General features: G+C 72.9%; 50 protein-coding genes and 1 pseudogene (2 of these 51 only partly in view). 31 read left to right on the forward strand and 20 right to left on the reverse strand.

The genetic code is table 11. The features are described from left to right. Both LRS74_RS19535 and LRS74_RS19540 read left to right on the forward strand, forming a co-directional pair. Positions 1-213 carry the 3' portion of a hypothetical protein gene (locus LRS74_RS19535; protein ID WP_277742204.1) on the forward strand. The gene continues 39 nt to the left of window position 1, outside the view, so the window shows 213 of its 252 coding nt (coding positions 40-252); the start codon falls outside the window, past its left edge; it ends in the stop codon at positions 211-213. A gap of 21 nt (positions 214-234) precedes the next feature. Beyond that, positions 235-1680, forward strand: a complete 1446-nt coding sequence (locus tag LRS74_RS19540) for a metallophosphoesterase (RefSeq protein WP_277742205.1) — start codon at positions 235-237, stop codon at positions 1678-1680. 11 nt (positions 1681-1691) lie between these two features. On the opposite strand, the gene LRS74_RS19545 is transcribed toward LRS74_RS19540, so the two are convergent. From LRS74_RS19545 to LRS74_RS19560, 4 genes are all read right to left on the reverse strand, one after another. Continuing rightward, positions 1692-2540 (reverse strand): methyltransferase domain-containing protein, encoded by an 849-nt coding sequence (locus tag LRS74_RS19545; RefSeq protein WP_277742206.1) that lies wholly within the window; start codon positions 2538-2540, stop codon positions 1692-1694. Positions 2541-2745: 205 nt separating this feature from the next. Beyond that, positions 2746-2937, reverse strand: a complete 192-nt coding sequence (locus LRS74_RS19550; RefSeq protein ID WP_277742207.1) for a hypothetical protein — start codon at positions 2935-2937, stop codon at positions 2746-2748. A 7-nt stretch (positions 2938-2944) separates the two neighbouring features. Next, on the reverse strand, positions 2945-4606 hold the full coding sequence (locus LRS74_RS19555) for a HAMP domain-containing sensor histidine kinase (protein WP_277742208.1): 1662 nt from the start codon (positions 4604-4606) through the stop codon (positions 2945-2947). 5 nt (positions 4607-4611) lie between these two features. Next, a complete protein-coding gene (locus tag LRS74_RS19560) occupies positions 4612-5340 on the reverse strand; it encodes a response regulator transcription factor (protein ID WP_277742209.1) in 729 nt (242 codons plus the stop codon). Positions 5341-5488: 148 nt separating this feature from the next. On the opposite strand from LRS74_RS19560, the gene LRS74_RS19565 reads away from it, so the two are divergent. Beyond that, complete coding sequence (locus tag LRS74_RS19565; RefSeq protein WP_277742210.1) at positions 5489-7714, forward strand: MMPL family transporter; 2226 nt, start codon at positions 5489-5491, stop codon at positions 7712-7714. A 191-nt stretch (positions 7715-7905) separates the two neighbouring features. Next, on the forward strand, positions 7906-9459 hold the full coding sequence (locus tag LRS74_RS19570; protein ID WP_277742211.1) for an ABC transporter substrate-binding protein: 1554 nt from the start codon (positions 7906-7908) through the stop codon (positions 9457-9459). 94 nt (positions 9460-9553) lie between these two features. On the opposite strand, the gene LRS74_RS19575 is transcribed toward LRS74_RS19570, so the two are convergent. Then, entirely contained in the window at positions 9554-10357 is an 804-nt protein-coding gene (locus LRS74_RS19575) for an alpha/beta hydrolase (protein ID WP_277742212.1), read from the reverse strand. 142 nt (positions 10358-10499) lie between these two features. Between LRS74_RS19575 and LRS74_RS19580 the strand changes: the two genes are divergently transcribed. Next, positions 10500-10931 (forward strand): ATP-binding protein, encoded by a 432-nt coding sequence (locus LRS74_RS19580; protein WP_277744834.1) that lies wholly within the window; start codon positions 10500-10502, stop codon positions 10929-10931. Positions 10932-10985: 54 nt separating this feature from the next. Here the strand turns inward: LRS74_RS19580 and LRS74_RS19585 are convergent. After that, positions 10986-12155, reverse strand: a pseudogene (locus tag LRS74_RS19585) (VanZ family protein); the annotation flags it as partial. Between the two features lie 127 nt (positions 12156-12282). On the opposite strand from LRS74_RS19585, the gene LRS74_RS19590 reads away from it, so the two are divergent. After that, on the forward strand, positions 12283-13497 hold the full coding sequence (locus LRS74_RS19590) for an IS30 family transposase (protein ID WP_277740628.1): 1215 nt from the start codon (positions 12283-12285) through the stop codon (positions 13495-13497). 92 nt (positions 13498-13589) lie between these two features. Here the strand turns inward: LRS74_RS19590 and LRS74_RS19595 are convergent, their stop codons facing one another. The 5 genes from LRS74_RS19595 to LRS74_RS19615 all read right to left on the reverse strand — a co-directional run bounded on the left by LRS74_RS19595 (position 13590) and on the right by LRS74_RS19615 (position 17614). After that, a complete protein-coding gene (locus LRS74_RS19595; protein WP_277742214.1) occupies positions 13590-14360 on the reverse strand; it encodes a succinate dehydrogenase iron-sulfur subunit in 771 nt (256 codons plus the stop codon). After that, the gene (gene sdhA, locus LRS74_RS19600) at positions 14360-16114 is read right to left on the reverse strand and encodes a succinate dehydrogenase flavoprotein subunit (RefSeq protein ID WP_277742215.1); all 1755 of its coding nucleotides are present in this window, start codon (positions 16112-16114) and stop codon (positions 14360-14362) included. Before sdhA ends, LRS74_RS19595 begins: the two co-directional genes overlap by 1 nt. 77 nt (positions 16115-16191) lie before the next feature. After that, complete coding sequence (locus tag LRS74_RS19605) at positions 16192-16680, reverse strand: succinate dehydrogenase hydrophobic membrane anchor subunit (RefSeq protein ID WP_144385399.1); 489 nt, start codon at positions 16678-16680, stop codon at positions 16192-16194. 13 nt (positions 16681-16693) lie between these two features. Further along, the gene (sdhC, locus tag LRS74_RS19610; protein ID WP_144385400.1) at positions 16694-17074 is read right to left on the reverse strand and encodes a succinate dehydrogenase, cytochrome b556 subunit; all 381 of its coding nucleotides are present in this window, start codon (positions 17072-17074) and stop codon (positions 16694-16696) included. 156 nt (positions 17075-17230) lie between these two features. Beyond that, positions 17231-17614 (reverse strand): 2-oxo-4-hydroxy-4-carboxy-5-ureidoimidazoline decarboxylase, encoded by a 384-nt coding sequence (locus tag LRS74_RS19615; protein WP_277742216.1) that lies wholly within the window; start codon positions 17612-17614, stop codon positions 17231-17233. Between the two features lie 319 nt (positions 17615-17933). Here LRS74_RS19615 and LRS74_RS19620 point away from each other — a divergent pair, with 319 nt between their 5' ends. From LRS74_RS19620 to LRS74_RS19635, 4 genes are all read left to right on the forward strand, one after another. After that, a complete protein-coding gene (locus tag LRS74_RS19620) occupies positions 17934-19556 on the forward strand; it encodes a glycoside hydrolase family 20 protein (RefSeq protein ID WP_277742217.1) in 1623 nt (540 codons plus the stop codon). 449 nt (positions 19557-20005) lie between these two features. Continuing rightward, positions 20006-20980, forward strand: coding sequence for a DUF4328 domain-containing protein (locus LRS74_RS19625; RefSeq protein ID WP_277742218.1), 975 nt, complete (start codon positions 20006-20008; stop codon positions 20978-20980). A gap of 76 nt (positions 20981-21056) precedes the next feature. Next, positions 21057-21722: an RNA polymerase sigma factor gene (locus tag LRS74_RS19630; RefSeq protein ID WP_277744835.1), complete on the forward strand. Its 666-nt coding sequence runs from the start codon at positions 21057-21059 to the stop codon at positions 21720-21722. Next, the gene (locus tag LRS74_RS19635) at positions 21722-22816 is read left to right on the forward strand and encodes a hypothetical protein (protein ID WP_277742219.1); all 1095 of its coding nucleotides are present in this window, start codon (positions 21722-21724) and stop codon (positions 22814-22816) included. The genes LRS74_RS19630 and LRS74_RS19635 overlap by 1 nt, the downstream gene beginning before the upstream one ends. A 161-nt stretch (positions 22817-22977) precedes the next feature. Here LRS74_RS19635 and LRS74_RS19640 read toward each other — a convergent pair whose 3' ends face one another. Next, positions 22978-23898, reverse strand: a complete 921-nt coding sequence (locus LRS74_RS19640) for a L,D-transpeptidase family protein (protein ID WP_277742220.1) — start codon at positions 23896-23898, stop codon at positions 22978-22980. 115 nt (positions 23899-24013) lie between these two features. On the opposite strand from LRS74_RS19640, the gene LRS74_RS19645 reads away from it, so the two are divergent. The 3 genes from LRS74_RS19645 (at position 24014) to LRS74_RS19655 (ending at position 26523) form a co-directional block, all read left to right on the forward strand. After that, on the forward strand, positions 24014-25603 hold the full coding sequence (locus tag LRS74_RS19645; protein ID WP_277742221.1) for a methylmalonyl-CoA mutase family protein: 1590 nt from the start codon (positions 24014-24016) through the stop codon (positions 25601-25603). Positions 25604-25629: 26 nt separating this feature from the next. Next, the gene (locus LRS74_RS19650) at positions 25630-26247 is read left to right on the forward strand and encodes a hypothetical protein (RefSeq protein WP_277742222.1); all 618 of its coding nucleotides are present in this window, start codon (positions 25630-25632) and stop codon (positions 26245-26247) included. 63 nt (positions 26248-26310) lie between these two features. Then, positions 26311-26523, forward strand: a complete 213-nt coding sequence (locus LRS74_RS19655) for a hypothetical protein (RefSeq protein WP_277742223.1) — start codon at positions 26311-26313, stop codon at positions 26521-26523. Positions 26524-26582: 59 nt separating this feature from the next. On the opposite strand, the gene LRS74_RS19660 is transcribed toward LRS74_RS19655, so the two are convergent. Beyond that, the gene (locus tag LRS74_RS19660) at positions 26583-27449 is read right to left on the reverse strand and encodes an NAD(P)-binding domain-containing protein (protein WP_277742224.1); all 867 of its coding nucleotides are present in this window, start codon (positions 27447-27449) and stop codon (positions 26583-26585) included. Between the two features lie 123 nt (positions 27450-27572). Continuing rightward, positions 27573-27716, reverse strand: coding sequence for an SCO1431 family membrane protein (locus LRS74_RS19665; protein WP_277742225.1), 144 nt, complete (start codon positions 27714-27716; stop codon positions 27573-27575). Between the two features lie 125 nt (positions 27717-27841). Here LRS74_RS19665 and LRS74_RS19670 point away from each other — a divergent pair, with 125 nt between their 5' ends. Continuing rightward, on the forward strand, positions 27842-29248 hold the full coding sequence (locus LRS74_RS19670; RefSeq protein ID WP_277742226.1) for an amidase: 1407 nt from the start codon (positions 27842-27844) through the stop codon (positions 29246-29248). Positions 29249-29299: 51 nt separating this feature from the next. Here the strand turns inward: LRS74_RS19670 and LRS74_RS19675 are convergent, their stop codons facing one another. Beyond that, positions 29300-29968, reverse strand: coding sequence for an FCD domain-containing protein (locus tag LRS74_RS19675; RefSeq protein ID WP_277742227.1), 669 nt, complete (start codon positions 29966-29968; stop codon positions 29300-29302). A gap of 265 nt (positions 29969-30233) precedes the next feature. Here LRS74_RS19675 and LRS74_RS19680 point away from each other — a divergent pair, with 265 nt between their 5' ends. Both LRS74_RS19680 and LRS74_RS19685 read left to right on the forward strand, forming a co-directional pair. After that, the gene (locus LRS74_RS19680) at positions 30234-30743 is read left to right on the forward strand and encodes a gluconokinase (protein WP_277742228.1); all 510 of its coding nucleotides are present in this window, start codon (positions 30234-30236) and stop codon (positions 30741-30743) included. A 37-nt stretch (positions 30744-30780) separates the two neighbouring features. After that, positions 30781-32178, forward strand: coding sequence for a gluconate:H+ symporter (locus tag LRS74_RS19685; RefSeq protein ID WP_277742229.1), 1398 nt, complete (start codon positions 30781-30783; stop codon positions 32176-32178). Positions 32179-32348: 170 nt separating this feature from the next. Here the strand turns inward: LRS74_RS19685 and LRS74_RS19690 are convergent, their stop codons facing one another. After that, positions 32349-33866: an FAD-dependent oxidoreductase gene (locus tag LRS74_RS19690; RefSeq protein ID WP_277742230.1), complete on the reverse strand. Its 1518-nt coding sequence runs from the start codon at positions 33864-33866 to the stop codon at positions 32349-32351. Between the two features lie 69 nt (positions 33867-33935). Between LRS74_RS19690 and LRS74_RS19695 the strand changes: the two genes are divergently transcribed. Next, positions 33936-34583 (forward strand): TetR/AcrR family transcriptional regulator C-terminal domain-containing protein, encoded by a 648-nt coding sequence (locus tag LRS74_RS19695; protein ID WP_277742231.1) that lies wholly within the window; start codon positions 33936-33938, stop codon positions 34581-34583. A gap of 109 nt (positions 34584-34692) precedes the next feature. On the opposite strand, the gene LRS74_RS19700 is transcribed toward LRS74_RS19695, so the two are convergent. Next, positions 34693-35898, reverse strand: a complete 1206-nt coding sequence (locus LRS74_RS19700; RefSeq protein WP_277742232.1) for an acyltransferase — start codon at positions 35896-35898, stop codon at positions 34693-34695. Further along, positions 35895-37301 carry a polysialyltransferase family glycosyltransferase gene (locus LRS74_RS19705; protein ID WP_277742233.1) on the reverse strand — a complete coding sequence of 469 codons (1407 nt, stop codon included), beginning with the start codon at positions 37299-37301 and terminating at the stop codon, positions 35895-35897. The genes LRS74_RS19700 and LRS74_RS19705 overlap by 4 nt, the downstream gene beginning before the upstream one ends. 239 nt (positions 37302-37540) lie before the next feature. Here LRS74_RS19705 and LRS74_RS19710 point away from each other — a divergent pair, with 239 nt between their 5' ends. Continuing rightward, the gene (locus LRS74_RS19710) at positions 37541-38737 is read left to right on the forward strand and encodes an IS110 family transposase (RefSeq protein WP_277740518.1); all 1197 of its coding nucleotides are present in this window, start codon (positions 37541-37543) and stop codon (positions 38735-38737) included. A gap of 8 nt (positions 38738-38745) precedes the next feature. Here LRS74_RS19710 and LRS74_RS19715 read toward each other — a convergent pair whose 3' ends face one another. Continuing rightward, positions 38746-39717 (reverse strand): glycosyltransferase family 2 protein, encoded by a 972-nt coding sequence (locus LRS74_RS19715; RefSeq protein WP_277742234.1) that lies wholly within the window; start codon positions 39715-39717, stop codon positions 38746-38748. Positions 39718-39904: 187 nt separating this feature from the next. Here LRS74_RS19715 and LRS74_RS19720 point away from each other — a divergent pair, with 187 nt between their 5' ends. The 13 genes from LRS74_RS19720 (at position 39905) to LRS74_RS19780 (ending at position 56521) form a co-directional block, all read left to right on the forward strand. Further along, the gene (locus tag LRS74_RS19720; RefSeq protein ID WP_277742235.1) at positions 39905-41299 is read left to right on the forward strand and encodes a DUF6716 putative glycosyltransferase; all 1395 of its coding nucleotides are present in this window, start codon (positions 39905-39907) and stop codon (positions 41297-41299) included. Between the two features lie 121 nt (positions 41300-41420). After that, positions 41421-42992, forward strand: coding sequence for an acylneuraminate cytidylyltransferase (locus tag LRS74_RS19725; protein ID WP_277742236.1), 1572 nt, complete (start codon positions 41421-41423; stop codon positions 42990-42992). A 166-nt stretch (positions 42993-43158) separates the two neighbouring features. Next, entirely contained in the window at positions 43159-44085 is a 927-nt protein-coding gene (locus tag LRS74_RS19730) for an N-acetylneuraminate synthase family protein (protein ID WP_277742237.1), read from the forward strand. 1187 nt (positions 44086-45272) lie between these two features. Next, on the forward strand, positions 45273-46361 hold the full coding sequence (locus LRS74_RS19735) for a hypothetical protein (protein ID WP_277744836.1): 1089 nt from the start codon (positions 45273-45275) through the stop codon (positions 46359-46361). 164 nt (positions 46362-46525) lie between these two features. Next, complete coding sequence (locus tag LRS74_RS19740) at positions 46526-47809, forward strand: amidohydrolase (protein WP_277742238.1); 1284 nt, start codon at positions 46526-46528, stop codon at positions 47807-47809. 205 nt (positions 47810-48014) lie between these two features. Beyond that, complete coding sequence (locus LRS74_RS19745) at positions 48015-49046, forward strand: BMP family ABC transporter substrate-binding protein (RefSeq protein WP_277742239.1); 1032 nt, start codon at positions 48015-48017, stop codon at positions 49044-49046. A 248-nt stretch (positions 49047-49294) separates the two neighbouring features. Then, the gene (locus LRS74_RS19750; RefSeq protein ID WP_277744837.1) at positions 49295-50905 is read left to right on the forward strand and encodes an ABC transporter ATP-binding protein; all 1611 of its coding nucleotides are present in this window, start codon (positions 49295-49297) and stop codon (positions 50903-50905) included. Beyond that, complete coding sequence (locus LRS74_RS19755; protein ID WP_277742240.1) at positions 50902-52011, forward strand: ABC transporter permease; 1110 nt, start codon at positions 50902-50904, stop codon at positions 52009-52011. Before LRS74_RS19750 ends, LRS74_RS19755 begins: the two co-directional genes overlap by 4 nt. Then, positions 52011-53300: an ABC transporter permease gene (locus LRS74_RS19760; protein ID WP_277742241.1), complete on the forward strand. Its 1290-nt coding sequence runs from the start codon at positions 52011-52013 to the stop codon at positions 53298-53300. Before LRS74_RS19755 ends, LRS74_RS19760 begins: the two co-directional genes overlap by 1 nt. Then, positions 53297-53695 (forward strand): cytidine deaminase, encoded by a 399-nt coding sequence (locus tag LRS74_RS19765; protein WP_277742242.1) that lies wholly within the window; start codon positions 53297-53299, stop codon positions 53693-53695. The genes LRS74_RS19760 and LRS74_RS19765 overlap by 4 nt, the downstream gene beginning before the upstream one ends. A gap of 99 nt (positions 53696-53794) precedes the next feature. Further along, entirely contained in the window at positions 53795-55072 is a 1278-nt protein-coding gene (locus tag LRS74_RS19770; RefSeq protein WP_277742243.1) for a thymidine phosphorylase, read from the forward strand. A 421-nt stretch (positions 55073-55493) separates the two neighbouring features. Next, the gene (locus LRS74_RS19775; RefSeq protein ID WP_144385427.1) at positions 55494-55766 is read left to right on the forward strand and encodes a hypothetical protein; all 273 of its coding nucleotides are present in this window, start codon (positions 55494-55496) and stop codon (positions 55764-55766) included. After that, a complete protein-coding gene (locus LRS74_RS19780; protein ID WP_277742244.1) occupies positions 55763-56521 on the forward strand; it encodes a collagen-like protein in 759 nt (252 codons plus the stop codon). Before LRS74_RS19775 ends, LRS74_RS19780 begins: the two co-directional genes overlap by 4 nt. Positions 56522-56663: 142 nt before the next feature. Here LRS74_RS19780 and LRS74_RS19785 read toward each other — a convergent pair whose 3' ends face one another. Continuing rightward, on the reverse strand, positions 56664-56728 hold the 3' portion of the coding sequence (locus tag LRS74_RS19785) for an MFS transporter (protein ID WP_277742245.1). 1357 nt of this gene lie beyond the right edge of the window; the window shows 65 of its 1422 coding nt (coding positions 1358-1422); the start codon falls outside the window, past its right edge — the gene reads right to left on this strand; its stop codon occupies positions 56664-56666.

Raw genomic sequence — 56728 nt, forward strand, 5'->3', positions numbered from 1 at the left:
TTCGGGGCGTGGAGCTGGGTCATCTGGTTCACCTTCGTGAAGAATCTCTGGAAGGACAGCAGCGGGCTCGCGTTCGACGACGCCGGCGACCCCACCGCGTACTTCTGGGTGCATCTGCTGCTCGCGATCACCTCGTTTCTCTTGGGGACGGGCATCGGAGTGATCGGGTTCCGTGGGCTGCGCGCCCTACGACGGAGTGACGCCGCCGCGTAAGGCGTCCTAGGGAGGTCCCGCGTGGTCGCGGTCTATGTCCTGGTGGCGCTCACCGTGCTCGGCCTGCTGGCCGGGGTGCACTGGTACCTGTGGCGACGGCTCATCCGCGATACGACGGCGCCCGGCGGCCGCGTACGCCGCGCCGGCACCGTGGCGGCCTTCCTGCTCCCGTCGATCACCGTCGCCGCCCTGGTCGGCGGGCGCGCCGGCGTCCCGTTCACGATCGAGCGGGTGCTCGCCTGGCCCGGCTATCTGTGGCTGGCGCTGGTCCTGTACCTGACCCTCGGCCTGCTGGTCGGCGAGGCCGTACGGCCGCTGCTGCGACTCCTGCTGGAGCAGCGGGACCGCCGGCACGGCCGGGATCGGGACCGCCGGGGCGCCGCACCGGCCGGGACCGAGACCCCGGCCCGCGCGGACGCCCCGGGCGATGCCGTGGACCGGGTGGCGGGCCGGACGCAGACCCCGGGGCACGGGCGGGCCCCGGTCGGCGCGGCGGTCCCGGACCCGGCCGGAGCCGGCTCCCCCGTCCGTACCGAGACCGCCCCCGCGGCCGAGAGGACCGTCGCCGACGCCGACGCCGACGCTCTCGACGGTCCGGCTCCGGCCGAGCCGGAGCCGGCCGCCGCGAGCCCCGCGGTCGGGTCCTCCCGCCGGCTCTTCGTCGCCCGCACCGTCGCCGTCGGCGCCGCCGCGGCGGCCACGGGCACCGTCGGGTACGGCACGTACAACGTGCTGCGCGGCCCGCGGATCAAGCGGGTCACCGTGCCGCTGGCGAAGCTGCCGCGGGCGGCGCACGGGTTCCGGATCGCCGTGGTCAGCGACATCCACCTGGGCCCGATCCTGGGCCGCGCGCACGCCCAGCGGGTGGTCGACACCGTCAACCGCACCGACCCGGACCTGATCGCCGTCGTCGGCGACCTGGTCGACGGCCGCGTGTCGGAGCTCGGCCGCGCCGCCGAACCGCTGCGCGGGCTCACCGCCCGCCACGGGGCGTACTTCGTCACCGGCAACCACGAGTACTTCTCCGGCGCCGCGCCCTGGGTGGACCACGTCCGGGAGCTGGGGCTGCACCCGCTGGAGAACGCCCGGGTGGAGTTCCCCGCCTTCGACCTCGCGGGGGTCAACGACCCCGCCGGCGAGAGGGAGGGCCAGGGCCCCGACTTCCAGAAGGCGTTCGGCGACCGCGACCCGGCCCGAGCCTCCGTGCTCCTCGCCCACCAGCCGGTGGTGATCCACGACGCCGTCGACCACGGCGTGGACCTCCAACTGTCCGGGCACACCCACGGCGGTCAGATATGGCCCGGCAACCTCGTCGCCGCCCTCGCCAACCCCACCCTGGCCGGCCTGGAGCGCTACGGCGACACCCAGCTCTACGTCACCCGCGGCGCGGGCGCCTGGGGCCCGCCGGTGCGCGTGGGCGCGCCGCCGGACGTCACGGTCGTCCAGCTCGCGGCCCTGCGCGCCTGAGCCCTACCGCCTCAGCCGGGGCGCCTCGCGGTCAGCACCACGTAGCCGAGGTCGAGCGCCGCGCCGATCCGCTTGAACTCCGCGACATGCCCGTCGAACTGGTCGCTCTTGACGCCGAAAGCCGCCGCGAAGGCGTCCGGCTTGGCCAGGGCGGCGGCTTCCAGAGCCTGATGGGACGGGCCGATGATGTCGTCGCCTAAGTCGGCCAGCTCCTCCAGGCGCAGCCCCGCCCCGCTGATCAGTCGCGGGTACTCCGCCAGCTCGATGTGGTCCGGGATCGCGAACATCGAGGCGGCGCGCTCGTAGGCCTCGCGCTCCTGCGCCGCGATCGGCTCCCGCAGCACGATGTCCATTACCGCGAGCCGCCCACCGGGGCGCAGCACGCGCGCGATCTCCCCCAGGGCCTGGGCCGGGCTGTGCAGGTGGAACAGGCACTCCACCACCCACACCGCGTCGAACGAGTCGTCGGGGAAGGGCAGCTGCATGGCGTCGGCGCGCTGGAAGCGCACCCGGTCGGCGACCCCCTCGCGCTCGGCGCGCGCCGTCGCCCGATCGACCTGCACGGGGCTGATGGTGACGCCGACGACCTCGTCGACCGGCGTGGCCAGGGCCAGCCGCACGGCCGGCTTCCCGGAGTCGCAGCCCACGTTCAGGACCCGGCGGCCGGCGACCTCGCCGAGCTTGTGGATGACGTGGTCGGCCAGCCGGGCGGCGGCCACCTCCACCGAGCTCCCGTCGTGCGGGGCCGGCCAGTAGCCGAAGTGCAGGTTCCCCTCCGACGCCTCGTCGAGGACGTCGGTGAGCCGGTCGTAGTGGTCCGCCACGTGGTCGGGGGTGATGTTCCGCGGTGTGTCGGTCATGGTCGACCCCTCCGTGTCGTCGTGCCCCTGCGCACGGCTGCTGCCGCCGCCGACGCCCCACCGTAGGGACCGCCGGCGGGTCGGAGGCCCCCCTATCGGCTCCAGTCTTCCGGCGTGCTGCTCTGGCCAACGGTTCGGCTCCAGACCACGGTTCGGAGCCAGCCCGGTTCGGCTCCCGCGCCCCGTACGTCAGGCGTCGTCCAGGTCAGGCGTCGACCAGATCCGGTATCGACCGCGCGAGCGGCGCCCGCCCCTCACCGGCCGCCGCGCCGAGCGACTCGCCCTCATCCCGCAGGGCGCCGAGCCGCGGGACCGGCTGCTCGGCCCGCTGTGCCAGGAGACACCGCCGGCCGGGCTCGGCCCGAGGGAACGGGGCCTCTCGCACGAGCTGCCGCACCGCACGGTCACCCGGCACCGAGCCCCGGGCGGCCGGCGGCCCCGGCCCCGCCGGCCGCCGCCCCGCCCGCGCCGGATGCGTCGGTGCCGGGTCCCGGCGCCTCCGCCGCACCCGCACCCGCACCCGTGTCCGCCCCGCCGGCTCTCTCCGCCGCACCGCCCGCGCCCGCCCCGCCCGCACCCGCCCCACCCGCGCCCGCCTCGTCCGGACCCGCGGCCGCCCGCGGCAGCAGCACCGTGGCCGTGAGGCCCGCCCCCGGTGCCGTGCGCACCTCGACCGTGCCGCCCTGGGCCTCCACCGCCGCGCGGACGACCGCCATGCCGAGGCCGCTGCCCTCCGCCGTACCGCCCCGGAAGAAGCGGTCGAAGACGCGGTCGGCGTCTTCGGGGCGCATGCCGGGGCCGGCGTCGGCCACCCGCAGCAGCACCCGGTCACCGACGTGACCGACCGTCACCCGCACCGCCGCCTCGACGGGGGTGTGCACCCGGACGTTGGCCAACAGATTGCAGACGACCTGCTGCAGGCTGGGCTCGTCGGCGAGTACCGGTACCGGGCCGGCGCCCTCCGGCAGGACCAGTGTCACCGGCCGCGCCGGCTGCTGGGCGCGCAGGTCGCAGACCGCCCCGCGCACCGCCGTCGCCAGGTCGACGGGGCGCGGCCGCAGCCGCGGGCGCTGGTCCAGGCGGGCCAGCGCCAGCAACTCGTCGACCAGCCGGGCCATGCGCTCCGTCTCGGCGCCCATCCGGGCCAGGGCGCGCGACCGCTCCGCGCCGTCGCCGAGCATCCCCTTCTCGTACAGCTGGAGGTAGCCGCGGATCGCGGCCAGCGGGGTGCGCAGCTCGTGGGAGGCGTCGGCGACGAACCGGCGGAGGTGCGCGGCCGCGTGCTCGCGGGTGACGAAGGCCGCCTCGACCTGCTGGAGCATCGCGTTGAGCGCGGTGCGCAGCTGCTCCACCTCGGCCCCGCCGCCGCGCCCGCGGGAGGCCACCCGGCGGGAGAGGTTGAGGCCGTCCGGGGCCCCGTCCGGGCTGCCCTCGGCGATGGCGGAGGCGGTCTCCACCATGTCCTCCAGCGGGCGCAGCCGGCGGCGCGCGCCGATGAAGGTGGCCGTGCCCAGCAGCGTGATGAGCGCCGCGCCCGCGGCCAGCTCCAGCCGCACCACCTTGCGGACGGTGTCCCGGACTGCCTCGGTGGAGGTGCCCATCAGGACCAGCCGACCGCCCTCCGCGCGCAGCGCGGTCACCCGGTACGGCGCCCCGGCCACCCGGGCGTCGGCCGGCTCGCGGCGCCGGGTGAGGGCGGCCGGGTCGGTGACGGCGGCGGCCAGCGCGCGCTGCGCCCGGTCCACCGGAACGCCCGTGAAGGGCCGCACCCGCCCTTCGGCGTCCAGGACCACGAACAGGGTGCGGGCCCGGCGGGACGGGATGATCTCGTCGCCGACCTCGGCGAGGGCGGCGACCGTGGCCAGGTCCGCGTCGCCGACCCCGGCCCGCTCCAGGCCGGTGCGGCTGCCGATCAGGTCCTCGTCGATGATGGAGATCATGTAGTGCCGGATGCCCAGCACGCTGACCCAGGCCGCGATGGCGAGGCCCAGGGCCAGCACCCCGATGTTGCTGAGCGTCAGCCGGACCCGCAGGCTGTGCGGGCCGGCCCGCGCCGGCCGCCGCACGACGGTCACCCCGGATCGGCCGGTCGCAGCCCGTACCCCACGCCCCGCCGGGTCCGTATCAGCGGCGGGCCCAGCGGGTCGAGCTTGCGCCGCAGATAGCTGATGTAGGTCTCCACCACGGTCGACTCGACGGCGTGCTCGTACCGCCACACGTGGCGCAGCAGCTGCTCCTTGGGCACGATCCGGTCCGCGTGCCGCACCAGGTGCCGCAGCAGGGCGAACTCCGTCGGGGTCAGGTCGACGCTCCGGCCGCCGCGCCGGACCGTGTAGGTGGCCTCGTCCAGTTCGAGGTCGCCGTGGCGCAGCACCGGCGGCCGGGGCGGCGGCGGGGCGTCCGGTCCGGCGGGCGGCCGGGTGCGGCGCAGTACGGCCCGGACGCGCGCCACGACCTCGTCGACGTTGAACGGCTTGGTGATGTAGTCGTCCCCGCCGAGGGCGAGGCCGTGCACCACCTCGGCGGGCGCGTCGCGCGCGGTGAGGAAGACGACGGCCAGGTCGGCCCGCTCGGCGCGCAACACCCGGCACACCTGGCGGCCGTCGCCGTCGGGCAGCGCGATGTCCAGCAGCACCGCGTCCGGGCGGGCCTCCCGGGCCAGCTCCACGGCCGCGTGCACCCCGCCGGCGGTGAGCACGGTGAAGCCGTGGAACCGGAGCGTGATGGCGAGGACGTCCGCGATGCTCGGCTCGTCCTCGACGACGAGAACCGTGGCGCCGCCGCTGTCTGCCGCACTCATGTGCCCAGTATCGCCCCGGAATTGCGCGCTCCCGGGGGAAAGTCTGGGAGCTTCCTGTGAGTGTGCGGGACGCTCCCCCGCCGCCGGCGTCCCCCGCCGAACCTGGCCCCGTACCCCCGGGGGTTCCACGAGGTGAGGAGCGCGGCGGATGGCGGCATGGGCACGCTGGTGCCTCAGGCACCGGCTGATGGTTCTCCTGCTGTGGCTGGGCGCGCTGCTGGGCACCGCGGGCGCCGCCGGCGTCCAGGGCAGCGCGTACTCCAACGTGTTCAGCTTCCCCGGGACCGAGTCCTCGCGGGCGCTGGAGCGGATGGAGGCGGCCTTCCCCCAGCGGGCCGGGGACACCGACACGGTGGTGTGGCAGGTGGACGAGGGCCGTTCGGTGCGCGACCCGGCGGTGCGACGGCGGATGGAGGCGGCCCTGGCCGACATCGCCGAACTTCCCGACGTGGGCACGGTGGTGAGCCCGTACCAGCCCGAGGGTGCGGCGCAGACCAGCCGGGACCGCCGGATCGCGTACGCCGAAGTCACCTTCACCAAGCAGGCGTTCGAGCTCGACGGCGACGACATCCGCCGGGTCATCGACCGCGCCGAGGCGGCCCGCGCCGAGGGGCTGCGGGTGGAGCTGGGCGGCCAGGCCATCGAGCAGGCCCAGGAGCCGCCGGCCGGGCTGTCGGAGGCGGTGGGTCTCGGGGCCGCGGCCGTCGTCCTCTTTCTCGCCTTCGGCTCGCTCTTCGCCATGCTGCTGCCGCTGGTCAACGCGGTCTTCGCGGTCGGGACCGGACTGTCGGGGCTGGTGCTGCTCAGCCACGCCGTGGACATGCCGGACGTGGCCCCGCTGATGGGCAGTCTGATCGGGCTCGGTGTCGGCATCGACTACGCGCTGTTCATCGTGGGCCGGCACCGCAAGGGGCTGCGGGCCGGGCTGACCCCGCAGGAGTCGGCCGTACGGGCGCTGGACACCTCCGGCCGCGCGGTGATGTTCGCCGGCGGCACGGTCTGCATCGCGCTGCTGGCGATGTTCTCGCTGCGGCTGGGCTTCCTCGACGGCGTGGCCATCGCCGCCACCGTCACCACCCTGCTCAGCGTGCTGGCCGCGATCACCCTGCTGCCCGCGATGTTCGGCTTCCTGGGGCCGAAGGTGCTCAGCCGCCGGGAGCGGCGGGCGCTGGCCGAGCGGGGACCGCTCCAGGAGGAGGCGCCCGGCGGGACGGCCGTGCGCTGGGCCCGGTTCGTGGAGCGGCGGCCGGCGGCGCTGGCCGCCGTCGCGGTGGCGGTGATGGCGGTGCTGGCGTTCCCGGCGGCGTCGCTGCGGCTGGGCACCAACGACCAGGGCAACCAGCCCGAGTCGCAGACCACCCGGCAGGCGTACGACCTGCTCGCCGAGGGCTTCGGGCCCGGCTTCAACGGGCCGCTGCTGATGGTCGCCGAACTCCCCGGCGGGGAGCGGGACCAGCGGGCGCTCACCCGCCTGGTCACCCGGGTGGGCGCGACAGAGGGCGTGGCGCGGGTGGCCCCGCTGCCCGCCCCGCCCCGGTCGACGACCCGCGTGATCCAGGTGGTGCCGACCACCTCGCCGCAGGCGGAGCGGACCGACCGGCTGATCGACACGCTGCGCGACGACCTGGTGCCACGGGCCGAGCGCGGCACCACGATGGAGGTCGACATCGGCGGGGCCACCGCCATCCAGAAGGACTTCGCCGCCGTCATCGGCGACCGGCTGCCGCCCTTCATCGCGCTGATCGTCGGCCTCGGCGCGCTGCTGCTGCTGGTCGCCTTCCGCAGCGTGGTGGTGCCGCTGACGGCGGCCGTGATGAACCTGGTCGCGGCGGCCGCCTCCTTCGGCGTCCTGGTGGCGATCTTCCAGTGGGGCTGGGGCATGGACCTGCTGGGGCTGGGCAAGGAGGGGCCGATCATCTCCTTCCTGCCGGTGATCATGCTGCCGCTGCTGTTCGGGCTGTCGATGGACTACCAGGTCTTCCTGGTCAGCCGGATGCACGAGAAGTGGGTGCACACCCGGGACAACGGGCGGGCGGTGCGGGCCGGGCTCGCCGACACCGGACGGGTCATCAACTGCGCGGCGCTCATCATGATCTGCGTCTTCGCCTCCTTCGTGCTCAGCGGCGACCGGGGCGGCGTCATGGCGGGCATCGGCCTGGCCGGCGCGGTGGCACTGGACGCGTTCGTGCTGCGCATGGTGCTGGTGCCGGCCCTGATGCACCTCATCGGGCCCGCCAACTGGTGGCTGCCGCCCTGGCTGGACCGGCGGCTGCCGCACCTGGCGGTCGACCCGCCGGACGAGGCGCGCCGCGCCGACGACGACCCCGGCGCCCGGGGTGCGGGTGAGGAGCGCGCCCTGGTGGGGGACGGCTGATCGATGTGCGGGGCGCCGGGCCGTCCGTCGACCCGGTCGTGGCGCGCCGACGGCGCCCCTGGTGCCCAAGGGGCGGCGGATACACGCGAGTTGGTGGCGGGTGGGGCATGCGTGTGGTTGGGTGCTGAGCGCCAGGGCGGGCGTGCGGGACACCCGCACGCCCGCGTGGGGGGCCTAAGGGGGCGCGGGGAATGCGCAAGGTCGGAATGCGTGTCGTGATCGTCGCCGTGCTGCTGGCCCTCGCCGGGGCCGGGGGATACCGTCTGATGTCCGCCTCGGACGGCGAGGAGAAGACGATCCGGGTGGGCACCACGGACAACGTCACCGCGCTCGATCCGGCGGGCGCCTACGACGGCGGCTCATGGGCGATGTTCAGCAACCTCTACCAGTCGCTGCTGACCTTCACCCCCGGCTCCGGCCGGCCGGAGCCGGACGCGGCCCGCGACTGCGCGTTCCAGGGCGGCGAGCTGACCCGGTACGTGTGTCTGTTACGACCCGGGCTGCGGTTCTCCAGCGGCCGCGCGGTGACCGCCGAGGACGTGAAGTTCTCCTTCGACCGCGTTCGGGCCATCGGCGACGGGAAGGGCCCCGGCACGCTGCTGGACACCCTGAAGCGGGTCCGCGCGGAGGGCTCGGACAAGGTGGTCTTCGAGCTGCGCTCCCCGGACGCCACCTTCCCGTTCAAGATCGCGACCGGTGCCGGTTCGATCGTGGACCGCCATGACTACCCGGCCGACCGGCTCCGCACCGGCACCCGGGTGACCGGCTCGGGCCCGTACCTGCTGGACCGCTATGTGAAGGGCGACCGGGCCGAGTTGCGGCCCAATCCGGACTACCAGGGGGCGGTCGACACCGGCGCCCCGGTCACCGTGCGCTACTTCGCCACCGCCGAGGAGCTCAGCGCCGCCTGGGAGCGGCGCCAGGTGGACGTGGTCGGCAAGGACATGCCGCCGCGAGAGCTGGCGGACCTCAACCCCGCCGATCCGAAGATCAAGTACATGGAGTCCACCGGCGCCACCACCCGCAACCTGGTCTTCGACCTGCGGAGCGACTCCCCGATGCGGGAGCTGGCGGTGCGCCGGGCCGTCGCGGCCGTCGTCGACCGGGAGGCGATCGCCCGCGATGTGCACGCGCGCACCGTCGACCCGCTGTACTCCCTCATCCCGCAGGGGATGAACGGCCACACCACCCCGTACTACGACACCTACCCCCAGCCCGATCCCGGACGCGCGGAGCGCCTGCTGCGCGAGGCCGGGATCGTCGCTCCGGTCCGCTTCTCGCTCGGCTTCGCGCGCGGCGACACCACCGAGCGGGAGGCGGTGACGGTGCGGCGGCAGTTGGAGGCGACCGGGCTGTTCAAGGTGGCCATGGAGCGGCGGGAGTGGGAGGCGTTCCAGGAGGACTTCGCCCGGGGGCGCTTCGACGCCTTCCTGATCAGCTGGATCGCCGACTTCCCCGACCCGGACACCTTCACCACCCCGCTCGTCGGCCCCGAGTCGGCCTTCCACAACGGCTATCGGGAGGCGCGGGTGAACAGACTCATCCGGGCCACCCAGTTCGAGTCCGAGCGCTCCCGCACCGTGGTGGACTTCCGTACCATCCAGCGGATCGTCGCGGACGACGTGCCGATGGTCCCGCTGTGGCAGAAGAAGGACACGGTGCTGTCCACCAACTCCATCGCCGGCACCCAGTACCTGGCCGACGCCACCGGAATGTGGCGGCTGTGGAAGCTGCGACGGATCTGAGCGGGGCTCGGGCCGTCGTGGTGGTGGTCCGGGCGGTCCGGGGCGGTGCCGGGACGGTCGGCGTCGCCCTGGGTCCGGGGGCCGTGCTCCCGGTTCACAGCCCGTGACGGCTCAGGAAGTCCTCGATCAGCCGCTGCCAGGCCGCCGGCCGCTCCGCCATCACCACGTGCCCGGTGGGGATCTCCACGTACTCCGCCCCGGCGATGCCGTCCGCCAGTCGGCGGGACTGGGCGGGCGAGACCAGGGCGTCGCCGGTGGGGCAGATCACCAGCGTGGGCGCGGTGATCCGGGACAGGTCGGCGCTGACGTCGGCCGTCGCGACGACCCCGGCCTGGTCGGGGGTGCCGGCCGGCACGCTGTCCCTGACCAGCCGGTAGAACTGCTCGACCTGGTCGTTCGGCAGCCCGTTGAAGAACTCCTCGCTGAACCCGGTCAGCGCGACGAAGCGGGCGAAGGAGTCCAGGTCCCCCTTCTCCAGCAGCAGCCGCCACACCTCCACGACGGCCAGCAGCCGGTTGTCGGGCTTGACTATCCCGGCGGTGAGCACGAGGCCGGTGACACGCTCCGGGTGGCGGGCGGCGATCCGCACCGAGACCAGCGTGCCCAGGGAGTAGCCGACCAGGGTGAAGGTCCGCGCCCCGGCGGCGTCGGCGGCGGCCAGCACCGCGTCGGCGAGCTCGTCGATGGTGAGCGGCTCGGTCGCGCGCGGGGTGGCGCCGGAGCCGGGGTAGTCCGGGGCGATGACGGTGTGGTCCTTGGCCAGCCCCGGGAGGAGCGGCGAGTAGTTGGCCTCGGCGCTGCCGCCGGCGCCGTGGGCGAAGAGCAGGGCGGGGCCGGAGCCGAGGACGGTGGTCGCGAGTGCGGTGGGGTGCTGTGCTGCGGTGGGGTGCGTCGTCATGATCGACAGCCTGCCACCTGACATGGGTGTCAAGGTCAAGTCCGCGCCAGCGGCGCACCGTGGCACGCGGAGCGGCTCATTCGCCCCCTTGTGCCCGAAAACCGAAGGAGCGGAGGGTGTTGCTGGGGAGAAGGGGGCATCTATGGGGGAGACACCGGTCCTCAGACGCGTCGCGTTCCAACTACCGCGACATCCCGCGTCGATCGCCACGGCCCGGCACCGGATCCGCGAGCAGCTGGTCGCGTGGAGCCGCGAGGCGTGGCTGGTGGAAGACGCGGTCCTGGTGGTCTCGGAGCTGACGACCAACACGGTCCGGCACGGCCATGTCCTGGAGCGGGAGTTCGAGGTCGCCGTCACGATGATGGCCGACGGCTCCTGCGTGGTGGAGGTCGCCGACGGGGGCAGCCGCTACGACCCCGTCCCGCCGTCCGCCCAACCGCCCCCCGAGGCCGAGTCCGGCCGCGGACTGCGCCTCGTCGACTCCCTCGCCGAGTCCTGGGGCGTGTGGAACCGCGGCCGCTTCGGCAAGACGGTCTGGGCGCTGCTGCGGCCGGCTGGTGGCGCCGGCGGCTGACCCCGCCGCCCGGGTGGGCGGCAGCGCCGCGGTCCGCAACCCCGACAGGCGGTCGTGCGGGGCGAGTCCCGCCGCGTTCCGGAGCGTCACCAGCGCGTACGCCGTGACCGTGGCGAAGGCCAGCAGCACGGCGAGGGTCTGCGTCGGGTAACCGGCGGCGGTGTAGAGCGTCTCCCGTCCGCCCGCGTGCCGGGCGACGGAGACGGTCGAGGCGACGGACGCCGGGCTCGGATCGTAGAAGAGCACCGTCAGCGCGGTGAGCAGGATCGTCGACAGCGGCAGCGCGGGGACGGCCAGCACCGCGGCGCGCACGCAGAGCCGTCCCGGCGTGGGGCGTGAGGCACCGTCCGCGCCGACCAGGCGCAGCCGCAGCAGCCGCTTCCCCGGCGTGGCCCCCGTGAGCCACGGCAGCAGCACCCACCACACGGCGCCCACCGCCGCCGTGGTCCGGGTGGCCGCGGCGAGGTCGAGCGCGCCGCCGAGGAGCCGCGCCGTGGCCAGGCCGGCCGTCGTCAACGCGGTGACCGCGGACAGATCGACGACGAGCGCCGTCAGTCGGCGCCCGAACGGGACCGGGCGACGGGACCTGGCCCGCTCGTCCAGCGCCTCCAACGGCGGGAGGGCGCGGGCGAGCGGGGCGGCCGCCAGCCAGCCGAGGACCGTGCCGGTGGTGTTGGTCAGCAGGTCGTCGACGTCGAAGAGCCGGTACGGGCAGGGGTACAGCCCCCACACCCCGGTCCACTGGGTCAGCTCGAAGAACAACGCCGCCAAGGCCCCGATCAGCGCGGTGGAGGCGAGGCCGGCGCGGACGTGGTAGCGCAGGAAGACGCCCAGCGGCAGCAGCAGCGCCAGGTTGAACACGGCCCCGGCGACCGCCGGGTTGCTGAACACCAAGGCGTCCAGGGTGACCTTGTGTCCGGCCTCCTTCCAGATGTCGCCGAAGGTGTTGCCGGGCACCAGCTGGGGATGGGCGACCGCGGCGTAGGCGGCGCAGACGTCCACCGATCGCCTGGGGAGCGGCACGATCGTCAGACACAGAGCGGTGAGCGCGTAGTAGAGGAAGCCGAAGAGCGACAGCGCGCGCCACTGCGAGAGCACCCCGTGCCGCCGGTAGAGGACGACGGCCGTCGGCAGCATCAGGACGAGTGCCAGCAGCGGGAAGAGCGCGGAGGCGGTCTTGATCGGAAGGAGGTACGCGGTCGCCATGGCGCAACTATACGCCATGTGTATACATGCGGTGTATAGATGGAGAGGCGGAGGCGTGCCGCCGCGGGGCGGAGGACATGGGAAGGCCCCGTGTCCGGTGCTTGGGTTCTAGTGGTCGTCGCAACACCCCAGCTCAGGGGATGCGATGGACTTCAAGATCCGTGAGAGCCGCAAGGAACAGGGGCCCCGGAAGCTGCACCGGGAACGGGAGGAATACTTCCGGCTCGTGCAGCTGGGATTTGGCAACGTAGAAGCGAGCCGACGCGTCGGCGTCAACCCTCGGACCGGCCGTGAATGGCGTAACGGTCGGCCCGAGGGCCGCAAGAAGCGGCCGAGGCCGCCCGCGCATCTGGTGCGGGCGGCCTCCGCGCCATCCCGGTACCTCTCGGAGGCCGACCGGATCCACATCGCCGACCGGTTGCGGGAGAAGGCCACCGTCCGCACGATCGCGGCCGAGCTGGGCCGCAGCCCGTCCACGGTCAGCCGGGAGATCCGCCGCAACCGGCACCCGGTGGGCGGCCAGTACCGGCCGCACGCGGCCCAGGCCCGGGCCGATGCCCGCCGGCCCCGCCCCAAGCCGGGGAAGATCGGCCGGAACACCGCACTGCGGGACTTCATCCAGGACGCTCTGGACCTGAAGTGGAGTCCGGAGCAGATCTGCGAGAGTCTGCGCCGGACGTTCCCTGACCGGCCGGAGATGCACGTGGTCCACGAAACGATCTACCAGGCCCTCTACGTCCAGGGCCGCGGCGAACTACGCCGCGAGCTGGCCCGAGCCCTGCGTTCGGGACGCGCCCGGCGCATGCCACGCCGCCAGGCCCAGCAGCGGCAGCCTCGTTTCTCCACCCCGATGGTCATGATCAGCGAGCGTCCGGCCGAGGCAGAGGACCGGGCGGTGCCCGGCCACTGGGAGGGCGACCTGATCATCGGCAAGGACAACGGCTCCGCGATCGGCACCCTGGTCGAACGCGCGACCCGCTACGTGATGCTCCTGCACCTGCCCGAGGGCCGCAGCGCGGAACTCGTCCGCGACGCCCTCGTGACAACCGTGAAGACCCTCCCTGCACACCTGGTGCGCTCGCTGACCTGGGACCAGGGCTCGGAGATGGCCGCCCACGGCGCGTTCACCCTCGCCACCGACATCCCGGTCTACTTCTGCGACCCGGCCAGTCCCTGGCAGCGCGGCTCGAACGAGAACACGAACGGCCTGCTGCGGCAGTACTTCCCCAAGGGCACCGACCTGTCCACCCACAGCCGCGAGCACCTCGACGCCGTCGCCGCCGAACTCAACGGCCGCCCACGCAAAACGCTCGGCTGGGAAACCCCAGCCGAGCGCCTGCATAAACTGCTCGCGGCCTGATCAACACGACCACGTGTTGCAACGACCCCTAGAAACCGCCGTGGGGACACGGGGCCTTTCCGAAGCCGCGGCCGGGCTGACCGGCCGGCAGGTCAGATGCGCCGCGTGATCAGCGCGCGCTTCACTTCCTGGATGGCCTTGGTGACCTCGATGCCACGCGGGCAGGCGTCCGTGCAGTTGAAGGTCGTGCGGCAGCGCCAGACGCCGTTGTTGTCGTTGAGGATCTCCAGCCGCTGCTCACCGGCCTCGTCGCGCGAGTCGAAGATGAAGCGGTGCGCGTTGACGATCGCCGCCGGGCCGAAGTACTGGCCGTCGTTCCAGAACACCGGGCACGAGGAGGTGCACGCGGCGCACAGGATGCACTTGGTGGTGTCGTCGAAGCGCTCGCGGTCCTCGGCGGACTGCAGCCGCTCCCGCGTCGGCTCGTTGCCCTTGGTGATCAGGAAGGGCATCACATCGCGGTACGCCTGGAAGAACGGCTCCATGTCCACGACGAGGTCCTTCAGGACCGTGAGGCCCTTGATCGGCTCGACCGTGATCGGCTTGTCCGGGTTGATGTCCTTGATCAGCGTCTTGCAGGCCAGCCGGTTGCGGCCGTTGATCCGCATGGCGTCGGAGCCGCAGATCCCGTGCGCGCAGGAGCGACGGAAGGTCAGCGTGCCGTCGTGGTCCCACTTGATCTTGTGGAGACCGTCGAGCACGCGCTCCTTCGGGTCGATCTCGACCTGGAAGTCCTGCCAGGTCGCCTGGTCGGAGACCTCCGGGTTGAACCGGCGGATCCGGAAGGTGACCGTGATGTACGGGGAGGCGTCCGGCGCGGCGGGGGACGCCGCCGCGTCCTTGTCCAGAACGGGGGTAGCCATCAGTACTTACGCTCCATCGGCTGGTAGCGGGTCTGGACGACCGGCTTGTAGTCGAGACGGATGGACTCGGTGCCGTCGTCGCCGACCTCGCGGTACGCCATGGTGTGGCGCATGAAGTTGACGTCGTCGCGGTTGGGGAAGTCCTCGCGGTAGTGACCGCCGCGGGACTCCTTGCGGGCCAGCGCGGAGACCGCCATGACCTCGGCCAGGTCGAGCAGGTTGCCCAGCTCGATGGCCTCCAGCAGGTCCGTGTTGAAGCGCTTGCCCTTGTCCTGCACGGCGACGTTCCGGTACCGCTCGCGCAGCTCGCCGATCTTCTCGACCGCCGTCTTGATGGTCTGCTCGGTGCGGAAGACCATGACGTTGGCGTCCATGGTCTCCTGCAGCTCCTTGCGGAGCTCGGCGACCCGCTCGTTGCCGGTGGAGGCGCGCAGCTGCTCCACCTGGTCGATCACCAGCCGCGCCGGGTCCTCCGGCAGCTCGACGTAGTCGGCCTTTGCGGAGTACTCCGCGGCGGCGATGCCCGCGCGGCGGCCGAAGACGTTGATGTCGAGCAGCGAGTTGGTGCCCAGGCGGTTGGCGCCGTGCACCGAGACGCAGGCCACCTCGCCGGCGGCGTACAGGCCCGGTACGACGGTGGTGTTGTCCGACAGGACCTCACCCTCGACGTTGGTCGGGATGCCACCCATGGCGTAGTGCGCGGTCGGCTGGATCGGGATCGGGTCCGTGTAGGGCTCGATGCCGAGGTACGTCCGCGCGAACTCGGTGATGTCCGGGAGCTTGGCGTCCAGCTGCTCCGGCGGCAGGTGGGTGAGGTCCAGGTAGACGTGGTCGCCCTCGGGGCCACAGCCGCGACCCTCGCGGATCTCGGTGTAGATCGAGCGCGAGACCACGTCGCGGGAGGCGAGGTCCTTCATGACGGGCGCGTACTTCTCCATGAAGCGCTCGCCGTCCTTGTTGCGCAGGATGCCGCCCTCACCGCGGGCGCCCTCGGTGAGCAGGATGCCCATGCGCCAGATGCCGGTCGGGTGGAACTGGAAGAACTCCATGTCCTCCAGCGGCAGCCCGCGGCGGTAGACGGCGGCCTGGCCGTCACCGGTGAGGGTGTGCGCGTTGGAGGTCACCTTGAAGAACTTGCCGCAGCCGCCGGAGGCGTAGATCACGGCCTTCGCCTGGAAGACGTGGATCTCGCCGGTGGCCAGCTCGTACGCCACCACACCGGCCGACTTCTTGACGCCGTCGACCTCGGTGATGAGCTGGTCGAGGACGTAGAACTCGTTGAAGAACTCCACGCCCTCCTTGACGCAGTTCTGGTACAGCGTCTGGAGGATCATGTGGCCGGTGCGGTCGGCCGCGTAGCAGGAGCGGCGGACCGGGGCCTCGCCGTGGTTGCGGGAGTGGCCGCCGAAGCGGCGCTGGTCGATGGTGCCGTTCGGGGTCCGGTTGAACGGCAGACCCATCTTCTCCAGGTCGAGGACGGCGTCGATGGCCTCCTTCGCCAGGATCTCGGCGGCGTCCTGGTCGACCAGGTAGTCACCACCCTTGACCGTGTCGAAGGTGTGCCACTCCCAGTTGTCCTCCTCGACGTTCGCGAGGGCGGCGGCCATGCCGCCCTGGGCGGCGCCGGTGTGGGAGCGGGTCGGGTAGAGCTTGGTGAGCACCGCGGTGCGGCTGCGCTTCGTCGCCTCGATGGCCGCGCGCATGCCCGCGCCGCCGGCCCCGACGATGACGGTGTCGTACTTGTGGATCTTCATGAGTGGATTACCTCAGCCCTGGGTGCCAGGGGCGCGTAGCGCCTTCCGTTGAGGGCGGTGGTGGGCGACGGGAGGGCCTAGCGGATGTTCGGGTCGAAGGTGAAGAGCACCAGCGTGCCCAGCACGATGGTGAACCCCGCCGCGGTGTAGAGCAGCCCCTTGAGCCACAGGCGCGTGCTGTCGCGCTCCGCGTAGTCGTTGATGACCGTGCGGAGGCCGTTGGCGCCGTGCAGGGTGGCGAGCCACAGCATGATCAGGTCCCAGGCCTGCCAGAACGGGGAGGCCCAGCGGCCGGCCACGAAGGCGAAGCCGATCCGGCTCACGCCGCCGTCCAGCACCAGCTGGATCAGCAGGTGACCCAGGACCAGCACCACCAGGACGATGCCGGACAGCCGCATGAACAGCCATCCGTACATCTCGAAGTTGGTTCGGCTGGCCTTCTTGGGGGTCTTCTTGGTGCGGGCCCGCGGCGGCTCGATCACCGGCGCCGGGTTGTCCACGTCGTACAGACTGACGTCGTCGTTCACGGTGCTCACGTCACTCGGGGAAGTCGTCTCAGCGCTCATCGTCGATCACGCCTCAGTTCCCGAAGAGTTCGCGCAGCGTGTGCTGCAGGATCGGATAGAAGGCGCCGGCCATCAGGACCAGCCATACGCCCATCACGGTCCACAGCATCTGCTTCTGGTACTTCGGGCCCTTCGACCAGAAGTCCACGGCGATGACACGCAGGCCGTTCAGGGCGTGGAAGAGGATGGCGGCGACGAGGCCGTACTCCATCACGTTGACGACGGGGTTCTTGTACGTCGCGACGACATCGTCGTACGCCTCGGGGGAGACGCGGACGAGCGATGTGTCGAGCACGTGCACGAACAGGAAGAAGAAGATGAGGACGCCGGTGACTCGGTGAGCCACCCACGACCACATGCCTTCCCGGCCGCGGTAAAGCGTTCCAGCCGGCACGGAAAACCCTCCGGAAGCGGGGATGTGGGGCCTTCCGGCTTTGGTCGGTCGGTCTGGCCCGGCCGGGTACGGTCCACCGGCCCCGGCCATCGTAGCGACGTGTTGTCGGTTCCTTCGCGCGGGGTCGATCAGCTGGATTAATCAGGCACGTACGGCCTATAGGGCGGAAGTGAACTGATCCGGCATTTGGGGGGTGCGTCGGCGTCGGGCGGCCAGATGGGTGAGTCGGGAGCGCGCGGCGCGCCGCAGCTCATCGGCGGTGACGGCGCGCTTCTCGTCGGCGAGCGCCTCGTCGAGGTCGGCGGCCGTGAGTCGGCGGCTCGCCTCGTCGGCTGCCCGCAGCAGCGCCTCCAGGTCGGGGTAGGGGCGGCGGGCGGCGACCCGTCGGGCCCAGCGCCGGCTGCCGCAGCAGGCCAGCAGCGCCTCCTCGGCGGCGCCGGCGGGGGCGGCGTTGAAGCGGTCGAGGGGGCTGAGGGGCCCCTCGGGGTGGAGTGCGGGGGTGGTCGGTTCGGGCGGGTCTGCGGTGTCGCTGGATGGCATGGGCTTCTCGGGTGGGTGGTGGAGGGGAACCGCGGAAGGGAAGGAGGGGGCGGGGGGTGGGGGAGATGGGGGAGATGAGGGAGGCGTGAGGGCGGTGCGGGGGCGATGAGTGCGGGGGCAAGGAAGGTGAAGGGGTGTGAGATGGGCGATAAGGGGGAGAAGGGGTGTCGCCACCGTAACGGTGTAAGTCGGATGTCGGCTGATAGATGCGCAAAATTCACCCGGAAGACAGGGGTGTGTGGCACAGGGTGGACGTCGAGGCTCCTGACGAGGTCGGAACGGCCCCCGAGCGTGCATCCCTTATGGGAGGGTTTACTCCATGAGGATGCCGATCAGCATCTCCAGAACCACGGCGGTGTGGAGCGGTGTGGCCGCGGCCGTCGTGCTGATCACCCTGATCGTCCTGTCCTGCCAGCGGGACACCGGAGCCCCCGCCGGGCCCCCGGTGTCGCTGCCGCCGGCCGTCTCCCCCTCGCCCTCGCCGTCCCCCTCGACCCGCACCCCGCTGCCGCCACCCGGCCCGGTCCCCGCCGCCATCCCCGCCCTGCGCTCGTACCGCACCGAGCCCGGCCACGGCTGGCTGCCGGGCAAGGACACCCGGGTGGTCGCCGATCCCGAGGGACCGCTCGCCGACGAGGCGCGGCAGCTCGCCGAGGAGCTCGGCGGCCGCACCGCCGGCGGCCCCGCCCGCCGGGGCGACCTGGAGTTGGCGCTCCGCCCCGACCAGGCCGGCGGCCCCGAGGCGTACACCCTGCGGGTGCAGGACGGACGGGCCCGGATCACCGCCGCGGGTGAGGCCGGCGCCTTCTACGGCACCCGCACCGTGCTGCAGGCCGCCCGCGCGGGCGCGCGCCTCCCCGACGGGCTTTTGGAGGACGCCCCCGACCGGCCGCAGCGCGGACTCATGCTCGACATCGCCCGCAAGCACTACTCCGCCGAGTGGATCGAGGCGCGGCTACGCGAGATGGCCGACCTCAAGCTCAACCAGCTCGCCCTGCACTTCTCCGACGACCAGGGTTTCCGCGTCCAGAGCGACAGCCACCCCGAGGTGGTCTCCGCGCAGCACCTCACCAAGGACGAGGTGCGGCGGATCCTGGCGCTGGCCGAGCGGCTGCACATCACCGTCGTTCCCGAGATCGACTCGCCCGGCCACCTCGGCGCGGTGCTGCGCGCCCACCCCGAGCTCCAGCTGCGCAACGCCGCCGGGACGCCCGTCACGGGCGCCATCGACATCTCCAACCCCGCCTCGTCTCGCATGGTGGACGACCTGACCCGCGAATTCTCCGCGCTTTTCCCCGGTCGTTACTGGCACTTGGGCGGCGACGAGTACCGCGCGCTGATGTCCAGCGATCCCGAGGCGTCCTACCCGCAGCTGGCGGCCGCCGCCCGGCGCGCCTTCGGTCCCTCCGCGCGGGTGCAGGACCTCGCCACCGACTGGCTGAACGACCGTGCGGCCGTCGCGCGCGAGCAGGGCAAACAGCCCAAAGCGTGGAACGACGGCTTCTTCCGCGGCGGCGTCGTCGCCCCGGACCCGGGCATTGAGGTGGAGTACTGGACCGGCAGGGAAATCGGGGCGCGGCCGCCGGTGGAGTATCTGCGGGCGGGGCAGAAGGTGGTCAACCTCAACGATGAATACCTCTATTACGTACTCGGCGAGCCCAATGAGTTCCGCTATCCGACCGGGGAGCGCATCTATGCGGAATGGTCGCCGGCGGTGCTGCGCGGCACGACGCCGGTGCTGGACGCCGGTCTCACCGGCGCGGACCGGGTGAAGGGCGGCAAGCTCGCGGTCTGGGGCGATCTGGCGAACGCGCAGACCCCCGAGCAGGTGGCGGCGGGCGTCCGGATGCCGCTGCGGGCGCTGGCCCAGCGGCTGTGGGACCCGCGGCCGCCCGTGCTGAGCTGGGCGGAGTTCCAGGCGCTGGCGGACCGGGTGGACTGACCGGGCCCGCGGGAGACCGGTGGCGCGCCCCGGCGGAAAGGCGCGCCACGGCGGAAAAGGGGGCGCCCGGACCGGAGGACATCCGGTGAACAGGCCGGGAACGGAGGGACGGCCGGGGCCGCCACCCCCCACAGGAGAGGCCCCGACCGTCGTCCGGTACGGGCCCGCACGCGGGCCCGTATCTCTTACAGCGCCGCGTGCCGTGATTTCGTCACACCCGGCGCCCGGCCCCGCTCTGGACTTGGCTGGGCAGATGCCCGTAACGTGCAGGTCCGCGCTTTGGGCGCGGTGTGTCGTTTATTCCTTCCGTGGACGAGGACCAAAGGCCACGGCTCAGGGGGATCTGGAAAATGTATTCGTGTGGGAACTGCCGAGCTGCCGCTGTCGGCCCCGATGGGCGATGTGCCGCCTGTGGGACGTATCAGCAGTCACAGCAGCCGCAGGCGACCATGCCCGCCGCTCCACCCACCCCGTACGCCCCGTTCCCGGCCGCGCCGGCCGTGGGGATGCCGGCCGGTGGCGTCGACCTGCGGCGCGGTCTTGCCACCGCGCTGACCGTGATGTTCTCCCTCATGATCCCCGCGCTGGTGCTGGTGCTCATCGGCGAGGGCGGTCAGCACCAGGTGGCCTCCGACTTCCTGGACAACCCGTTCAGCGTCACGCAGGAGGAGATCGACGACGCGGATGACTTCGCCCTCGGGGCGTCGTTCATCTACGGGCTGATCGGGCTGACCGTGGCGATCCTGTGGGCGATCTGGTTCCGCAGGCTGCGGCTGAACGCCGAGGTGTTCGCGCCGGGCACGCACCGGTTCGGCAGCGGCTGGGCCGCCGGCTCCTGGTTCACCCCGGTCGTCAACCTGTGGTTCCCCAAGCAGATCGCCAACGACATCTGGCGCGCCAGCTCCCCGCAGGGCCCGCAGCAGGTACGACGCGGCCTGCTCAACGGCTGGTGGGTGACGTTCATGGTCGCCATGGTCGTCAACCTCATCAGCAACGTCCAGTACACGGTCAACGACCGGAAGCTGGAGGACATGCAGGAAGACGCCAAGCGCGGAAAGTTCGTCAACCAGGACGACGCCATGGACGCGATGGAGGGCATCAAGAACTCCCTCGGCGTCAGCATGTTCTCGACGGTCATCCTGATCGCCGCCGCCATCCTCGGACTGCTGCTGGTCCGGCAGATCACCGCGATGCAGGAGCAGCGCGCCGTGCTGCCGCCCGCCCCGGCCCCGTACGGCATGGGCGCGGCGCCGTACGGCATGCCCGGCGCCGCCCCCTACGGAGCCATGCCGGGCGCCGCCCCGTACGGCGCGCCCGCGCCGCCCCCGGCCGCTCCGTACAGTGCGCCGACGCAGCCCGGCGGCGCCCCCGCAGTCCAGCCCGGTCCGTACCCGCCGTACGGCTCCGGGCCCACCGGAAACTGACAGCGGGAGGCACGGCATCGGCGCAACCATCGGCATCGCTGGACCTCAGTTTCTCCGAGTGGAGCGGGAAGAGAGCGTGCAGGGGGACGACGCGGAACTGACCGCCGCGGTGCGCGCGGCGCAGAACGGGGACGAGACGGCGTTCCGTACGGTGTACCGGTCGGTACACCCGCGCCTGCTCGGATATGTGAGAACGCTGGTCGGCGACGCGGACGCGGAGGACATCACCTCCGAGGCGTGGCTTCAGATAGCGCGTGACCTGGGCCGGTTCAGCGGCACCGCGGACCGGTTCCGCGGCTGGGCGGCCCGGATAGCCCGCAACCGCGCGCTCGACCACATCCGGATGCGCGGCCGCCGCCCCCTCATCGGCGGCGACGAGAGCGAGCTCGAGGGCCGGGCCGCGGACGCCGACACGGCCGGTGAGGCGCTGGAGGCGCTGGGCACCGACCGCACCTTCGGCCTCATCGCCCAGCTGCCCCAGGACCAGGCCGAGGCCGTGGTGCTGCGGGTGGTGGTCGGGCTCGACGCCAAGAGCGCCGCCGAGGTGCTCGGCAAGCGACCGGGTGCGGTGCGCACCTCCGCCCATCGCGGTCTGCGCCGCCTCGCCGATCTGCTGGGCGGCCCGTCCGGGGGCGAATCCACGGTGCTGGACGGGGTGCCCGCCCAGCGTGAGTCACGCGGCGGGCCGGCCCGTTCGGCCGGTGTGACGGATTCGCGCGCCCGGACGCAGAAGGACATGTGATGGGCGACGACCACCGCTACAGCTGGCTGGATGAGGATGCCGTGGAGCGGTTGCTTCGTGGCGAGCCCGTCGAGACCTATCGGTCCGTCGGCGCCAGGGACGACCAGTCACGCATGGAGGCGGAACGTCTGGCCGCCGTCCTCGACGTCGTCGCCACCCCCACCCCGCCGCCCGGCGATCGGCCGCTGCCCGGGGAGGACGCCGCCGTGGCCGCCTTCCGCGCGGGTCAGGAGCGTGCCGCCCGCGCCTGCTCGGGTGGCTCCGCGCCCTCCCGGTTGCGCCGTCCGCTGCGCGCCGGAATGGTCGCGGCGCTGGCGGGATGTGCCTTCGGCGGGATGGCCGTGGCGGCCGCCGCCGGGGTGCTGCCCACCCCCTTCAACCAGAGCGGCGATGGGTCGCGGCCCGGTTCCGCGGTGTCCGCGGCCGGGTCCGGCACCGGCACCACGGCGGAGCCCCGACCGTCGGAAGACGGCTCGACAACGTCGTCAACGCCCTCCGCGGACGGGTCGCCCGGCGATCCCGACGCCGCGCGCCCGACCGGACCGAAGACCTCCCGTCCCTTCGTCGACGGCCGCGGGGAGGACGAGACCGGGGACCCGGAGACCGGACGCCAGCCGCGCCCGCGCGACGAGGGCCGGGAGCCCCAGGGCCGGGGCAAGAAGCACTGGGCCCTGGTGATCTGCCGGACGTATCTGGCCGCCAAGGACGGCGACGCCGCGCGGGTGGACCCCGAGGCGATACGCCGGCTGGAGCGGGCCGCGGGCGGCCCCGAGGCCGTCCGGGCCTTCTGCGAGCAGGTCGTGGCGCGGAACGGCGGGGCCGACGGCGGCCGCGGCGGCGGATCGGACGACGGCTCCGGCGACGGCGGCCGCTCCGGCGGCGACCACGGCGACGACGGCAGCCGCGGTGGCGAGGACGACGGACCGGGCACCGACGGGGGCGGCGACCCCGCGCCCGGCCCCGTGCCCACCAGCACCCGGGGCCCCGGCACCCCGCCCCCACCGCCGCCTCCGCCCGCCCCAACCGGCGGCTCGACGCCCGCCCCGAGTGACGCGCCCAGCGGCTCCGGCGTGCCCGAGCCGACCGAGGTGTGACGTTTTCCGCGGCGGTGACGCTGTAGAGAGTAGGGCCGACTGGTCATCGGCCGCGTTGGAGCCGGGGTCCCCCCCGTACCTACGGCTCCGCGCACCCTGGCGCGGGCGGGGCACGTTCCCCCGGCCCCGCCCGCGCCGTAAAGCCCGCCTCTCCGGCGGCTCTACCTGTAGATCACGACCTTGTCGCCGACACGGACCTGGTCGAAGACCGCGGCGATCGTCTTCTTGTCCCGGACGTTGACACAGCCGTGCGAGGCACCGCCGTAGCCGCGGGCCGCGAAGTCCGCCGAGTAGTGCACCGCCTGGCCGCCGCTGAAGAACAGCGCGTACGGCATCGGGGTGTCGTAGAGCGTCGACACATGGTCCCGGCTCTTGAAGGTCACCTGGAAGGCGCCCTCCCGGGTGGGGGTGTACTGCGAGCCGAAGCGCACATCCACCGCCGCGACCACCTTCCCGTTCACCATCCACGCCAGCGTGCGGCTGGTCTTGCTGACGCACAGCGCGCGCCCGGTCAGACAGCGCCGGTCCGGCGGGGCGAGCGGCTGGGTGGTGGTCGGGCGCAGCTCCAGTCGCGAGGGGCGCCTGGTGTCGGCGCGCAGCGCGGACCAGGTGCTCCGGTCCACGCCGCCGCTGACGGGCAGCGCCCGGGAGCGCTGGTAGGAGCCGACCGAGGCGGTGGTGACCGGGCCGTAGAAGCCGGTCGGGTTGCGGTCGAAGAGCCCCAGTTGGCGCAGCCGGGCCTGGAGCTCGCGCACCCGCTCGCCGCGGCTGCCGGGCGCGATCACCGGCTGGGCGGCGGGCGGCGTGGGCCGCGCGGTGGTCGGGCGCGGGGCGGGGGTCCGGGACGCCGGGGACCCGCCGGCCGTCGGCTCCGCCGTCACCGGGGGCGACGGAGTGGGTGACGGCGACGGCCGCGCGGGGGCCGTCCGGGACGGGGCGCCGGTCGTGCCGGCGGCCGCCGCGACCCGCTCCCGCTGCTGCTGCTCGCGCTCCGCGACGGTGGTCTTGCAGCCCGCCGCCAGCGCCACGACCGCCGCGGCCGCGCAGAACCGGCGTAAGCCGGAGACCGATGTTCGACGCATGGTGTACCCCCCCACCTTTCTCCCGAGGTTCAAGAATGCCCGGAGCTGCCCGCCCGCGAACATCGGCGCATGCTGTGAGGGAGAAGACACCACTCGTTACGGGAGGCGGGCATCCATGGCGCGCGTGTCGGAGTCGGGGCTGCCCATCGAGCCGGTCTACGAGCCCGAGGCGCTGGGCGCCTGGGACCCGGCCACCGCACTGGGCGAGCCCGGCGGCTACCCCTTCACCCGGGGGGTGTACCCGACGATGTACACCGGCCGCCCCTGGACGATGCGGCAGTACGCGGGCTTCGGCACCGCCGCCGAGTCCAACGCCCGCTACCGGCAGCTGATCGAGCACGGCACCACCGGCCTCTCGGTCGCCTTCGACCTGCCGACCCAGATGGGCTACGACTCCGACGCCGAACTCGCGCACGGCGAGGTCGGCAAGGTGGGGGTGGCCGTCGACTCGATCGACGACATGCGACTGCTGTTCGACGGCATCCCGCTGGACGAGGTCTCCACCTCGATGACGATCAACGCCCCCGCGGCGCTGCTCCTGCTGCTGTACGAACTGGTCGCCGAGGAGCAGGGCGTGGCGGCCGACCAGCTCACCGGCACCCTCCAGAACGACGTCCTGAAGGAGTACATCGCCCGCGGGACCTACATCTTCCCGCCGGGCCCCTCGCTGCGGCTGACCGCCGACATCTTCCAGTACTGCAAGGCCCAGATGCCGCGGTGGAACACCATCTCCATCTCCGGGTACCACATGGCCGAGGCCGGCGCCTCGCCCGCGCAGGAGATCGCCTTCACCCTGGCCAACGGCGTCGAGTACGTCCGCACGGCCATCGAGGCGGGGATGTACGTGGACGAGTTCGCGCCCCGACTCTCCTTCTTCTTCGTCGCCCGCACCACCCTTCTGGAGGAGGTGGCCAAGTTCCGCGCCGCCCGCCGGCTGTGGGCCCGCGTGATGCGCGAGGAGTTCGGCGCCCGTAACCCGCGCTCGCAGATGCTGCGCTTCCACACCCAGACCGCCGGGGTCCAGCTCACCGCCCAGCAGCCCCAGGTCAACCTGGTCCGGGTGGCGGTGCAGGCCCTGGCCGCGGTCCTCGGCGGCACCCAGTCGCTGCACACCAACGCCTTCGACGAGGCCATCGCGCTGCCCACCGAGACCTCCGCCCGCCTCGCGCTGCGCACCCAGCAGGTGCTGGCCCACGAGACGGATGTGACGGCCACCGTCGACCCCTTCGCCGGGTCCTACGCCGTCGAGGCGATGACCGACGACATCGAGACGGCGGCGGCCGAGCTGATGCAGGAGGTGGAGGGGTTCGGCGGGGCCGTGGCCGCCATCGAACGGGGCTTCCAGAAGGACGAGATCGAACGGAACGCCTACCGCATCGCCCGCGAGACCGAGGAGGGGCAGCGGGTCGTCGTCGGCGTCAACCGCTTCCAGACCGCCGAGGAGGAGCCGTACGAACCGCTCCGGGTGGACCCGGCCATCGAGGCCCAGCAGGTCGAACGGCTGGAACGACTGCGCGCCGACCGCGACGCCGGCGCGGTGCGGGCCGCCCTGGCGGCCCTGAAGAAGACCGCCGAGAGCGAGCCCGGCCACGGCAACGTCCTCTACCCGATGAAGCGGGCGCTGGCCGCGCGCGCCACCGTCGGCGAGGTCTGCGGTGCGCTGCGGGACGTCTGGGGTACATACGACGCGACGACCGCGTTCTGAGCGGGCCGAGGCATGGGGGGTACGAGGTGCGTACACGGATCGGTGCGGCGGCGATACCGGTCGCGCTGCTGCTGGCGGGGGCGGCGCTGACGGGCTGCGACGACGAGGGCGGGGGCGAGCCCTCGACGCCCGTCCCGGGCGACCGGGCGTCGGCGACCTCGCGGCCGGCCGACCGGCCGAGCGGGGGGCCGTCGGGGGCGAGCACCCCGCGCCCGGTGCGCGGCGCGCCCCTGCGCTTCCTGCCGGTCGAACGGGAGGCCCCCGGGGCCTGCCGCAGCGCCTCGGCCACCTCCTTCACCGAGCGGAGCGACACCGCCGGCACCAGCTGCCTGACCGTCACGCCCCGCGAGAGCGACGGCATGACGATCACCGGGACGCTGGCCGCGAAGGCGTCGCTCGACCAGTACGGCTCCGGCTGGATCGTCACCATCACGCTGACCGACGCCGACGCCCGGCGCTTCGGGGAGCTCAGCGGGCGGCTGGCGACCCGTACGCCGCCGAGCAACCGCGTCGCCATGATCCGCGACGGCCGGCTGCTGTCGGCCCCCGCCGTGACCACCGCCATCACCGGCGGCAAGGTGCAGATATCGGGGAGCTTCACCCCGGACACGGCCCGGCGGCTGGCCGAGGACCTCGGCGGCTGAGGCGGCCAGGCGAAGGGGTGGAGCCCGGGGTCGGGCGGACGGTGGCTGGGCGACACTGGTCCCATGTCCTCACCGCGTCGCGCCTGTCCCGTGTGCACCCGTCAGATCGCGGTCGTCGGCGGGCGCTTCGCCCGTCACGATCCGCCCGGCCGGCGGAGCGGCCTCGACCTCGTCTCCTGCCCGGGATCGCGGCGGATCGCGCCGCTTCTCGCCACGGAGCCGTCGCTGTTCCCCGCGGACCAGCCGCCGTCGACGGGACAACAGGCGCTGTTCTGAGCGGTGCGGCGCCGGTGCGGCGGGGCGTCGCCGTGTGCCCGCCGCGGGGTGCGCCGCGCTCAGCTCCGCTTGAGCACCTCGAAGATGCTGCTGAAACCGTGCTCCCCGAAGCCCCGGTCGAGGGCGCGGTCCGCGTCGGCCTTGACCGCGTCCAGCCCGGTCATGTCGATGCCCTTGGCGCGCCCGGCGTGCAGGACGTGCTCGATGCCCGCGGTCATCATCGCCAGGTTGGCCTCGCCGCCCGCGTAGCTGCCCTCGGCGATCTCGGCGGCGGTGCCCGCGATGATCGGGGGCATGATGTTGATGATCTCGCTCAGGAACGGCGCGAAGTCGGTCGCCCCGACGCCCTCCGCGTCCACCATGGCGAACGAGCGCAGCACTCCGCCGAAGGTCGAGTAGAACAGGTTGAGCATCGCCAGGTCGTAGACGGCGGCGGTCCCGGCGTCGGCGCCGAGGTAGGGGACGTTGCCCGCCAGCGCCTTCAGGGTCTCCTGATGCGCCTCATGGGCGGGGTGCGAGCCGCTGAACAGGATCAGCGCCTCCGGCCGGCCGACCACCGGGGTGGGCACCATGATCGCGCCGTCGAGGTAGTCGATGCCGTGGCCCGTCGCCCACTCGGCGGCCTTGCGTGAACGCTCCGGGGTGTCGGAGGTCAGGTTGACCAGCACCCGACCGGCGAGGGCGTCGGCGAGCGGTTCGAGGAGCGCGTCGCTGGCGTCGTAGTCGAGGAGACAGACGATCACCAGCGGGCTCGCCGTGACGGCCTCCCTGGCGTCGGCGGCGCGGTGGGCGCCCCTGGCGACCAGCTCCGTGTCCTTGCCCGGCGAGCGGTTCCACACGGTGGTGGGGTGGCCCGCGTCCAGCAGCGCGGTGGCCAGCGCCCGGCCCATCGCGCCCAGACCGACGACCGTGACAGGTGTACTCATCTCTCGGCTCCCGTTTCGCTTCGCGACCCCGTCCGGGGGCGTCTCCACCAGAGTTGGCCCCGGCGCCGAGATGATCAAGTACGCACAAAAAGGTGCGCCCTGACCCGAAGGTAAGCGTGCAGGTCAGACGAGTCCGAGCTGAACGGCGAGCATCGCCACCACCACCGTCAGGGTCCAGCCGGCGAGGTGCTCCAGCCGCCCGTCCGAGGGGCCGCCGGTGCGGGTGGGCAGGAAACGGCGGGGGCGGGGCACCGCGATGTCGCTCATGCGGTCAGGCTGCGTGGCCCGTGGGTCCTCCGTAAAGAGGTCGAAGGCCCTATCGTGCGGAACGTGTGCGAACTCACGGACGGGGGTGGGTGTGTGGTGGCACGCGCGGGCAGGGGAGGCGGAAGGTGAGCGGTGGGCCGACCGGACTGGTCGGGCAGGTGGCGGCGCTGGCGGAGGGCGAGGTCTCGTCCCGCCGGCTGGTGGAGGAGGCACTGCGGCGCATCGAGGCGACGCGGTCCACGCTCAACGCCTTCCGTCGGGTGCGCGCGGAGGCCGCGCTCGCGGAGGCGGACGCGGCCGACCGGCGGTTGGCGGCGGGGGAACGGGCGCCGCTGCTGGGGGTGCCGATCGCGATCAAGGACGACACCGATCTCGCGGGGGAGCCGACCGCCTTCGGCTGCCTCGGCGACTTCCCACCCGCCCCCGCCGACGCCCAGGCCGTACGGCGGCTACGCGCGGCCGGGGCCGTGATCGTCGGCAAGACCAACACACCGGAGCTGGGGCAGTGGCCCTTCACCGAGGGCCCCGCCTTCGGCGCGACCCGCAACCCCTGGGACCTGGAGCACACCCCCGGCGGTTCCTCGGGCGGGGCGGCCGCCGCCGTGGCGGCCGGCCTGGTCCCCGCCGCGCTCGGCTCGGACGGGGCGGGGTCGATCCGCATCCCCGCCGCCTGGACCCATCTCATCGGCGTCAAGCCACAGCGCGGCCGGATCTCCACCTGGCCGGACCCGGAGTCCTTCTACGGGATCACCTGCAACGGCCCCCTCGCCCGCACGGTCGCCGACGCCGCCCTGCTGCTGAGCGCCGCGGCCGGCAACCACCCCGACGATCCGTACCAGCCGCCGCGGATCGACCCGGTCGGCGCCGTGGGCCGCGACCCCGGTCGGCTCCGTGTCGCCCTCTCCTTCAGGCCCGCCTTCACCGGGCTCCCGTCGCGTCTCGACCCGGCCGTGCGCACCGCCGTGCTCCACCTGGCCGACCGGCTGGCCGCCCTCGGCCATGACGTCGCCGAGGCCGACCCGCGCTACGGCCTGGTCGGCCCCACGCTCATCCCACGCGGCTCGGCGGGCGTCCGCGACTGGGTGGCACGCACCCCCGACCCGACCCTCCTCGACCCGCGCACCCACACCGCGGCCCGCACCGGCCGACTCCTCGGCGGCCGCGCGCTGCGCCTCGCCCGCGCGGCCGAGGTCCCGCTGCGGCGCCGCGTCGGCGCCCTCTTCCGGCGCTTCGACGTGCTGCTGACCCCGACCACCGCCGTGCCGCCGCCCCGCGTCGGCTCGATGCTCGGCCTCTCCGGCTGGGACACCGACCGCACCATGATCCAGGCGTGCCCGTACGCCTGGCCCTGGAACGTCCTCGGCTGGCCGGGGGTCAACGTCCCCGCCGGCCTCACCCCGGACCGGCTCCCGGTCGGCGCCCAACTCCTCGGCCCGGCCGACAGCGAACCCCTGCTGCTGTCGCTGGCCGCCCAACTGGAGGCGGACCAGCGCTGGGGCGACCTCTGGCCACCCGACCACCCACCGGCCTGAGCTTCGACGGGTCAGGCCCGGGGTGCCGGCCGGGCCCGGCGGCCGGCTCGCTCACGGCGCCAGGATGTCCAGCTCCGCCATCGCCCCCACGGTGATCTCGCGGGTCAAGCGCTCCGCGGCCGCCGCGTCACGGGCGCGCACCGCCTCGGCCACCCGCACATGCAGGGTGACCGCCGCCGGGTCCGGATCGGTGAACATCACCTGGTGTTCGGTGCGCCCGGTCAGCACCTCGGCGACCACATCGCCCAGCCGGGCGAACATCTCGTTGCCCGACGCCCGGAGGATCACCCGGTGGAAGGCGATGTCGTGCACCAGATAGCCCTCGAGCTGCTGACCGCGTGAGGTGGCGACCATGCCGAGGGCGTGGCCGGTCAGCTCGGCGCACTGCTCGGGGGTGGCCAGTTCGGCGGCGAGCGCGGCGGCGGCCGGTTCCACGGCGGAGCGCAGGGCGGTGAGCGAGCGCAGCTGTCGTGGACGGTCGGCGCCCGCCAGTCGCCAGCGGATGACCTGCGGGTCGAAGACGTTCCACTCCTCGGCGGGGCGCACCGTCACCCCGACCCGGCGCCGCGACTCCACCAGATGCATCGACTCCAGGACACGCACGGCCTCCCGCACCACGGTCCGGGAGACGTCGAACCGCTGCTCCAACTCGTCCGTGCGCAGCACCGTTCCCGGTGGGTGGTCGCCGGCCGTGATCGCGGGCCCCAGGGAGTCCAGCACCCGAGCGTGCAGCCCCCCGGCGTGCGGCCCCGGCCCCTCAGCGTGCGGCCCCCGCCCCCCAGCGTGCGGCCCCCGCCCCCCGGCGTGCAGCCCCCGCCCCCCACCCTCGTTATCCATAGCCAGCAGCCTACGCGTCGCGATCCCGCCCAATTAAGTATGACTTTTAAGTCACGACCTCTTGAATACGTCGTATCAGTGAGGTTGAGTGTGCGGCGGCGCTGCGGTCGACGACGACGGCAGTCGAGAAGAACAGCGAGGTATCCCGATGCGAGCCACCCCCAGGGTCGTCGTGGTCATGGGCGTGTCCGGCACCGGTAAGACCACGGTCGGCACGCTGCTGGCCGAGGCGTTGGGCGTCCCGTACGCCGAGGCCGACGACTTCCACTCGTCGGCCAACATCGCCAAGATGTCGGCCGGTGTTCCGCTGGACGACGAGGACCGGGCCCCCTGGCTGGACGCCATCGGAGCCTGGGCGCGGGAGCACAGCGGACCCGGCGCGCACGGCGGGGTCGTCAGCTGCTCGGCGCTCAAGCGCGCCTACCGGGACCGGCTGCGTCAGGCCGCGCCCGATCTGTTCTTCGTCCATCTCACCGGCGACCACGATCTGATCGCCGAGCGGATGGCGGCCCGCCAGGGCCACTTCATGACCGCCACGTTGCTGGACTCGCAGTTCGCGACCCTCGAACCGCTCCAGCCGGACGAGCCCGGCATCGCGCTCGACATCACCCCGGACCCGGCGGTCATCACCGGACAAGCCCTCGCGGCGCTGCGCTAAAGGCAAGGCGTCGCCCGCACTCCCGTAGGGAACCGCCGTGACACATCTCAGAGCCGAGATGCTGGCCGCGACCCCCGTCGAACCGATCACCTCGGCAGGTCACGCACAGCTGGGCATCGCCGTCCTCACCGGCATCGCCGTCCTCGTCGTCCTCATCACCAAGTTCAAGCTGCACGCCTTCTTGTCGCTGACCATCGGCTCGCTGGTGCTCGGCGCCGTCGCGGGCGCCCCGCTGGACAAGGCGATATCCAGCTTCACCACCGGTCTGGGCGCCACCGTCGCGGGCGTCGGCGTCCTGATCGCCTTGGGCGCGATCCTGGGCAAGCTGCTGGCGGACTCCGGCGGCGCCGACCAGATCGTGGACACGATCCTGGCGAAGGCGAGCGAGCGCTCGATGCCCTGGGCGATGGCGTTCATCGCCGGGCTGATCGGGCTGCCGCTGTTCTTCGAGGTCGGGATCGTGCTGCTGATCCCGGTGGTGCTGCTGGTCGCCCAGCGCGGCGGCTACTCCCTGATGCGCATCGGCATTCCGGCGCTGGCCGGCCTGTCCGCGATGCACGGCCTGGTGCCGCCGCACCCCGGTCCGCTGGTCGCCATCGACGCGGTCGGCGCCAACCTGGGCGTGACGCTGGCGCTCGGCGTGCTGGTCGCGGTGCCGACCGCGGTCATCGCGGGCCCGCTCTTCTCCCGCTACGCGGCCCGCTGGGTGGACATCACCCCGCCCGAGAACATGATCCCCAAGCGTCCCTCGGAGGACCTGGACCGCCGCCCGAGCTTCGCCGCCACGGTCTGCACCGTGCTGCTGCCCGTGGTCCTGATGCTGCTCAAGGCGCTGGTGGACATCGTCGTCGACGACCCGGACAACCACCTCCAGCGCGTCACCGACATCATCGGTGCCCCGCTGATCGCCCTGCTGGCGGCGGTCCTGGTCGGCCTGTTCACGCTCGGCCGCGCGGCGGGCTTCGGCCGGGACCGGCTGGCCTCGACGGTCGAGAAGTCGCTCGCCCCGATCGCCGGGATCCTGCTGATCGTCGGCGCCGGCGGCGGCTTCAAGCAGACTCTCATCGACATCGGCGTCGGTCAGATGATCCTCGACCTCTCCGAGGACTGGAACGTCTCCGCGCTCTTCCTGGCCTGGCTCATCGCCGTCGGCATCCGGCTGGCCACCGGCTCCGCGACGGTGGCCACCATCTCGGCCGCCGGCCTGGTCGCCCCGCTCGCCGCCGACATGAGCACGACCCACACCGCGCTGCTGGTGCTGGCCATCGGCGCCGGGTCCCTCTTCTTCAGCCATGTCAACGACGCCGGGTTCTGGCTGGTGAAGGAGTACTTCGGGATGAGCGTCGGGCAGACGGTGAAGACCTGGTCCGTGATGGAGACGATCATCTCGGTGGTCTCGCTGGTCTTCGTGCTGCTGCTGTCGCTGGTTCTCTAGCGGCGTCACCGAAGCCCGGCGGCGAGCCTCGCCGCGCCCTCCACGGCCCCCTGGCACCGGTTCCTCCACAGCCCCCGGGGCACCACCGGTTCCTTCACGGCCCCCGTAGCGCGAGTCCGCGCCGCGGGGGCCGCGCCGCGTCGGGCGCGGGGCGCCGCGGCGGCGGGCGACTACCCGAGCGCGGCCAGCCACTCCCGGAGCTCCCGCGCCGCGTCCGGCCCGTCCGCGGCGAAGCCGACGTAGCCGTCCGGTCGGACCAGGAACAGCCCCCGCTCGCCGTAGCCGTCGCGGATGTGGCCCCCGGTGTCGAGCAGGTCGGCGGACGGGCCGCCGATCCGACAGATGCGTACGAACTCCTGCTCCAGCAGCGGGGGTTCGAGGTCCTCGCCGAGGGCCAGCAGCGTGAAGTGGGGGCCGCGGAAGGCGTCGAAGAGGCGGTACGGGGTGCCGTCGGGGCGGGCGCAGGGCGCGTCGGGGGCGCGGTCGCCCGCCTGGAGCGCCGGTTCCACCAGACGCGTACGGCGCTCCGCCGCCAGCGGGCCGCCCCGGTAGTTCAGGCCCAACTGGTGCACCTCCGCGGTGCGCTGGGAGCCGGTGTCCTTGCCCACCATGGCCGCGCGGTGGATGCGGGTGGAGATGCCGAGTACGCCGGCGGCGATCGGGAGGCGCTCCTGCTCGTAGGAGTCGAGGAGCGCGGGGCGCGCCCCGAGGCGGAGCACCTGGCCGAGCTTCCAGCCGAGGTTGTAGGCGTCCTGGATGCTGGTGTTCAGTCCCTGGCCGCCGGCGGGTGAGTGGACGTGGGCGGCGTCGCCGACGAGGAAGACCCGTCCGTCCTGGAAGCGTTCCGCCATCGCCGCGCGGGCCCGGAAGGCGGAGGCCCACTCCACCGCGCGCACCTGGGAGGCGGCCAGGTGGGTGCGGGCCGCGACCAGCTGTCGCACCCCCTCCGGTGAGGTGTCCGGGACCGCGTCCGCGTCCTCGTACTGGGCCAGGACCTGGAAGTGGTCGGTCCCCGCGAGCGGGCACAGCGCGAAGCCGCCGCCCTCCGCCCGCTGCCACACGTGCCAGTGGTCGCGGTCGAGGCCGTCGATCACGGCGTCCGCGACGAGCATCGGGTTCGGGTCGACGGTCTCGCCGGCCATGGGGATGCCGAGCGCCTTGCGGACGGTGCTGCGCCCGCCGTCGGCGGCGACCAGATAGCCGACGCGCGCGGTGGTGGCGGTTCCGTCGGCGTGTGTCAGCTCGGCCGTGACGCCGTCGGCGTCCTGGGTCAGTGCGGTGAGCGCGGTGCCGAACTCCACCTCGCCGCCCAGTTCGCGCAGTCGGGCGTGGAGGATCTCGGCGGTGCGGTGCTGGGGCACCATCCGCACCTCGTGGTACGGCGCGCCCGGTGTCGGCTCGACCCGCTCGATCATCTCGAAGGTGCCCAGCCGCCGCCCGTCCTCCCACCCCATCATCGGCGGGTAGACCCCGCCGGCCCGCTGGATCGCCTCGCCCACGCCCAGGTCGGCGAAGACCTCCTGGCTGCGCGGCTGGAGCCCCTTGCCGCGCGAGCCCGGGAACAGGCCAGCGCCCCGCTCCACGACCCGCGCGGCGACGCCGCGCCGGGCCAGGTCGCAGGCGAGCGTCAGCCCCGACGGCCCCGCGCCGACGATCAGCACCTGGAATTTAACGTCGTTAAGTCGCATGCCCGGAAGCCTGTCCTTAACGGTGTTAAATTGTCAAGCGGGCCGCGGGGGAGCAGGGAGAATGACCGCATGGCGACGACGCGACTGGACCGCGCCCTGGTGGTGGACACCGCCCTGCGGCTGCTGAACGAGGTGGGGTTGGAGGGCCTGACGCTGCGCCGGATCGCCAAGGAGCTGAACGTCCAGGCGCCCGCGCTCTACTGGCACTTCAAGAACAAGCAGGCGCTGCTGGACGAGATGGCCACCACCATCTACCGGCGGCTGGCCGTGGAGGCCGACCCTCCCGCCTCCGACGCCACCTGGCAGGACCGCCTCGTCCAGGCCCAGCGGAACCTGCGGCGGGCGCTGCTCGCCTACCGGGACGGCGCCAAGGTCTTCAGCGGCACCCGGTTCACCGGCACCGACCACGCCGCGCCGATGGAGGCCCATCTGCGGGTCCTCGTCGACGCGGGCTTCACCCCCTCCGCCGCCGCCCGCGCCTCCTTCATCGCCTACTCCTTCACCCTCGGCTTCGTCATCGAGGAGCAGGCCGTGGAGCCGCTCGCGGGGGAGCGGGCGCACGGCTACGACGTCCAGGAGCGCGCGGACCGCATCGGCGCGGACTACCCGCTGGCGGCGGCGGTCGGCGCCGATCTGTTCACCGACTACGAGGCGCGCTTCGAGGAGGGCCTGCGGGCGATCGTCGCGGGCGTGGAGGCGACGCTGCTGCCCGGCTGACCCCCGCACCGCGTCGCCCCGCGCCGCGCCTCCGCCGCGCCCGGGGCACCCGGGCGCCCTTGGCGCCGGCCTCCGCCCGCACCCGGCTGCCGTGATCCGACGCGGCCGGTCACGGCCGCCGGGCGGCGCCCTTCACCAGGTCCTCCGGGGCCGTCGGCCGCGCCGGGGCGAGCGACCGCTTGAGCAGCGGGGTGAGCGGCTGTTCCACGAAGCGGTGGAGCAGCCAGGCCAGGCACAGCATCAGGGCGATGGTGAGCGCGAAGGTCGCGTGCGAGACCACGCCGAGCTCGCGGTGGAGCAGCTCCACCGTGACCCAGCCCAGGTGCTCGTGGACCAGGTAGAAGGGGTAGGTGAGGGCGCCCGCGACGGTGAGCCAGCGCCAGTTCGCCCACCGGAAGCGCCCCATGGCGATCAGGGCGACGGCCAGATAGCCGACGGCGACGACGGCGATGATGCCCAGCGGCTCGCGGTAGGAGAAGAAGTTCGGGTTGGGCGCGTGCCACAGCTCGGCCACCGCGTAGTGCTGGCCGAGCAGGAAGCTGGTGGCGACGATTCCCCAGGCCAGGACGGAGTGGCCGAAGCGGTGCACCAGGTACAGCCCGATGCCGCCGATGAAGTACGGGGCGTACTCGGGCATCAGGACCACGTTCAGCAGCGGCTGGTCGGCGGCGTCCGCCATGGCCGCGGCCAGGGTCCACACGGCGCAGAAGAGCACCACGCGATGGCGGCTGGCGCCGGGCAGGACCACGAAGAGCGCGAAGAGGGCGTAGAACCGCAGCTCGGCCCAGAGGGTCCAGCACACCCCGAGCACCCGGTCGGCGCCGAGCGGCTGTTGGAGCATGGTGAGGTTCACCAGGGTGTCGCTGGCGGAGACCGTGGCGTAGGCGACCGCGGGCAGCGCGAAGACGGCGGTGACGATGAGGATCGCGGCCCAGTAGGCGGGGAAGAGCCGGGAGACCCGGGAGGCGAAGAACGAGCGCAGCGGCCGCCCCCAGCCGCTCATGCAGATCACGAACCCGCTGATGACGAAGAAGATCTGGACGCCCAGACAGCCGTAGGCGAAGAGGCTGGAGGCGGTGGGGAACTGCTCCCGCGGCGAGCTGCCCCAGGCGTGGCTGATCTCGCCGCCCCGGCCGCCGTAGTGGTACGCGGCGACCATCAGGGCGGCGAGCAGCCGCAGTCCGTCAAGAGCGCGGAGTCGTGCGGGGGGCGCGCCTTGCTTGTCGCGCGCCCCCGGTCGTATCTCCGGTTCTCGCTGGTCGGGCGCTCCCGGGACCGAGGGGGAAGCCGGGAGTGTGGTGCCCGGAGCTGTCATCCGAACGCCGTCCTCTTCTTGATCTTGCGCTGGACGGCGCGTGCTCGGCGTGCCACGCGACGGACCGTCTCATTGCGCGGGATGAACGAGAGCTGCGAGGGGACCGCGCCCGGCAGGGCGAGCGCGGTGAGCCGGCGGCGCTTGAAGTACCGCCAGGTGTGCTGGTCCAGGTGGGCGGCCAGATAGCGCTCGGCGGCCGGCCGCAGGTGCGGGTAGAGCTGGGCCTGCATGGCGAAGCCGACGGCCGTGACCAGGCCGGTCAGCTCCGTGCCGAGCCGCTCGGCGCGCTCGCCGGTGGGTGGCGTCCAGTCGCTGACGGCCTTGCGGTCCTCCAGGTCCGGCAGCAGCGCGTCGACGATGGTCACCGGCACCCGGTTGCTGTTCTGGTACGGGGTGAGCCGCTCCAGCAGCAGTTCGGTGCCGATCCGCGCGGCCGGCAGCCCGTAGCAGGTGGTGGCCGTCAGCAGCGCGGTGGAGAAGCAGCCCACCACCAGGGCCGGTCGCATCCGCTGGTAGAGCACCTCGGCGAGGACCGGCGAGTCCAGCACGGTCAGCTCGGCGCCCAGCTCCTCCGCCTCCCGCTCCAGCATCCGCGACCAGCGGGCCGGGGCGGTCGGGTGCGGCTTGAAGACCAGCGTGCGGTGGCCGAGGGCGAAGGCGCCGCGCAGCATCCGCGCATGCAGCTCCTCCTCTTCCTCGGGGGTGAGGATGCCCAGCGCGGACAGGTACTGCCCCAGGAGCAGCGCCGGCCCGCCGGTGGCCGCCGCGGCCTCGCCGGTCTCCAGCTCCGGGGAGGCGTAGGCGAGCTCGGCCAGCACCTTGGTGAAGGTGTCGGTGGGCACGACCTCCGGCCGCACGCCGAACTCGGTGAGCAGCAGCGGCGTGAGGCCCGGCACCAGGTCCAGATGGAGCAGCCGGCGGATGCGGGTGCCGATCAGCGGGTCGAGCTTGTTGCGGGTCGGCCCGTAGCTCATCAGCCCGTCGGCGTAGACGTCCACCGCGCAGCCGGGGAAGAGCCTGGCCAGCGCCAGGGCCGGGTTGACCTGGATGGACTCCACGACGAGCTCGACCTCGTCGTCGCCCAGGCCCCACAGCAGCCGCAGATGACGCTCCCACAGCGGGATGTCGTCGTGGCGCGGGGACCAGCCGCCGGGGTGGAAGGGGTGGATCGTCTCGTTCCAGGACACCACCCGGTCGAAGCGGTCGCGCAGCCGGGAGAAGCCGGGCATCTGGTCCAGCGACGGGGTGGTCTCCGGGATCGCCGCGTTGTTGCTGACCAGCAGCAGCCGGCGGTCGGCGGGGTCGAAGCGGTCCGCGTCGATCGCGGCGGCCAGCGTGGCCGCGCCGTAGAGCGTCGAGGCGAAGAAGATCTGGGTGCGCTTCCGGGCGCCGCGGGCGGGCATCAGGCGGCCCTACCTTTCAACTCACGGGTGAACCGCAGCCATTCGTAAGGTTGTGGCACCCAGGGGAGCGGGGTGTGGCTCTCAGGCTGGCTGCCGTTGTTCGTGGCTCCGGAGGCTTGGCCGCCCTGCTCCCCACGACGACTCGGCCGCCGATTAGGAAGTGCGACAAGATCGCTGTGTAGGGCAATGCCGGCGAGGTCGTCCGTGGTAGGCAAGGCAGGAACGACTTCGGGAGCACGATGAGCCGGATATGGGCCGGGATCGACTGCGGCAAGACCCACCACCACTGCGTCGCCATGGACGTCGACGGCAAGACCCTGCTGTCGCGCCGGGTGGCCAACGACGAGCCCGAGCTCCTGAAGCTCATGGGCGACGTCCTCGACCTCGCCGACGGCCGCGAGCTGACCTGGGCGATGGACATGACCGGCGGCGAGCCGGGTCTGTTGATCGCTGTCCTGGTCAACCACCTGCAGGAGCTGCTCTACATCCCCGGCCGCATGGTCAACCGGGCCTCCGACGCCTACCGGGGAGAGGGCAAGACCGACGCCCGCGACGCCCGGATCATCGCCGACCAGGCACGCATGCGCCGCGACCTGCAGATCATCCGTCCCGACGACGAGACCACGATCGAGCTGCGGCTGCACACCAGCCACCGCATCGACCTGGTCGCCGACCGCACCCGCACCATCAACCGCCTGCGGGGCACCCTGCTGAGCATGTTCCCCGCGCTCGAACGCGCCCTGGAACTCACCAACGCAGGTCCCCTGGTCCTCCTCACCGGCTACCAGACCCCCGCCGCCCTGCGCCGCATCGGCGTCAGTCGGCTCACCACCTGGCTGCGCAACCGCAAGGTCCGCGGCGCCGAAAGCCTCGCCAAGGCCGCCGTCGAGGCCGCCGAGCGGCAGCACACCGCCGTGGCCGGCGAGAAGGCCATCGCGAAGATGGTGCACACCCTCGCCAGGGAGGTGATGGCCCTCAACGAGAAGATCGCCGAGATCGACAAACTCATCGAGGGCCGGTTTCGCGAGCACGAACTCGCCGAGGTGATCCTGAGCATGCCGGGCATGGGGCCCAAGCTCGGTGCCGAGTTCCTGGTCGCCGTCGGCGGCAGCCTGGCCGGCTTCCCCACCGCGGACCGCCTCGCGGCCTTCGGCGGCGTCGCTCCCGCCCCGCACGACTCCGGCAAGACCAGCGGAAACCTGCGGCGCCCGCAGCGCTACCACCGGCGCCTGCAACGCGTCTTCTACACCTCCGCGCTGGTCAGCTCCTGGAGCGATCCCAACTCCAAGCGGTTCTACGACCGCAAGAGAGCCGAGGGCAAGAGCCACGTCCAGGCCGTCCTCGCCCTCGCCCGCCGACGCGTCAACGTTCTGTGGGCCCTCATCCGTGACCGACGGTGCTACCAAGTCACACCGCCCGTCACGCTTGCCGCTTGACAACAGCATTAGGAAGCCACCGTTCCGGTGTGCCGGCGGACTCGCCGCAGTCGGGCGGCTCGCTCGTAATCCATCGAGTTCAGCGCGTCCTTCAATACGTCCTGCGGCATGCGCTTCATCGCCGCCGCACTCATGCTGCGCAGCTTACGTGCCACCGAGGGTTCGAAACGCTCGATGTTGCCGAGATGGTGCGAAATAATCGCGCAATACGTTCGTACGGCCTTGGGGAGGAGTTTGTCCGCGTCTCGATCGCGCGCGGTTTCTTCGATTACCTGATCGAATGCGCGGATGAAATCGAGCTGCCGCACATCGCCGATCTGGGTGAGCGAGGAGGCGACTCCGCGTCGATAGAAGATCCCGAGCAGCCCGGCGGCGGCGAAACTCCTCGCCTCACGGTGCAGCCGCCAGATCCAGGGCCGGTCCTCGGCGGTGCGCAGACCGTGGGTGAAGTGCAGCAGTCCCTGGTCGAGGAGGCGGCGGTGGTAGACGCCGGCCCAGGCGTACGGGTAGTCCACGGCGGTGGAGCGGTCGGCGGGCAGTATGACGTCGCGCGGGTCGAGCGCCACGCCCCGGCGGCCCACCGGGACCCGGTGCACGCCGCGCGAGCGGTTGGTGCACTGCACGTGGTCCACGCGCAGGAAGTCGACGTCCAACTCCTCGATGGTCTCGACGAGTTGGGTGTAGTAGTCGGGGGCGATCCAGTCGTCCCCGTCGAGGAAGGTCAGGTACTCGCCGCGCGCCGCGTCCAGGCCGGTGTTACGGGCGGTGGCGAGCCCGCCGTTCTGTTCGTGTCGCACCAGGACGGCCCCCGGAAGCTCGCGTTCCGCGCGCTCCAGGATCTCCGGCGTCCCATCGGCCGAGCAGTCGTCGACGAGGATGAATTCGAAGTCGTCGCGCGCGTTGGCGCGCAGACTTCGCAGGGTGTCTGGGGCATATGTCTGCACGTTGTAGAACGGCACGATGACGGAGAGCTTAACCACTCGGGTGACGGTAGGTCGCCGTCCGGCATTCGTCTTGACCTGTGGTGTACCTAAAGGTGAACGACGCACGTCGGAACGGTTAACCCGGCGCTCCAGTCAGCCGATTCGCCAAGCGTCGACGTGCTGTTAACCGTTTGTTGCGCTTGCGTTGGGCCGTGAATCGGAATGGCTTCCTACCGTCGGCGACGTGCCCACCCGTACCCATTCGACTTCCGCCCCGACCGCCTTGCGCGCCGCCGTCCTGGCCGACTCCGACACCCGGTGGAAATGGGGCGCGCTGACCGCGCGTCGCCTCGTGTCCACCGATCAGTCGGACAATCCGCAGGATATTCGGCTCGACGGATTCCTGCTGCGCGGACGGGCCACCCCGACGGTGCGTCAGCTGCGCGAGGTGGGAGTGCCGGCGGACGCGCTGCGCGAGGTCACGGGAGCGGAGTTCGTGCGCGCCGTGGACCGTGAGCTGTACGACGTGATCGTGCTCTCCTGCGTCGGCGGCGGGGTGCAGGCGATGCTGCACGGGCTGTCCCGGGCCTGGGCGACCCCCGCCGGATCCGCGGGCGGGCGCCGCCCGGTGGTCGTCACCGGCTACGTCGGCGTCGTCTACGAGAAGCTCGCCGACGGGCTGCTGCTGCGGCACGGCGCGGACGTGGTGCTCGCCAACTCCCGGTACGACGCGGACCGCTTCCGCGAGGTCTACCGGGGCGTGGGCGCCGCCGCCGACAGCGTCGTCGAGTGCGCGCTGCCCTTCCTCGGCGGCGCGCGGTACGACGCCGAGGCCCGGAAGGGCCGCCGCCACCCCGGCGGCACGGTGGTCTTCGCCGTCCAGCCGTCCGTCCCCGACAACCGCGAGGACCGCGGCTACCTGCTGCGCCGCGCGCTGGAGCACGCCCGGAAGCACCCCGACCGCGAGGTGCTGGTCAAGCTGCGCAGCAAGCCCGGCGAGCACACCACGCACATCGAGGAGCTGCCCTACCAGAAGCTGGCGGCCCGCATCGACGGCGGCGTCCCGGCCAACTTCCGCCTGGCCTACGGCAACATGGGCGAGGTCCTGGACACCGCGGACCTGCTGGTGACCGTCAGCTCGACCGCCGCCCTGGAGTCGCTGCACCGCGGCGTCCCCACCGCCGTCCTCACCGACCTGGGCGTCCGCGAGGCGCTCGGCAACCACCACTTCCTCGGCTCCGGCTGCCTCGCCTCCTGGGACCAGCTGGACCAGGGCCACCTGCCCGAGCCCGACCCGGAGTGGCTGGCCCGCCAGGGCGTCTGCGCCGACGGCTCGTACATAACCGCCTTCGACGCCGCGCGCGCCCGGGTCGCCGAGCTGGCCGCGGCCCCCGCCCTGCCGCCGCTGACGCCCTACTACAGCCGCACCACCGCGCCCGGCTATCTGCCCCGCATCCTCGACCGCTACGGCTTCCGACCGGACGGCACCCCGCGCCCCGGCGCCCCCGGCGCCGACACCGCCGAGGCCGGCGCGCTGCGCCGGGTCGTCCGGTCCACCGTGCGGGAGGCGGCCCGCGGCGCCTACCGCCACGGCGTCCAGCGGGTCGCCCCCGTCATCCGCCGGATGGGGGAGCTGTGACGAACCGCAGCACCCTCGCCGCGCCCCGCCGGTTGAGCGCTGTGAGTCAGCGCAACGCCCTTGCCACCACCCGCCGCCGGGGAGAGCCGTGAGCCACCCGGGCGGCACCGAAGGAGCCGCAATGCCCGCCACCCCCGAGCGCCGCGTGGTCGCCGTGATCCCCGCCCGCGGCGGATCCAAGGGCGTGCCCGCCAAGAACCTCGCCGCCGTGGGAGGTGTGCCGCTGGTCGCCCGCGCGGTGCGCGAGTGCCGCGCCAGTCGGCTGGTGACGGACGTGGTCGTCTCCACCGACGACGCCGGCATCGCCGCCGCCGCGCGCGGCGCGGGCGCCGAGGTGGTCCAGCGCCCGCCGGCCATCGCCGGCGACACCGCCACCAGCGAGGCCGCGGTGCTGCACGCCCTGGACGCCTTCGAGTCCCGCCACGGGACGGCCGCGGACGTGGTGCTGCTGGTGCAGTGCACCAGCCCCTTCATCGCCCGTGAGGACGTCGACGGGGTGGCCGCCGCGGTGCTGGAGGACGGCGCCGACTCCGCGCTGACCGTCGCCCCCTTCCACGGCTTCGTGTGGCGCGACGCGGCGGACGACGACGGCTTCGCCGCGCGCGCCGCGGTCGCCGGCGCGCCGGACCCGGTGACGGTGGTCGGCCAGGCGTCGGCCGCGGTCGACGGGGGCGCCCCGGGCCCGGTGACGGTCCCCGCGGGCCGCACCGGGGACGGCACCCGCGCCGACGGCACCTCCGCCACGGCCGCCACGGCCTCCGGGACCGCGACCGGCGCCGCGGTCGACGGCGCGGCGACGGGCCGCACGGTCACCGCGGCGGCGCTGCTGGCCGGGACCGCCGACGGGCCGGCCGCCGCGGTCGGCACCGCGGTCACCGGCCACCGCGCGGCGCCCGGTGGCGCCACCGGCTCCGCGGCCGCCCGCACCCCGGCCGGCGCCGAGGACGCCGAGCCCGCCGGCAGCAGCGGGTACGGCGTCAACCACGACAAGTCCTTCCGCCCTCGTCGCCAGGACCGGCCGCAGGACCTGCTGGAGACCGGCGCGGCCTACGCGATGCGGGTCGAGGGCTTCCGCGCCGAGAAGCACCGCTTCTTCGGGCGTACGGCGCTGGTGCGCACCGACGCCGCCCGGGTGCTGGAGATCGACGACCCGCACGACCTGGCCCGGGCCCGCGCGCTGGCGCCGCTGCTGGACGCCCCGCGCCCCGGCGCCCTGCCCACCCGTGACGACGTCGACGCGGTGGTGCTCGACTTCGACGGCACCCAGACCGACGACAGGGTGCTCATCGACTCCGACGGACGGGAGCTGGTCGCCGTGCACCGCGGCGACGGCCTCGGCGTCGCCGCGCTGCGCCGCTCCGGGCTGGCGCTGCTGATCCTGTCCACGGAGCGGAACCCCGTCGTCGCCGCGCGGGCACGGAAGCTGGACATCCCCGTGCTGCACGGCATCGACCGCAAGGATCTCGCACTCAAGCAGTGGTGCGAGGAACAGGGCATCGCTCCCGAGCGGGTGCTCTACGCCGGCAACGACGTCAACGACCTGCCGTGCTTCGACGTGGTCGGCTGGCCGGTCGCGGTCGCCAACGCGCACGACGTGGTGCGCGGCGCCGCCCGTGCGGTGACCTCCACCCCCGGAGGTCAGGGGGCGATCCGCGAGATCGCCTCCTGGCTCCTCGGAAAGGAGCTGGCCTGACGCATCAGCTCTTAACCGGTCACCGACCCGGTCACCGACCCCGACCCCGACCGCGGGGCCCCTCCCCGAACCGCCCCGCACGGACCGGCATCGCGTAGCGAGGCCGCGGCCAAGACGACCTTGTCTCGCCCGGACACCGATCCGGGAACCACTCGAAAGGTTTCACGTGAGCTCCAACAACCGCCTCCGCACCCTCGGCGCCAAGATCGTCGGCCCCGGCCACCCGGTCTACGTCACCGGTGAGATCGGCATCAACCACAACGGCGACCTGGAGAACGCGTTCAAGCTCATCGACGTCGCCGCCGACGCCGGCTGCGACGCCGTCAAGTTCCAGAAGCGCACCCCGGAGATCTGCACCCCGCGCGACCAGTGGGACATCGAGCGCGACACCCCGTGGGGCCGGATGACCTACATCGACTACCGCCACCGCGTGGAGTTCGGCGAGGACGAGTACCGCGCCATCGACGAGCACTGCAAGGAGCGGGGCATCGCCTGGTTCGCCTCCCCGTGGGACACCGAGGCCGTCGCCTTCCTGGAGAAGTTCGACCTCCCGGCGCACAAGGTGGCCTCCGCCTCGCTCACCGACGACGAGCTGCTGCGCGCCCTGCGCGCCACCGGCCGCACCGTCATCCTGTCGACCGGCATGTCCACCCCGCAGCAGATCCGGCACGCCGTCGAGGTGCTGGGCAGCGAGAACATCCTGCTCTGCCACGCCACCTCCACCTACCCGGCCAAGGCCGAGGAGCTCAACCTGCGGGTGATCAACACGCTCCAGGCCGAGTACCCCAACGTGCCGATCGGCTACTCCGGCCACGAGACCGGCCTGCAGACCACGCTGGCCGCGGTCGCCCTCGGCGCCACCTTCATCGAGCGCCACATCACCCTCGACCGCGCCATGTGGGGCTCGGACCAGGCCGCCTCCGTCGAGCCCCAGGGCCTCCAGCGTCTGGTGCGCGACATCCGCGTCGTCGAGGAGTCCCTGGGCGACGGCGTGAAGAAGGTCTACGAGAGCGAGCTCGGCCCGATGAAGAAGCTCCGCCGTGTCAGCGGCGTCATCGCCGAGCAGACGCGGCGCGAGCCGGCCGCCGTCTGACGGCCGGAACCCTCCGAGGCACTGACGGGAATCTGGTGGAGATGGAACCGGCCGGGTCGCCCGACGGCCCACCGTCCCCGGAAGCGGCGCGTACTCCCGTGCGCCGCTTCCGGGCCCTGCCCGCCGACGGTGCGACGCCGCCGGCCGAGACCCTCGCGTTCGTCGAGAGCCCGGTCCAGCTGCTGAACGTGCTGGAGTGGGCGTACGCCGACGCGATCGCCTCCCGCGGCGAGCGCACCGGAGGCCCCCAGGCGGCCACGCCCGCTCCGCCCGACCCGTCCGCCGGCCCGGCGGCCGGGTCGGGCGGCGGTGAGGGGGACGACGTCGACGCCGGTGTCCCGGCGCCGCCGGAAGCGGCGGCCGACGGCGCTCCGCCGCCCCCGGTACCGGGCGGCCCGCCCGGCTCCACGGGCCCGTCCGCGCGCTCCGGCACGTCCACCTCGGGTGTGTCGGGCTCCGTCGTCTCGGCGGACGGTGCGACTGAGCCGGGTGACGCGCTGTCGGAGGGTCCCGCCGTGAATGGGCTCCCGTCGGGTGTCCGGCCCGCGTCCACCGGTGTGGACGGGCCGGGCGGCTCGGCACCCGGTGCCGCCGAGGGTCGGCGGGCTCCGTCCGGCGCCGCTCCGGGCGGCGGGTCCGCCACCGCGGGCGCCGCGGAAGGGAACGACTCCGGTACCGGTGCCCCCGCTCCGGCGGGGCCGGCGGGCGGCGCTTCGCCGCGCCCCGCCCCCGACGCCGAGACCGGTTCCCCGGGGGAGCCGGGAAGCGACGACCCGGACCCGGAGACGGGCCGGGGCGTGTCCATTCCCGCTCCGGCGGGTGAGCGCGGTCTGCCCGGCGCGCCTGGCCGAGCAGACGACGCCCGGCACGGCGCCCGGCACGGCGCCGCGGACGGCGCACCCGCCGGCGGCGACCCGCGCGGGGACGGCCCGTACGGCGGCGACCCGCGCGGCGACGGCCCGTACGGCGACGGCCCGCGCGGCGGCGACCCGCGCGGCGGCGACCCGCGCGGCGACGACCCGCGCGGGGACGACCCGCGCGGCGACGGACCGTACGGCGACGGCCCGTATGCGGGCGATCCGTACGGGGAGGGGAGCGCGGCGGACCCGGCCGCTCCGGGCGGCGGACGGGAGCCGATCGCCTTCGGGGCGGGGCTCACCGTGATCGTGCTGGCGCCGCACGACCCCATGACCCGGGGGCAGCTGCGCCGGATGGCGGACCTCGCCCGGGACGAGGGCGTGAGCGTCCGCTGGGAGGAGGCGCGCGGCGGGGCGGGCGCGCCGCTGCGCACCGTGGGCGGACTGTCCGGGATGCTGCGCCGCGCCGAGCGGATCGTGATCGGCGACCCCTTCTCCCGCTACGTCCAGCTGCTGCTGACCCTCGCCCGCGCGCGCGACCTGGTCGTGGTCGACGACGGGACGGCCACCATGGAGTTCATCTCGCAGCTGGCCCGCGGCGAGCCCCTGGTGCGCTGGCACCGGCGGGGCAACGGGCGCGGGGCGCGGGACGTGGTCTTCGCCCCGGTGTCGGCGACCGCGCGGCGCCGACTGACGCCCGGCGCGGGGCGCCGGGTCGAGGTCTTCAGCTCGATGCCGGTGGAGCCGCCGGAAGGCGTCACCGTCACCGCCAACGACTTCGCCTGGACCCGGGCCAGGTTCGGCCCGCCACGGCTCACCCGGGGCACCGACCTGGTGGGAACCTCCCTGGTGGAGACGGGAGTCGTCGACCTGGACCGCTATCTGGCCGCGGTCACCGCGCTGGCCCGTGCGCACGGCGCCACCCGCTACTTCGCGCACCGCAGGGAGAGCGCGGAGAAGCTGCACCGGGTGAGCGCGGAGGTCGGCCTGGAAGTGGTGCGCCCCGAGCTGCCGCTGGAGCTGATCGCCCGCCGTGGTCCGATCGGCCGAACGATCCTGAGTTTTCCGTCGACGGTGGTGCACACGCTGCCGCTGGCCCTCGTCGGCACCGGGGTGCGGGTGGCGGTCTGCGACGTGGACCCGGCCTGGCTGACCAGCCACGCCTCGCCGCGCGCCCAGGGCTTTCTCTCCGGGGTCACCGGCACGGCGCGCGACGTGGACCGGCTGCGCTCGCTGGCGCAGGAGAGCGAGGGCCCCAACCGGCCCGCCGCACGGGGGGATTCGGAGCCCCGGGCGGTGCCGTCGGCACGGAGCGCGGCGCCCGCCGCCCCGCCCGTCGCACCGGCCGCGGTCGTCACGGCGGCCCCTCCGGGCCCTGTCGTACCGCCCGCGTCATCCGCGCCGATGGCAGCTTCCTGACGAGGAGCTGAGCCCTTCTCATGTCCACACTCTGAGAAAGAGCGCAGTTATACCCCCTGACTAGGTAGATCATGCGCAACCTGGCCGGGTTTCCGTCCCCTATCGGGCTGAAATTTTGTTGATCGAGCGCCGGTCGGTGCTTTCGTCGGCATACGCTTCATCGGGTGAACAATGTGATGTCCCGCGACTTCTCTCCCGAGGCCGATACCGCCGCGGAGGCGGCGGGGCCGGCCGCCCCGGAGGCGGGTTCGCCCGCCGCGCAGGCACGGCTGGACGGTGTGCTCTCCGAGGGGCTACGCACCGAACTCGTCGCCTTCCGCCGCGACTTGCACATGCACCCCGAGTTGGGGAACTGCGAGTACCGCACCACGGCGGCCATCAAGGCGCGACTGGAGAAGGCGGGGCTCATCCCCCGGGTGCTGCCCTCCGGCACCGGGCTGATCTGCGACGTGGGCACCTGGGACGGCGGCCGCCCGATGCTGGCGCTGCGCGCGGACATCGACGCACTGCCCATCCCGGACACCAAGACCGTTCCGTACCGCTCCACCGTCCCGGACCGCGCCCACGCCTGCGGACACGATGTGCACACCACCGTGGTGCTCGGCGTCGGCCTGGTCCTCGCCGAGATGGAGCGCGCGGGCCGGCTTCCGCGTCCGGTGCGGCTGGTCTTCCAGCCCGCCGAGGAGGTGCTGCCCGGCGGGGCCGCGGACGCGGTCGCCGCGGGGGCGCTGGACGGCGTGGGCCGGATCCTGGCGCTGCACTGCGATCCGCGGGTGGACGTGGGCAGGATCGGGCTGCGCACCGGGCCGATCACCTCGGCCTGCGACCGGCTGGAGATCGAGCTCAGCGGCCCCGGCGGGCACACCGCGCGGCCGCATCTGACCACGGACCTGGTGACGGCCGCCGCCAAGGTGGCCACCGAGGTCCCCGCGCTGCTCGCCCGCCGGGTGGACACCCGCTCGGGGCTCGCCCTCACCTGGGGCCAGCTGGTCACCGGGCACGCCGCCAACGTGATCCCGCAGCACGCCGGGCTCGCCGGCACGGTTCGCTGCCTGGACCTGCCCGCCTGGCACGACGCCCCCGACCTGGTGCACACCGCGGTGGACGAGGTCGCCACCCTCTACGGCGCCAAGTCGGAGATCACCTATGTCCGAGGGGTGCCGCCGGTGGTCAACGAGGCCGCCTCGGCGGAGCTGCTGCGGCGGGCGATGGTGGCCCGGCGCGGGGCGTACTCGGTGGAGGATACTGAGCAGAGCCTGGGTGGCGAGGACTTCTCCTGGTATCTGGAGAAGGTGCCCGGCGCCATGGCCCGGTTGGGCGTACGCAAGATCGGCGATTCCACCCGGCATGACCTGCACCGTGGTGATTTCGACGTTGACGAGGGGGCGATCAAGGTCGGGGTGGAGCTGTTCACCGCCGCCGCCCTGCTGGACCGACACGTTCCGTAAGGGCGTCGGACACGTCGCGTTCAGGGGGAAACTGAGCGCGACGAGCCCTTTACGAGATCGACACAAAGTGTCGATGTGATCGTCAAGACCGGTTCGCGACGATCCGATAACGGCTTCGAAGCACCCCTTTATCTGACATCTACGCGCGTTACGATTCCGCGAAACCAGCGCCAACGGAGGCGCTTCTAGCCGAAGGGGACCCCTCGTGCGCCGGGTATCCACTATCGCTGTCGCGGGCATCGCCACCGCGGCTCTCGCATTTTCCGTCACCGCCTGTGGCAGCAGCTCCGACGAAGGCAGCAAGGACAAGGGCATCGGCCTTGCGTTCGACGTCGGCGGCCGCGGCGACCACTCGTTCAACGACTCCGCCGCCAAGGGCTTCGACAAGGCCAAGGAGGACCTGGGCATCGGGGGCAAGGAGCTGACGGCCAAGGACGGCGACACCGACGCCGACCGCTACCAGAAGCTCGCCGACCTCGCCGACGCCGGTTACAACCCGGTCATCGGCGTCGGCTACGCCTACACCCCGGCCCTGGCCAAGGCGGCGAAGAAGTACCCGAACACCGACTTCGCGATCGTCGACTCGGTCGTCGAGGCCAAGAACGTCGCCTCCATCGTCTTCACCGAGCACGAGTCCTCCTACCTGGCGGGCGTCGCGGCCGGCCTGAAGACCAAGAGCGACAAGGTCGGCTTCATCGGCGGCACCAACAGCGCGCTGATCAAGAAGTTCGCGGGCGGCTTCGAGCAGGGCCTGAAGGACACCAACCCGAAGGCCAGCCTGGACGTCCAGTGGGTCGACAGCACCCCCAAGGGCTTCGGCATGCCGGACCGCGGCAAGGACATCGCCGAGGGCATGCTGTCCAAGGACATCGACGTGATCTACTCCGCGGCGGGCTCCTCCGGCGCCGGCGCGATCGAGGCCACGGCGAAGAAGAAGGGCACCTGGTCCATCGGCGTCGACGGTGACCAGTACTTCGACAAGGGTCTGAAGGACTACAAGAACTCCATCCTGACCTCCGCCCTCAAGCAGGTCGACGGTGGCGTCTACGACTTCGTCAAGAGCGTCGTCAAGGACAAGAAGCCGCTCACCGGCGTTCAGGTCTACTCCCTGAAGAAGGGTGGCGTCGACGTCTCCTACTCCGGCGGCTTCATCGACGACATCAAGCCGAAGATCGAAGAGGCGAAGAAGAAGATCATCGACGGCAAGATCAAGGTCGTCGACACCTACAAGGGCTGATCACGGCCGCAGGGCTGAACGGCCCAGCGGACATGGACCCCCTCCGGGGCCGCGCCGCCGGGCCGTCACCCGTCTGCCGCGGGGGCCGGCCGCCGCTCGACATGAGGGCCGGCCGCCGCGCGTCAAAATGAAGTGTGTCCGGACCTGGGGGGTGCCGTCTCCCCGGGTCCGTGCCGCGTCCGTCCCCCGTAGAACCCGCCCGCCCGTCCCCCGCCCGGGCGGACCCGCCCCATCCTCAGGAGTGCGCCATCAAAGCCGCTAGCGCTACCACGGGCGAGCCACCCGTCGACGCCTCAGGCGTCGCCGTAGAACTGCGCGGAATCACCAAGCGGTTCCCCGGAGTGGTCGCCAACCACGACATCGACATCACCGTGCGCCGTGGCACCGTGCACGCCCTCATGGGCGAGAACGGCGCGGGCAAGTCGACCCTGATGAAGATCCTCTACGGGATGCAGCGTCCCGACGAGGGCACCATCGCGATCAACGGCGAGCTGGTGGAGCTGCACTCCCCGGGTGACGCCATCTCCCGCGGTGTCGGCATGGTCCACCAGCACTTCATGCTCGCCGACAACCTCACCGTGCTGGAGAACGTCGTCCTCGGCGCGGAGAAGCTGCACGGCATCGGCTCCAAGGCCCGCGCCAAGATCCAGGAGATCTCGGACGCGTACGGCCTGGGTGTGCGCCCCGACGCGCTGGTCGAGGACCTCGGCGTGGCCGACCGGCAGCGGGTGGAGATCCTCAAGGTGCTCTACCGCGGCGCCCGGATCCTCATCCTGGACGAGCCGACCGCGGTGCTGGTGCCGCAGGAGGTCGAGGCGCTCTTCGACAACCTGCGCGAGCTCAAGGCCGAGGGCCTGACCGTCATCTTCATCTCCCACAAGCTGGGCGAGGTGCTCTCGGTCGCCGACGACATCACCGTCATCCGGCGCGGCACCACGGTGGGCACCGCGGTCCCCGCCGAGACCACGCCCAAGCAGCTCGCGGAGCTCATGGTCGGCAGCGAGCTGCCCACCCCGGAGACCCGCGAGTCCACGGTCACCGACACCCCGATGCTCGTCGTGGAGGGTCTGCACCTGCAGGCCCGGGACGTCGACGGCGTGGAGCGGGCCGTCCTCAACGAGATCTCCTTCACCATCCACAAGGGCGAGGTCCTGGGCATCGCCGGTGTGGAGGGCAACGGCCAGGCCGAACTGGTCGAGGCGGTCATGGGCATGCGCGCCCCCGACCGGGGCACCGTCACCCTGGACGGCGCGGACATCAGCCACACCCCCACCCGCAAGCGGCGTGAGGACGGCATCGGCTACATCCCCGAGGACCGCCACCGGCACGGCCTGCTGCTGGAGGCCCCGCTCTGGGAGAACCGCATCCTGGGGCACGTCACCGAGGCGCCCAACAGCAAGCGGGGCATCCTCGCCCCGGGTGCCGCCCGCCGTGACACCGAGCGGATCGTGGCCGAGTACGACGTCCGCACCCCCGGCATCGAGGTCACCGCGGCCTCGCTCTCCGGCGGCAACCAGCAGAAGCTGATCGTCGGCCGTGAGATGAGCCACCACCCCAAGCTGCTGATCGCCGCGCACCCCACGCGCGGTGTGGACGTCGGCGCGCAGGCGCAGATCTGGGACCAGATCCGCGAGGCGCGCCGTGAAGGACTGGCGGTGCTGCTGATCTCCGCCGACCTGGACGAGCTGATCGGCCTGTCCGACACCCTGCGCGTCATGTACCGGGGCAGCCTGGTCGCCGACGCCGATCCCGCCACGATCACCCCTGAGGAGCTGGGCTCGGCCATGACCGGCGCGGCTTCCGGCCATCTCGAACACCAGGAAGACGGTGCCGAGGACGCTGGGGGAGAGGACCGATGAAGAAATTCGACAAGGAGCGGATGCTCCTGGCGGTCGCTGCCCCGGCGCTCGCGCTGGCCGCCGCCTTCCTGCTGACCGCCCTGGTGCTGGCGGCGACCGGCAAGGAGCCGTTCAACGCCTTCAGCATCATGTTCGAGTACGGCTTCAAGTCCGACAGCCAGGTCTACATCCTGAACAAGGCGACGACCTACTTCCTCGCGGGTCTCGCGGTGGCCGTCGGCTTCCGGATGAACCTGTTCAACATCGGTGTGGACGGCCAGTACCGGCTCGGCGCCTTCTTCGCGGCCGTCGTCGGCGGCGCGCTGGAGCTGCCCGGCTTCGTGCAGATCCCGCTGATCATCCTGGTCGCGATGCTGGTCGGCGCGATGTGGGCCTCCATCGCCGCGCTGCTCAAGGTCTACCGCGGCGTCAGCGAGGTGATCAGCACGATCATGCTGAACGCCCTCGCCGGCATCCTCATCAGCTACCTGCTGGTCGACGGGCGGCTCGGTGTCCTGGACAAGGACACCAACATCGTCTCCACCGACCCGCTGCCGGAGTCCAGCCACTTCTTCACCATCCCGGCCGGTCCCGGGCTGGACCCGATCTGGGGCTTCATCGTCGTCGCGGTGCTCGCGGGCGTCGGCTTCTGGTTCCTGCTGGGCCGCACCCGCTTCGGCTTCGACCTGCGCGCGGTGGGCCGCTCCGAGTCCGCCGCCGACGCCAGCGGTGTCAACGTCAAGCGCATGATCATCACCTCCATGCTGCTGTCCGGCGGGGTCGCCGGCCTCATCGGCATGCCGGTGCTGCTCAACGACGCCCACCAGTACAGCTCCGACTTCCCGGCCGGCATCGGCTTCACCGGCATCGCCATCGCGCTGCTGGGCCGCAACAACCCGGTCGGCATCGCGCTGGCCGCCCTGCTGTGGGGCTTCCTGGAGCGTGGCGCGGGCCGCCTGGAGTTCGAGGGGTACGACCGGGAGATCGTCGGCGTCATGCAGGGCGTCATCGTCCTGTGCGTCGTCATCGCGTACGAACTGGTGCGCCGCTACGGCCTCAAGCGCCAGCAGCAGAAGGTCGGCGCCGAGCTTGCCGCGCAGGCCAAGAAGCAGGAGGCGGCAGCGTAATGGCCACGACTTCCACCACTCCCAAGTCCGCCACGGCGGTCCAGACCAAGATCCACCACAAGCTCACCTTCGCCAAGGTGCTGCTGCTCATCGCGGGCGGGCTGATCCTGCTCTCCCTGGTGACCGCGCTCGTCTCCTCGGGTGAGAAGGACGCGTTCCACACCATCACCTCCTCCGACCAGATCGCCGCCGCGCTCTCCATGGCGGTGCCGATCGGTCTGGCGGGCCTCGGCGGCCTGTGGGCCGAGCGGGCCGGCGTGGTCAACATCGGCCTCGAGGGCATGATGATCCTCGGCACCTTCTTCGGTGCCTGGGCGGGCTACCAGACCAACCCCTGGGTGGGCGTCCTCGCCGGCGTCCTCGGCGGCGCGGTCGGCGGCCTGGTGCACGCGATCGCCACCGTCACGTTCGGCGTCGACCACATCGTCTCCGGTGTGGCGGTCAACATCCTCGCGCTCGGTGCCACCACCTACCTGGCCAAGGCGTGGTTCGGCCCGCTCACCGAGGAGGGCGGCAGCCCCAAGCAGTCGCCGCAGGTCGACGACCTGCCCACGATCACCGTGCCGGGGCTGTCCGACTGGCTCCAGGGCATCGAGGACAAGCACAAGTTCTTCGTCTCCGACGTCGCGGGCATCTTCGGCGGTCTGGTCACCAACGTCTCGGTGCTGACCCTGCTGGCGATCGCCCTGGTCGTCGGCACCTTCTTCGTGCTGTGGAAGACCTCCTTCGGTCTGCGGCTGCGGTCCTGCGGTGAGAACCCGACCGCCGCCGAGTCGCTGGGCGTCAACGTCTACCTGTACAAGTACGCGGCCGTGGTCACCTCCGGCGCGCTCGCCGGCCTCGGCGGTGTGTTCCTCGCCCTGGTCCGCTCGCACATCTACAACGAGGGCCAGACCGGTGGCCGCGGCTACATCGGCCTCGCCGCGATGCTGTTCGGCAACTGGCGCCCGGGCGGCCTGGCGATGGGCGCGGGCCTGTTCGGTTACTCCGACGCGCTCCAGCTGCGCAACGGCGGCCCGACCGTGCACGCGCTGCTGCTCATCGCCGGCATCGCGCTGCTGCTCTTCGCGGCGTGGAAGGTGTACCGCAAGGCCCTGGTGGCCGCGGCGATCAACGCCGTCGCCGGCGCGGTCCTGCTGGTCTGGTACCTGCTGACCGACACCGTGCCCAGCGAGCTGGTCAGCGCGACCCCGTACATCGTCACCCTGCTGGTCATGGCGCTGGCCGCACAGCGGCTACGAATGCCCAAGGCGAACGGCAGGCCCTACCGCAAGGGACAGGGCAAGTGACCGAGTCTCCCCACGACTGGGAGGCGCTGCGCGCGCAGGCCCGGGACGCCATGTCCCGGGCCTACGCCCCGTACTCCGGCTTCCCGGTGGGCGCGGCGGCCTACGTCGACGACGGCCGGATCGTCTCCGGCTGCAATGTGGAGAACGCCTCCTACGGGGTGGCCCTGTGCGCCGAGTGCGGTCTGGTCGGCGAGCTGTTCGCCACCGGCGGCGGCCGGCTGACGGCCTTCACCTGCTGCGACCGCAACGGCGACGTGCTGATGCCGTGCGGCCGCTGCCGTCAGCTGCTGTGGGAGCACGGCGGCCCCGAGCTGCTGGTGGAGACCACCACGGGGGTGCGGCGGCTGGCCGAGCTGCTGCCGGACGCCTTCGGCCCCTCCGACCTGGAACGCTGATCTTTTTCAGCCCGAAAATCTACACGCGTAAAGCGCGCGTTTACCGTCATATGTACGCTCTGAACGCGCGCATTCCCGTCCAGAAAGGCAGCCCGACCCATGGACGCCATCTCCGTCATCCGCACCAAGCGTGACGGCGGCCGTCTGACCGACGGCCAGATCGACTGGATCATCGACGCCTACACGCGTGGCGTGGTCGCGGACGAGCAGATGTCCGCGCTCGCCATGGCGATCTTCCTCAACGGCATGGACCGGTCCGAGATCGCCCGCTGGACCGCCGCGATGATCGCCTCCGGCGAGCGGATGGACTTCTCCTCGCTGTCCCGCCCGACCGCCGACAAGCACTCCACCGGCGGCGTCGGCGACAAGATCACGCTGCCGCTGGCCCCGCTGGTCGCCGCCTGCGGCGCGGCCGTGCCGCAGCTCTCCGGCCGCGGCCTCGGCCACACCGGCGGCACCCTGGACAAGCTGGAGTCCATCCCGGGCTGGCGGGCGCTGCTCTCCAACGACGAGATGCTGGGCGTGCTGAGCGACGTCGGCGCCGTGATCTGCGCGGCCGGCGACGGGCTGGCCCCGGCCGACAAGAAGCTGTACGCGCTGCGCGACGTGACCGGCACGGTCGAGGCGATCCCGCTGATCGCCTCCTCCATCATGTCCAAGAAGATCGCCGAGGGCACCGGCTCGCTGGTGCTCGACGTCAAGGTCGGCTCCGGCGCCTTCATGAAGGACATCGACGCCGCCCGCGAGCTGGCGAGCACCATGGTGGGCCTCGGCACCGACCACGGCGTCAAGACCGTCGCGCTGCTCACCGACATGTCCACCCCGCTGGGCCTCACCGCGGGCAACGCCCTCGAGGTCCGCGAGTCCGTCGAGGTGCTCGCCGGCGGCGGCCCGGCGGACGTCGTCGAGCTGACCGTCGCCCTGGCGCGCGAGATGCTCGTCGCGGCCGGTCTGCCCGACGCCGACCCGGCCAAGGCGCTGGCCGACGGCTCCGCGATGGACCACTGGCGTCGCATGATCGCCGCGCAGGGCGGCGACCCGGACGCGGAGCTGCCGGTCGCCCGGGAGCAGCACGTCGTCACGGCCGCCGAGTCCGGTGTGCTCACCAGGCTCGACGCCTACGCCGTCGGCGTCGCCGCCTGGCGCCTGGGCGCCGGCCGCGCCCGCAAGGAGGACCCGGTGCAGGCCGGCGCCGGCATCGAGATCCACGCCAAGCCGGGCGAGACGGTCACCGCGGGCCAGCCGCTGCTGACCCTGCACACCGACACCCCGGAGAAGTTCGACTACGCCCTGGAGGCCCTGGCGGGCTCCACGGAGTACGCCCCGGCGGGCACGGACTTCACGGCCGCGCCGATCGTGCTGGACCGGATCGCCTGATCCGGAGTAATCCGACGCGCCCGGACGGGCGAGTCTCCCTCCCCGAGGGATCTCCCCCCTGGGGGTGAACGGGACCGGTGGACCACCACCGGTCCCGTCGTCGTTTCCGGACACGATCCGGCCCCGGGCCTTGCCCCGGTCCCACCCCCGGTCTGGCCCCGGTCCGGCTCCCGGCGGAGCTCCGGTGGGGCGCTGGCCGGGCACCGGACGGGCACCCGTCGGTCCCCCGGAGGCGGCGTGCCTCGCTCCCGGAGTTCCCCCCGCTCCCGGGGTTCTGATGGCCAGTCGGCTGCGACGCAGTCTGACAATGACTCCAATCGGTCCACTTCTGTCATGTGTCGTCACTTATTTTCCGATAACTCGTTACAAGGAGTTGAGGGCCGGGGGGTGTGGCCGGGGGCGCTCGGAAGGAGGCAGTCGCGTGGATGCCACCGTGACCTTGTTCGGCTCGTTCCTGGCCTCCGTCGGGGTCCTGGGCGCGGCCGTGGCGGCGTACCTGGGGAAGCGCGGTGAGAACGCGCTGACCGGATACTCCAGCCTGACCGAGAAACTCCAGGCGGAACGCGACCGGCTGGAGCGGCAGCTCGCGGAACGGGACACCAAGCTTGCCGAGCTCATCGCGCAACGCACGGCGGACCAGACCGAGATCGCCCGGCTGCGGATGGACAATCACCGACTCGGAGGGACCCCGTGACCCGGATCGAGCGGCTGCTCGCGTTTCGTTGGCGCGGCATCGTTCTCGTGTGCGTGCTCCTCGCCCTGTCCGGGGTCGCGGTGATCCTGTGGGCGCGGATCAACGCCGGGGACCGCCGCGCGGCCGCGATGGCGGCCGAGGCCGACCGGCGCGGAGTGGCCCTGTCCACGCTGGCCCGGGACGTACGGACGCTGCGCGACCAGGTTCGGGCCCATGGCGACACCCCGGCCGCCCCCGACCCCGCGGAGGCGGTGCGCGACCTGGTGTCGCGGGTGAGCGTCCCGGTGCCCGCCGTGGTGGCGGGTGCCCCGGGATCGCCCGGCGCACCCGGGGCCCACGGCGAGCGCGGGCCCCGTGGGGGCCGGGGCGGGCCCGGCCCGTCCGGCGCCCCGGGCGTCCTCGGCCCCGCCGGTCCGACCGGGCCCGCCGGCCCCGACGGCCCGGCGGGTGCGGCCGGCCCGGCCGGGGCGCCCGGGGCCGACGGTCTCCCGGGCGCCGTCGGCCCGTCCGGCGCTGCGGGCCCACCCGGGCCCGCGGGTGAGCGCGGCCCGCAGGGCGAGCGCGGCGAACCCGGCGAGCGCGGACCCCAGGGCGACCCGGCCTCGCCCTGTCCCAGCGGCTACACCCTCCAGCCACCCCCGTACGACCCCGCCGCCCTGATGTGCCGTCATGACGGCGCCCCGCCGATCCTGACGAGACCGCTGTCGCGGTGGACCAAGGGAGCGGGACGGGAACGGGCGGGCGCGGCGGACTGAGCCGGCGCCGCCGGCCGGGAGGCGCGGACCGGCCACCGGCGGGGAGAGACGGAGCGAGGGGGCGGGTCCGGCACCGGACCCGCCCCCTCGCCGCAGTCGGCCGCCGGCGGTGTCACTCGTCACCGCCGGTCGTCGGCCGGCGTCAGTGGCGCACCACCACCGGCCGCGCGGCGCGGACCGGGGACGCGGCGACCAGGCGCCGCTCGA

Origin of the sequence: Streptomyces sp. LX-29 (assembly GCF_029541745.1) — a bacterium.
GTDB lineage: Bacteria > Actinomycetota > Actinomycetes > Streptomycetales > Streptomycetaceae > Streptomyces.

What these genes read in the sequence shown, in the direction of transcription:
- LRS74_RS19545 (WP_277742206.1), bottom strand. Translation starts at nt 2,540, where the DNA reads ATGACCGACACACCGCGGAACATCACCCCCGACCACGTGGCGGACCAC.
- LRS74_RS19560 (WP_277742209.1), bottom strand. Translation starts at nt 5,340, where the DNA reads ATGAGTGCGGCAGACAGCGGCGGCGCCACGGTTCTCGTCGTCGAGGAC.
- LRS74_RS19565 (WP_277742210.1), top strand. Translation starts at nt 5,489, where the DNA reads ATGGCGGCATGGGCACGCTGGTGCCTCAGGCACCGGCTGATGGTTCTC.
- LRS74_RS19570 (WP_277742211.1), top strand. Translation starts at nt 7,906, where the DNA reads ATGCGCAAGGTCGGAATGCGTGTCGTGATCGTCGCCGTGCTGCTGGCC.
- LRS74_RS19575 (WP_277742212.1), bottom strand. Translation starts at nt 10,357, where the DNA reads ATGACGACGCACCCCACCGCAGCACAGCACCCCACCGCACTCGCGACC.
- LRS74_RS19580 (WP_277744834.1), top strand. Translation starts at nt 10,500, where the DNA reads ATGGGGGAGACACCGGTCCTCAGACGCGTCGCGTTCCAACTACCGCGA.
- LRS74_RS19590 (WP_277740628.1), top strand. Translation starts at nt 12,283, where the DNA reads ATGGACTTCAAGATCCGTGAGAGCCGCAAGGAACAGGGGCCCCGGAAG.
- LRS74_RS19595 (WP_277742214.1), bottom strand. Translation starts at nt 14,360, where the DNA reads ATGGCTACCCCCGTTCTGGACAAGGACGCGGCGGCGTCCCCCGCCGCG.
- sdhA (WP_277742215.1), bottom strand. Translation starts at nt 16,114, where the DNA reads ATGAAGATCCACAAGTACGACACCGTCATCGTCGGGGCCGGCGGCGCG.
- LRS74_RS19605 (WP_144385399.1), bottom strand. Translation starts at nt 16,680, where the DNA reads ATGAGCGCTGAGACGACTTCCCCGAGTGACGTGAGCACCGTGAACGAC.
- LRS74_RS19615 (WP_277742216.1), bottom strand. Translation starts at nt 17,614, where the DNA reads ATGCCATCCAGCGACACCGCAGACCCGCCCGAACCGACCACCCCCGCA.
- LRS74_RS19620 (WP_277742217.1), top strand. Translation starts at nt 17,934, where the DNA reads ATGAGGATGCCGATCAGCATCTCCAGAACCACGGCGGTGTGGAGCGGT.
- LRS74_RS19625 (WP_277742218.1), top strand. Translation starts at nt 20,006, where the DNA reads ATGCCCGCCGCTCCACCCACCCCGTACGCCCCGTTCCCGGCCGCGCCG.
- LRS74_RS19635 (WP_277742219.1), top strand. Translation starts at nt 21,722, where the DNA reads ATGGGCGACGACCACCGCTACAGCTGGCTGGATGAGGATGCCGTGGAG.
- LRS74_RS19640 (WP_277742220.1), bottom strand. Translation starts at nt 23,898, where the DNA reads ATGCGTCGAACATCGGTCTCCGGCTTACGCCGGTTCTGCGCGGCCGCG.
- LRS74_RS19645 (WP_277742221.1), top strand. Translation starts at nt 24,014, where the DNA reads ATGGCGCGCGTGTCGGAGTCGGGGCTGCCCATCGAGCCGGTCTACGAG.
- LRS74_RS19655 (WP_277742223.1), top strand. Translation starts at nt 26,311, where the DNA reads ATGTCCTCACCGCGTCGCGCCTGTCCCGTGTGCACCCGTCAGATCGCG.
- LRS74_RS19660 (WP_277742224.1), bottom strand. Translation starts at nt 27,449, where the DNA reads ATGAGTACACCTGTCACGGTCGTCGGTCTGGGCGCGATGGGCCGGGCG.
- LRS74_RS19665 (WP_277742225.1), bottom strand. Translation starts at nt 27,716, where the DNA reads ATGAGCGACATCGCGGTGCCCCGCCCCCGCCGTTTCCTGCCCACCCGC.
- LRS74_RS19680 (WP_277742228.1), top strand. Translation starts at nt 30,234, where the DNA reads ATGCGAGCCACCCCCAGGGTCGTCGTGGTCATGGGCGTGTCCGGCACC.
- LRS74_RS19690 (WP_277742230.1), bottom strand. Translation starts at nt 33,866, where the DNA reads ATGCGACTTAACGACGTTAAATTCCAGGTGCTGATCGTCGGCGCGGGG.
- LRS74_RS19695 (WP_277742231.1), top strand. Translation starts at nt 33,936, where the DNA reads ATGGCGACGACGCGACTGGACCGCGCCCTGGTGGTGGACACCGCCCTG.
- LRS74_RS19700 (WP_277742232.1), bottom strand. Translation starts at nt 35,898, where the DNA reads ATGACAGCTCCGGGCACCACACTCCCGGCTTCCCCCTCGGTCCCGGGA.
- LRS74_RS19705 (WP_277742233.1), bottom strand. Translation starts at nt 37,301, where the DNA reads ATGCCCGCCCGCGGCGCCCGGAAGCGCACCCAGATCTTCTTCGCCTCG.
- LRS74_RS19710 (WP_277740518.1), top strand. Translation starts at nt 37,541, where the DNA reads ATGAGCCGGATATGGGCCGGGATCGACTGCGGCAAGACCCACCACCAC.
- LRS74_RS19725 (WP_277742236.1), top strand. Translation starts at nt 41,421, where the DNA reads ATGCCCGCCACCCCCGAGCGCCGCGTGGTCGCCGTGATCCCCGCCCGC.
- LRS74_RS19735 (WP_277744836.1), top strand. Translation starts at nt 45,273, where the DNA reads ATGACCCGGGGGCAGCTGCGCCGGATGGCGGACCTCGCCCGGGACGAG.
- LRS74_RS19755 (WP_277742240.1), top strand. Translation starts at nt 50,902, where the DNA reads ATGAAGAAATTCGACAAGGAGCGGATGCTCCTGGCGGTCGCTGCCCCG.
- LRS74_RS19760 (WP_277742241.1), top strand. Translation starts at nt 52,011, where the DNA reads ATGGCCACGACTTCCACCACTCCCAAGTCCGCCACGGCGGTCCAGACC.
- LRS74_RS19770 (WP_277742243.1), top strand. Translation starts at nt 53,795, where the DNA reads ATGGACGCCATCTCCGTCATCCGCACCAAGCGTGACGGCGGCCGTCTG.